Raw genomic sequence first — 57,671 nt, forward strand, 5'->3', positions numbered from 1 at the left:
GTAACAACGTTCTGGATGGCGGTGCAGGTGCTGACCGTATGGAGGGTGGCAAAGGCAACGATACCTATATCGTCGATGACGAAGATGATGAAGTCATTGAGAACCTCAATGAAGGCATCGACCTCGTTAAAGCAAGCGTTAGCTATACACTCTCTGATAACGTTGAGAACCTGACTCTGACTAATGGCTCTGCAAACGGTGGGACCGCAGCCATTAACGGGACTGGTAACGCACTCGCAAACACCATCACTGGCAATGCTGGCAATAACATCCTCGATGGTGGCGCTGGCGTAGACAAACTCATCGGCGGCGCTGGTGATGATACCTACATCGTCGACCTCGTTCGTACAGGCACTACCGCTGCTAACTTCAAGGTCGCTCTGCAAGATACCATCACTGAAGCCGCTAATGCAGGCAGTGATACCGTGCAACTGCGCTTACTCAGTGGCACTGACTTCAGCACCATGGCCAATGCAACTACCCTCACCCTCGGTGCGAACCTCGAAAATCTAAATGCCTCAGATACAGGCTTAACCAAGCTCAACCTCACTGGTAACGCACTCGCCAACACTCTCACTGGCAATGATGCTAACAATATCCTTGATGGTGGTGCTGGTAACGATACCCTCATCGGAGGCAAAGGCAGTGATACTCTGAAAGGGGGGCTAGGCGCTGATGTGTTCAAGTGGGGTGCTGATGACTTAGGCTCTGCTGGAAATATCTCCAATAGTACAGATACGATCACTGACTTCTCAATCACTCAAGGTGACCAACTGGACTTCAGAGACTTGCTCATAGACGATTCAAATATCGAAAATTATATTGATATCGTCTTTGAAAACGGCGCGACACAGATCCGTATTAGTTCAGACGGCAACTTTACTGGTGGTGTTTATGACGACACCAAAGAAGATGCACGTATCGTCTTATCCAATACGAACCTTTTCACTACTACGAACACAACTAATGACGCGCAGCTGATTGGCTATCTGACGCAAAACAATTACTTGCTGATCGACTAAAAACTCAATCAAACTGACTGAGTCACTTTGTGATACGAGAGAATGCGTAAAAATCAGCATTCTCTCGTGATTGAGTTATAAACAAATTATTGAGCTAATATGACCGCCCCCACCCCTGATACCACCAGCGAAATCTCAATATTTGACGCGAGCTCAAGCTCAAGTAACCCTTACATAAACGTATTGTTGCTGGGTAACAAATGGGGCGGATCTTTAGGCAGTGCTGCAACGGTTTATTATAGTTTTCCGACATCTAGAAGCGACGAATATTGGTCTCAAGACTTTATTAATGGCTATGGTATCTTTGACCCAACATCCGACGGCACCCCAGATTATGTGTCGCTTACACCACTTAGCGCCAGCCAACAAAATGGCATCACGCAGGCATTAAATGCTTGGGCCAGTGTCGCCAACCTGAACTTTATTAAGGTCGATGAAACGCCTAGTGCAGTGGGCGATATCCGTTTCGGATTTACCTTAGACGGTGCTATGTCACCCGAAACCTACGCATACTCTTACAACGTTGATCCAGACTGGCATTACCCTGATATTCTTCCTTATACAAGAAGCGGGGATATCTGGTTTAACAAAAACCAGCCTGATCAAACCGGGAATAACTTCTCAACAGGCGCGATGGGTTATTTTGTTGGCCTGCATGAAATCGGGCATTCATTGGGGCTAGATCATTCGTTTGCTGAAGAGGATGGCGATCTCGGCCTCCCTACCAACCTGGATTACATTCAATATACCGTCATGAGTTACTCGGACCAGCCTGGGATTAATTTTGATGGGCGGAATGAGTACTACCCAACGACGCCCATGCTGTATGACATACTGGCTCTGCAGTACTTGTACGGCGCAAACAATAGCTACAACGCTGATGATACCGTATATGAATTTTCATCATCACAGCGTTACTACCAAACCATTTGGGATGCAGGTGGTAATGACACCATCAAATATGCATCGTCAATTGGCGGCGTGATTAACCTTGAAGCAGGATCGTTTAGCCAGCTCGGCAAAACATTTAAAGTTGGCGTTAACAATAACTTTGTCCAAAAAGACAATATTGCGATTGCATTTAACGTTGTGATCGAAAACGCGATTGGTGGCAGTGGAGGTGACAAGATTACAGGCAACAGTGCCGACAATCGCCTCGAGGGCGCGGGCGGTGATGACACCATTGATGGCAGCCTTGGTGCTGATACCTTAGTTGGTGGTAAAGGTAACGATACTTATATTGTTGATAACATCAATGATGTCATTACTGAATTTTCTAACGAAGGCACCGATCTTGTTAAAACCAGCGTGACATATACCCTCTCAGATCATGTTGAGAACCTGATTTTAATCGGAACCGATGGCATTGACGGCACAGGCAACGATCTTGGTAACATCATGACTGGTAATGATGCTAACAACTCGCTCTATGGAAATGATGGGGTCGATACACTCAACGGCGCTGCTGGCAATGACATCCTCGACGGTGGCGCAGGCGTAGACAAGCTCATCGGCGGCGCGGGTGATGATACATACATTGTGGACCTCGTCCGTACGGGCACAACCACAGCAAATTACAAAGTCGCCCTGCAAGATACCATCACTGAAACCGCTGCCGCAGGCTCGGGGAACGATACCGTGATATTGCGTGGTGGCTCTACTGACCCGACCACCTTTACCACCCTCACCCTCGGTACTAACCTCGAGAACCTTAACGCATCATTAACAGGTTCTACCAAGCTCAACCTCACTGGTAACGCACTCGCCAACACCCTCACAGGCAATGATGCTAATAACATCCTTGATGGCGGGGTGGGTGCTGACACTCTCATCGGCGGACTCGGTAACGATACCTATGTATTAGACCTCAAAGTTTCAGCTGGTAACATCAACTTTGAAGACACTGTCACTGAACACAACGGTACTACCGAAGGAATCGATACCGTCAAACTACGTGGCACCGCTAATCTTGCCACAGCTATTGATATCTCACTTACCCGCTGGACAAACATCGAGACGCTTGATGCCTCTGCCACAGGAGTCACGAAGCTAACGCTCAAGGGGAACGACGAAGACAATACGCTCATAGGCAATAGTGCCGGGAATAAGCTGGAGGGCGGTTTAGGTAACGACATCCTTAACGGTGGCGCAGGCGCAGACACCATGATCGGTGGTAAGGGCTGGGATACTTATTACGTAGATAATATTAAGGATGTGATTGTCGAGTTGGAAAATACCGATCATGTTCTGGCAGATGAAGGCATAGATACGATTAACTCATCTATTAGTCTGTCACTCGCAAATTACGCAAACGTTGAATACCTCACTCTGCTTGGCACAGCCAATTTAAATGCAACAGGTAACGATGGCAGCAACTTGTTGATCGGTAACGCCGGCAACAACATTTTAGATGGTGGTGGCAACCGGGATGACATGCAAGGTGGCGCGGGCAACGATACCTACATTGTTGATGATATTAACGACCAAGCCATTGAAACGCTTGCAGGTGCCGCTGGCGGCATTGATATCGTCTTGTCATCGGTCAGTTTTGCACTGAACTACAACGTTGAGAATCTCACTTTAACGGGTACAGAAAACATTGATGGCTATGGTAACGAATTAAACAATACTATTAGGGGCAATGCAGGCAATAATCGGTTAGGCGGTGGCGGGGATGGCTCAGACACACTGATTGGCGGAGCTGGCAATGACATCTATGAAGTGACTTACTTATTTGCGAGTAGCGCCAAACCGGTGACGCAAGATACCGTTATAGAGAGCCTGAATGCTGGTATAGATAGCATTATTCTCTCTGCAGCAGGCAATAATGGCCTCCTGAACAAATACCTCATGCCCCTCAATGTAGAAAATTTAGATGCGACTAACACCTATGGTGCATTCTCTCACCTTATCGGCAACAACTCAGCCAACTACATCATTGGCAATGACTACTCCCATATTTTTGATGGTGGTGCAGGTGTAGACACCTTGGTAGGTGGAAATAGCAGTGACACATATATTGTAGACCTTATTACTAATATCAATGCCGGAGTCACTACAGCGGCCTTACAAGATATTATCATTGAAGATGCATCTGGTGCTGGCAGCGATACGATTCAATTAAGAGGCAACATTAAGCTCACAACGGCTACGACTCTTACTCTTAGCGCTGGCCTGGCCAACGTAGAAAACCTGGATGCAAGCCTGACTGCAACTAGTAAACTGAACCTCGCTGGCAACGATGCAAATAATGTCCTGACCGGGAATGCTGCAGCAAATACTTTAACAGGTGGCCTTGGTAACGATACACTTAACGGCGGCGCCGGGATCGATACCATGATCGGTGGCGATGGCGATGATACTTACATCGTCGATAATATCGCTGATATCGTGACCGAAGACTCTAATGAAGGCACTGACCTCGTCAAAGCCAGCGTCAGTTACACGCTGGGCGCAAACATTGAGAACCTGGAACTGACTGGCGCCGCTGCTATCAATGGCATCGGTAACGATGATGCAAACATCATCACAGGCAATGCAGTGAACAACATCCTTGATGGCAAAGGTGGCATTGACTCCTTACGTGGTGGCAAAGGCAACGATACCTATATTGTCGATGACGAAGATGATGAAGTCATTGAGAACCTCAATGAAGGCACTGACCTCGTTAAAGCAAGCGTTAGCTATACACTCTCTGATAACGTTGAGAACCTGACTCTGACTAATGGCTCTGCAAACGGTGGGACCGCAGCCATTAACGGGACTGGTAACGCACTCGCAAACACCATCACTGGCAATGCTGGCAATAACATCCTCGATGGTGGCGCTGGCGTAGACAAACTCATCGGTGGTGCTGGCAATGATACTTACATCGTTGACTTACAAGTAAAGGCGCGTTACTCGGGAAACGTTTTCCTAGGCAGTTATTTAACGTTGGAAGACACCATCATCGAAGCCAAGAATGCAGGAAATGATACATTGGTGCTACGGGGCAATGCTCCAGGTGGTTACTCTCTAACATTACTCGACAACATCGAGAATCTGGATGCGCAGTCGGTGATCCGGGTAGATGGTCCAAGCTCTGCCGGAATCAATCTATATGGTAATGCACTAGACAATTATATATGGGGGAACAACGACGGCAACTCAATAAGCGGTGGCGCTGGAAACGATACCCTCTATGGCGGCAGCGGCGAAGACTACCTTGATGGTGGCGAAGGTACCAACACTCTGGTGGGAGGACAAGGGAGCGACACCTACATTATTCGCAATAGTGCGGACGTGATTTATGAATCGTCGAATGATTCTGGGGTAGACCACATCTTCGCGTATGTCAGCATTAATATGGACCTATACCCCAATGTTGAATATGCACAAATAGCCTACGGTGCGCAGAATGTAGTTATCAGTAGCAGTTCAGGTAATATCTATGGCGGCAGTGACAAAAATGACCAACTAATTGGCGGTAATGGCAACGATACATTTTTATCATCTGCAGGGAATGACATCCTTACAGGTGGCAATGGCGACGATACTTACTATGTCAATAGTACCGGAGATATCATTCACGAGGACTCCAATCAGGGTACTGATCTCGTCAATGCCAGCATTAGTTATACATTGGGCAGCAACCTTGAAAACCTAACCCTCTCAGGCACAACTACCATCAATGGTATTGGCAACGACTTAAACAATCTCATCACGGGAAATACCGCAAATAACGTCCTTTCTGGCGGAGTCGGTAACGATACACTGATCGGCGGTGGAGGCAATGACACTCTCTCGGGTGGATTAGGTGCAGATGTGTTCAAGTGGACCTTTTCAGATTCGTGGTACCCAAACAGCACTGACACAATCACTGATTTTTCGATTATGCAGGGTGATGCTTTAGATTTAAGAGACTTTCTACTAAGTGAAACTCAAAGCAACCTTCAAGATTATCTTGAGATCCTGACACAAGACGGTAACACTGAAATTACCATTAGCTACAATGGCCAATTAAATAACGTATCGAATCAAAATGCACATATCGTTCTAATGAACACTGATTTATACGCGTTAACCGGGCAGAGCACACAAAGTAACTTAATTGGCTATCTGATTGACCATCAATCTTTACTCATCAGTTAATCAATATGATTCAAACCATTCTTTAATTGACGAATAACTTATTAACTAAACTGGCTCAATAACTCTTTCACCATTGTCATTTTGTGCGCCAGATTGCCAATGTGCACCGTCATCCGTAATTTATCAGGCCCATTCATACGACAACGTTTGTCGCGCTGTAACAGGCTGATCAACTTCATAGGATCCAGGTCGGCCTTCACATTAAACTGTAATTGAATAGCCGCATCTGATGCGTCGATTTTGACAATACCCAGCGGTTTAGCAGCGATACGCAAGCGGTGGCAAGCAACCAGCGCTTCGCCCGTTTCTGGCAGTAGGCCAAAGCGGTCAATCAGCTCTTCCTGCATGGCGTCGAGTGCGTCATCATCTTCACAATTGGCTAAGCGTTTATAAATCACCAGCCGCTCATGCACGTCAGGGCAGTAATTATTCGGCAACAGCGCGGGCGTATGCAGGTTGATTTCCGTCGTCACGCCTAATGGCGCATCAAGGTCAGGCTCTTTACCGGCCTTGAGCTGCTTGACGGCGTGATTGAGCATATCCGAATACAGATTAAAACCGATTTCTTGCATCTCACCGCTCTGGCTATCGCCCAGCAACTCCCCTGCACCGCGAATCTCAAGGTCATGCATCGCCAGGTGGAAGCCAGCACCCAGATCTTCCAGTAACTGGATCGCATCCAGGCGTTTTTGCGCTTGTGGCGTAATATTGCGGTCCGGGTCAGTCAGTAAATAGGTATACGCCTGATGGTGGCTGCGGCCCACACGACCACGTAGCTGGTGCAATTGCGCCAGGCCGAACATATCGGCTTTGTTGATAATCATGGTGTTGGCGGTGGGTACGTCAATCCCGGTTTCGACAATGGTGGTACACAGCAACAGGTTGGCGCGCTGCTGGTAAAAATCGCGCATGACATGTTCGAGCTCGCGCTCACGCAACTGGCCGTGACCGATCGCGATGCGGGCTTCGGGGACAATTTTCTCCAGTTTTTCCTTCATCACGTAGATAGTATCCACCTCGTTATGCAGGAAATAGACCTGACCACCACGCTTGAATTCACGCATCACCGCTTCGCGGATAATGCCATCGGAATATGGCGTGTGGAAAGTTTTAATCGCCAGACGTTTTTGTGGCGGTGTCGAAATGACAGAAAATTCCCGCAAGCCTTCCATCGCCATGCTCAGGGTGCGCGGAATCGGCGTCGCCGTCAGTGTGAGCACATCAACCTCGGCACGCAGCGCTTTCATCTGCTCTTTCTGGCGTACGCCAAAACGGTGTTCTTCGTCCAAAATGGCCAGGCCCAGGTTTTTGAACTGTACATCTTTCTGGATCAACCGGTGGGTACCGATGATGATATCAATGCTGCCATCAGCCAGGCCTTTGAGTGCCTCGGCCTGCTCTTTGGCAGTCCTAAAACGTGAGATCTCGGCAATCTTGATCGGCCATTCGGCAAAGCGGTCACAGAAGTTCTGGTAATGCTGCTCGGCCAACAGCGTGGTTGGCACTAACACCGCGACTTGGCGGCCACCCATAACAGCAACAAACGCGGCACGTAACGCCACTTCGGTCTTACCAAAGCCCACATCGCCACAAACCAGTCTATCCATGGGTCGGCCGGACTGCATGTCCTTGATGACGTTTTCAATCGCCTCCAGCTGGTCTGGCGTCTCTTCAAACGGGAAACCTTCACAGAAAGCTTCGTAATCATGCAGACTCAACGTAAAAGCATGGCCGCGGCGTGACGCACGCTGGGCGTAAAGATTCAGTAATTCTGCGGCCGTATCGCGGATTTGCTTGAGCGCTTTTTTCTTGGCTTTATCCCATTGACCGCTGCCCAGGCGATGCAATGGCGCGCTCTCTGGCGGGCCGCCGGAGTAGCGTGAAATCAGGAATAATTGCGACACTGGCACATACAATTTGTCATCGCCAAAGTACTCAATCAGCAATAACTCGGTTTCGCCTTCACCAAAATCGATATTGACCAGGCCTTTATAACGTCCTACCCCGTGCTGCTCATGCACCACCGGGTCGTCCAGCCGCAGCTCGGACAAGTCTTTAAGCATACCCTCGGCATTGCGTGCTTTTTCCTGGTTGCGGCGGCGCTGCTGACGTACCGTGCTGGCATATAACTCAGCTTCAGTGATGACAGCTAAATCGCCATCAACCATGCCTTGATGCAGTGGCGCCACACCTAGCATCACCGGGAAGTTAGACTGTGCAAAGCCGGCCCAGTCTTCAGCCAATGAGAAAGTCAGGCCGTGTTCTGCAAATAATTGGGCAATGGTTTCACGACGACCCAAGCTCTCAGCCGCGATCAACACACGTCCACCAAACTGGCTGATAAAGCCTTGCAACTTATGTAAGGGCTGCTCTGCACGACGGTCGACATCGACAGCAGGCAATATTTTTTTAATATCCAGTTGCTGGTTCACCAGGGCAAATGCATGCGTTTGCTTGAAAAACTCATCGGCTTTTTGCAGCAGGCTTTCCGGCCGCATAATCGGTTTTTCTGGATCATATGCCATCAGCTTGTAACGGCTATTGGCATCAGTCCAAAAGGTTTGTGCGGCTTTATCGAGGTCACCATGCAGGCACAACACGGTTTGTGCAGGCAGGTAATCGAACAAGGTAGCCGTTTGTTCAAAGAACAAAGGTAGGTACCACTCTACACCGCCACTAGGCGTGCCTTTGCTGACATCCTTATAGATTTTTGCACGTTGAGGGTCGCCCTCAAAATACTCCCGGAACTGGCTGCGGAAACGCGTAATCGCCGCTTCATCCATCGGGAACTCGCGCGCAGGCAGCATACGGATTTCTGGCACCGGATACACGCTGCGCTGGGTATCGATATCAAATGTACGTATGGTCTCGATTTCATCGTCGAACAGGTCTATACGGTACGGAAACGCACTACCCATGGGATACAAATCGACCAGGCCGCCGCGTACGCTAAATTCGCCTGGCCCCATCACCTGGCTGACATGATGGTAACCTGCCTGAGCACACTGATTGCGTAAGGCGTCGACGTCCAGCTTCTGCCCTTTTTTGAGCATAAAAGTATGCGCCGCCAAATAAGCGACCGGTGGCAACCTGAGCAGCGCCGTCGCCATCGGTACAATCACGATATTGCTTTGATTCTGACTCAGTTGATAGAGCGTCGCCAAGCGTTCGGAGGTCAAGTCCGGGTGGGGCGAAAACACATCGTAAGGCAGGGTTTCCCAATCTGGCAGCAAATGTACCTGAATGTCTTTGCCAAAAAATGGAATCTCGTCCATCAGGCGTTGCGCTTCAAACGCACTCGCGGTGAGCACCACCAGCGGTGTATTTGTTGCTTTTAAACCACAGGCCAGTTCGGCCAATGCCCGGCTATCCAGGCCCTGACTTTGAAAAGAAAAACGCTGTGGATGCCCGATAACGGGGAGTGAAACTGCCATAAAAAATTAGAATCTTATTGCTTGGGTTAGACGAGTATTTCTTGGCGAATCTGCCGAGTTTGCTATTATAACTGCAAGCGTCCACAGACAGTGACTGAATGACACGCAAGACGCCCGAGCGAACCAGAGATACCAGCACGGAGAACAATATATGAACGATAAACAAGCCGTCGCGCTGGAAGCCGCCAGCTACGTTAAAAATGACATGATCGTAGGCCTGGGCACAGGATCCACAGCCAATTACTTTATCGACGCACTGGCCGAACGCCAGCGCACCGAGCATTTACGCATCACCACCGTTGCCAGTTCCAATATCAGCATGATCAAGGCGCAATCCGCCGGACTCACCGTGTTGAGCTTATCGCAACTCAGCCAGATCGACCTGTATGTGGATGGTGCAGACGAAATCACACCAGACAATGCTTTACTCAAAGGCCGTGGCTATGACCTGGTGATGGAAAAGCTGCTGGCCAAGGCAGCCAAACAATTCATTGTGGTTGCAGATAAAAGCAAACTGGTTAGCCGTATTGGTGAAAACTTTGCGATCCCGATTGAAGTGATGCCTTTTGCCTGGCAGGCGGCCAAACGCAGCCTGGAAGCGATTGGCGGCGTCGGTGAGCTGCGCCAGAATGTGGCCAAAGACGGTTTATCTATCACCAGTTACGGCAGCCTGGTGCTCGATATGCGCTTTGATGCCAGCCTAGATGCTGATCGCTTGAATGTCTTGATTAACAATATCCCCGGCGTCATTGAACACGGCATTTTTGCCAAACTGGCAAGCACCATCCTGATTGCGGACCAAGGGCAGATTGAGACTCGCGTTTAAGCGCCACTCAGGTCTTATGCAGTTCTGTTCAGGCAAGTCAATATGGTCAGTGTGGTTGAAAACCATGCTGGTCGCGCTATGTGTCACCTTGCTCGCCTGTAGTGACAACAGTGGCCAAAAACATCTGGCTCAAACCAAACCCAAGCCAGATCCGTATACCATCCGCTTTGTCACCATCAACAGCCCCAGCACTTACTTTATCGACAGCCAGAATAATTATGCCGGCCTGGAATATGACCTCGCCAAACGCTTTGTCGAATTTCTAGGCCCGCCCTACAAACTCGAATTCATTGTGGTCGACAGTTTTGCCAAAGTGTTCCCGACGCTACTTAGGGGCGATGCTGACATTGCTGCGGCTGACATCAGCATCACACCTGCACGCAAGCGCCAGGTCTTGTTCGGCCCATCCTTTAACCAGGTGCAGGCCATGGTGGTGTATAACCGTGACAAGAATAGTGAGCCCAATAACGCCGATGCCTTATTTGAAAAGCGCATTGTGCTGCCTAAAAGCACCAGCTTCGTTGAGCGCATGCGTGAGTTGCAATCAAAAGCCCCCGCCCTGACCTGGAAAGAAACCGACAAACTCAGCTCGGAGCAACTGATCGAAGCCGTGGCACGTAACGAGATCGACTTTACGGTGGCAGACAATCACCTCATCGCCATCATGCAATATAACTACCCGCAACTGGATGCAGGCATGATGCTGGGCCAGGCCGATAAAATTGGCTGGGCGCTCAACAAGTTACATGGTGAAGATAGACTGAAACAAGTACAGGCCTTTTTCAAGAAAATCGAAAAAGATGGCACGTTGCGTAACCTGCTGGACCGTTACCATGGTCATACCAAACGCTTGAAACCTGTGGATGTCACCACGTTTTTAAGCAAATCACAAACGCTGTTGCCAAGGTATGTGCGCTTATTTAAAGGCGCGCAGGAGATCACTGACATAGACTGGCGCTTACTGGCAGCATTAAGCTATCAGGAATCGCACTGGGACAATTACAGCACCTCGCCAACCAATGTGCGCGGTTTGATGATGCTGACCGAACAAACCTCCAACATGATGAATGTCACTGACCGGCTGGACCCTAAGCAAAGTGTGATGGCCGGCGCCAAATTCCTGTTATGGATGAAAGACCGCATTCCGTCACGCATCCCCGAGCCTGATCGCACCTTTATGACGCTGGCCGCCTACAATAATGGTGTTGGCCACCTGGAAGACGCGCGGATTATCGCGCAAAAACTAGGATTGAACCCTGACAGCTGGGCAGACGTGAAACGTGGCTATCAACTACTGAATGACCCGGCTTACTACGTCAACGCCAGGCATGGTTACTGTAGCTGTGGCGCGCCTGTGATTTATACCGAGCTGGTGAGAAGCTATTACCAGATCATGCAGAAATACTTCCCGATTTATGACCCGGGCGTAGATCCTTACAAGATTGCAGACATAAAAATGCCCTGGTTATTAGCCAAGGCATCTTAAACACAGCGATTAAGCTTATACGCTGAGCAAGGTCTTGCCACCCATATAAGGCTGCAAAGCTTTAGGAATCGTCACACTGCCATCAGCATTCTGGTTATTTTCCAGCACCGCCACCAGCGTACGCCCCACCGCCAAACCAGACCCGTTCAGGGTATGCAACAACTCTGGTTTACCATTAGCATTGCGGAAACGTGCCTGTAACCGGCGCGCCTGGAACGCTTCGCAATTAGACACAGAAGAAATCTCACGGTAGGTATTCTGCGCTGGCAACCAGACTTCGAGATCGTAAGTTTTAGCCGCGCCAAAACCCATATCGCCAGTACATAATGAAACGACACGATAAGGCAATTCCAGTGCCTGCAAAATCGCTTCCGCATGGCCGACCATTTCTTCCAGCGCCTGATAGCTGGTATCAGGATGCACAATCTGCACCATTTCAACCTTATCAAACTGGTGCTGGCGAATCATGCCTTTCGTATCACGGCCATAAGAACCCGCCTCTGAGCGGAAGCAAGGCGTATGTGCGGTTAATTTAATCGGCAAGCTGTCTGCCGCCACAATCTCGTCGCGCACGGTATTGGTCAGCGTGACTTCTGAAGTGGGGATCAAGTACAGTTTGCTGTCATTATGCGGCGTTGCAAACAGGTCCTCTTCAAACTTGGGCAATTGGCCGGTGCCAACCAAGGTTTCGCGGTTAACCATATAAGGCGTATAGCACTCGGTATAGCCATGCTTGTCGGTTTGCGTATCCAGCATAAACTGGGCAATCGCACGATGCAATTTGGCAATCTGGCCTTTCATCAGCGTAAAACGCGCACCTGACAATTTGGCACCAGTATCAAAATCCAATCCCAATGGTGCGCCAACATCAGCATGGTCTTTGACTTCAAAGTCAAAGCTACGTGGCGTGCCCCAGCGACGTGCTTCTACATTTTGGCTTTCATCCTGGCCTACAGGCACACTCTCATGCGGCAAATTAGGCACATTCAGCATCAGCGCCTGCATGCTGGCTTGTATCTCGCTCAACTGTGCTTCTGCGGCTTTTAGTTCGTCGCCTAAACCAGCCACTTCGGCCAAAATCGCACTGGCATCCTCACCTTTGGACTTGGCAATGCCTATTTGCTTGGAAGCAGCATTACGTTTGGCTTGCAGATTCTCGGTATTGGTCTGAATGGTTTTACGTTGTGCTTCCAGTGCGGTGAACTCCGCTGCCGGAAAAGCAAACTTGCGTGCCGCCAGGCGGGCGACCACATTGTCCAAATCATTTCTCAGTTGTTGTATGTCTAACATAAGTTCTTTCTTTGTTTTAGCCACAGAGAACACAGAGTTCACAGAGAAACCCGTTTTACTCCATTGACCAATTTAGGCTCTGCAAAATTAATCAACAGGCCACGCTTGAGACCCGTTGATTTTAAATATGAAATCAATTGTGCTTGTGCAAACTCAGGCAGTTTCAATTGCGCTTTCAATTCGACAATTACTTCACCAAGCACCAATAAATCAAGGCGCTGCCCTTGTATCACTACACCTTTATACAATACATCCACTGCAACCTGACGTCGGTATGCAATGCCACGCAAACCAAATTCATGGCAAAGGGCAGCTTCGTAAACACACTCCAGCAAACCCACTCCAAGCTCACGATGTACCTCAATCGCGGCCCCGATAATCTGACCAGTCAAATCATCCATAGTGGTTTTCTCTGTGAGCTCTGTGCCCTCTGTGGCCAAACTACTTCTTGGCTTTTCTATCCAGTTCTTTCAGGTGCTGCAATTTTTCGCCTATTTTACCTTCCAAACCACGTGGTGTGGGTTGGTAAAATGGCTGGGCTTCCAAATCATCTGGAAAGTAATGCTCGCCCGCCGCATAGGCGCCAGGCTCATTGTGCGCGTAACGATACTCTTTGCCGTAATCCAGCGCTTTCATCAGTTTGGTCGGCGCATTTCTGAGGTGTAGCGGCACCGGCCTGGACTTGTCTTGCGCCACAAAGGCCTTAGCCTGATTATAGGCCATATAGCCCGCGTTGCTTTTGGCGGCCACGGCCAGGTAAATCACCGCTTGCGCCAGCGCCAGCTCACCTTCCGGGCTACCCAGGCGCTCAAATGTCAGCGCTGCGTCGTTGGCGATCTGCATGGCGCGTGGATCGGCTAGGCCGATATCTTCCCAGGCCATGCGGATAATGCGGCGCGCCAGGTACAAGGGCTCGGCTCCACCATCCAGCATACGCATCAACCAATAGAGCGCCGCATCAGGGTTAGAGCCACGCACGGATTTGTGCAAGGCAGAAATCTGGTCGTAAAAAGCTTCGCCACCTTTGTCAAACCGGCGCAATTTGCTGGCCATGGTCGACTGCAAAAAGGACTCGTCTATACTGTCAATCTTGGCCGAGACAGCACCATTGAACAAGCCTTCGGCGAAATTGAGCAAGCGCCTGGCATCGCCGTCAGCGTAAGCCAAGATCTGTTCGGTGACAGTGTCATCTAATGTGACGTCTGGCGCCACCTTCAGCCGCGCGCGCTCTAACAGCTCGGCCAGCTCTTCCTCAGTCAATGCATTCAGCACAAATACCTGAGCACGGCTTAACAGTGCGCTGTTCACCTCAAATGAAGGGTTTTCAGTGGTTGCCCCAATAAACGTAATCAGGCCACTTTCAACATACGGTAAAAAAGCATCTTGCTGGCCTTTATTAAACCGGTGCACCTCATCGACAAACAAAATGGTGTTACGCCCGGTTTGTTGCAAGGTATGCTCAGCACGCTCTACGGCTTCGCGGATATCTTTAATGCCCGACAACACAGCGGACAAAGGCACAAACTCAGCCTCTGCGGTTTGTGCAATCAGGCGTGCCAAGGTGGTTTTACCGACACCCGGTGGCCCCCATAAAATCATGGATGGCAATTTGCCAGACTCAAACGCGCGGCGTAAAGGTTTACCTTCACCGAGTAAATGCGTTTGCCCGACGACTTCGTCCAGGGTTTTGGGGCGTAGCTGCTCCGCAAGGGGCGCAGAAGCAGGCGTTTGTGGTTCAAACAGGGAAGACATGCTAGTTTTGATGCGCAGGCGATTACTCGCCCACCACATCTACCCCTTTGGGAATCGAGAACAGGAACTGGTTGGTATTCAGGCTTGGGTTGGCCTCAACATTGGAAAACACAATATGCGTGCTTTGCCCAAAAGCATCCACCAGGCGCATTTCGGCCAATTTGCTATGGTCAAACGAGATAATCACCACCTGAAAACCGCTGTCTTTTTGCTTGGGTTTAGCCTGCACGCGCTGCAGCCCTTCAAAGTCGAGCAAACGCGAGAGGCGGAAACTTTCTTCCACATTTGGCCCACCTGCCAACAGTGCGGCCGGACTGGTACCCAACACTTTATCCACTGTGCGCACAGTGACTTGTTGCAAATCGACATCGAACAAAAACACCTGACGGCCATCGCTAATAATTTGCTGCTCGTAAGGCTTTTGATAATCCCAGCGAAACTTATTCGGGCGCTGCAACAACATGGTGCCGTTGACCTCTTGCAATTTGCGCCCTTTTTGGTCAAACACCGTTTGCTTGAAGTTGGCACGCATGGCTTGTGTGCCTTGATAAAACTGTTTTAAATCATCGACGCCATCGGCCAATGCCGCTGACATCACACACCAGGCGCTGAACGCGATCAGCGCTTTGATCAATTCTTTATTCATGGTCCCCTCCAGCTTTTACGAGTACTTCACGGTTGCCATTACTTTGCATGGCAGAGACCAATCCGGCACGCTCCATATCCTCAATTAACCTAGCGGCACGGTTATAGCCAATACGCAGTTGACGTTGCACCGATGAAATTGAAGCACGGCGTGTCTTCAACACAATGGCCACCGCTTCATCATACAACGGGTCTTTTTCACCGCCAGCATCACTGCCACCCGGCAAGGCATCAAGATCGCCGCCCTCAGTCTCATTGGTGAGAATGCCTTCGATGTAGTTTGGTTCGCCCTGTGCCTTAAGGAAATTGACCACATTATGCACTTCGCCATCGCTGACAAATGCGCCATGAATACGTTGCGGATAACCGCTGCCTGGCGGCAGGTAGAGCATATCGCCCTGCCCCAGCAAAGTTTCTGCGCCCATCTGGTCCAGGATGGTGCGCGAGTCAATCTTACTCGACACCTGGAACGCCACACGTGTCGGCACATTGGCTTTAATCAGGCCAGTAATCACATCTACCGATGGCCGCTGTGTGGCAAGCACCAGGTGGATGCCTGAAGCACGCGCTTTTTGCGCCAGTCGTGCAATCAGTTCTTCCACTTTTTTGCCCACCACCATCATCAGGTCGGCCAATTCGTCGATCATCACCACGATCAATGGCATTTCTTCCAATGGCTCTGGTTCATCCGGCGTTAAGCTGAACGGATGCGGAATCGAGACGCCCTGCTTTTTCGCTTCCTGTATCTTCTGGTTATACCCGGCCAGGTTACGCACACCTAGCGTAGACATCAGTTTGTAGCGACGCTCCATCTCTGCCACGCACCAGTTCAATGCGTTAGCGGCCTGGCGCATATCCGTCACCACCGGCGCCAGCAAATGCGGGATACCTTCATAGACTGAAAGCTCCAGCATTTTCGGATCGATCAGGATCATGCGCACGCGACTGGCTTCTGACTTATACAACAAGCTTAAAATGAGGGCGTTAATCGCCACCGACTTACCGGAACCGGTAGTACCTGCCACCAGCACATGCGGCATTTTCGCCAGATCAGCCACAATCGGCTTGCCAGCAATATCTTTACCCATGGCAATCGCCAGCGGCGAGCTCTGGTCGGCATAAGCCTGGCTACCCATGATTTCAGACAGCGACACAATCTGGCGTTTAGGGTTAGGAATCTCCAGGCCCATAAAGCTTTTACCAGGGATAGTTTCGACCACACGCACACTGATCACAGACAGCGCCCGCGCCAGGTCTTTGGCCAGGTTGGTGATCTGGCTACCCTTCACGCCAGGCGCCGGGTCCAGCTCATAGCGTGTAATCACAGGGCCAGGTTGTGCCGTGACCACTTTGACTTCAATGCCAAAGTCCATCAGCTTGCGCTCGATCAGGCGCGAGGTGAAATCCAGTGTTTCTGCAGATTGCAACTCAACCGACTGGTTAGGCGCGTCCAGCAAATGCAGTGGCGGCAAGCCTTCCTGCTCAATCGCGGCAAACAACACAGCCTGCTTTTCTTTGACCACACGTTCACTGGGTTCAATCACCACCTCTGGCACGGTAATTTCAACCGGCTTGCGGTCTTCAACGCGCTTGCGCTCGGCCTCGACAAACTCTTCGCGTGCCTGCAATGCCTGGCGACCCACTTTACGGTCCTGACTATCCTGGTATTTGAGCAGGCTCCACTGGTAAAACTGGATCACCCACTCGCCCAATTGCTCGCTCATGGCAATCAGTGACCAGCTGGTAAACAGGCTGAACGAGATGGCAAACAGCACCAGCAACAGCATGGTAGAGCCAGCAAATCCAAACATATTGCGTAGCAGATGATCAATGCCACTACCAATCACGCCACCTTGCTTGAGCGGAAAATCGGCCGGAAAACTGACCAGGTGACCGGACTCAAGCGCTGCAGAAGCCAGCAGCATCAGGGCAAAGCCGACGCCATTCAACCACCAGTCATGTTTTTCAACCGGGTCCAGATGCAAGCGCTGATACATGAGCCAGACCATGTAAAAGGCCAGCACCACAAACCACCACGATGAAAAACCAAATAAGGAGAGGAAAATATCTGACACCCAGGCGCCCACAGTCCCGCCCGCATTGTGGATGATGTCATGTTCGCCAATCGCATGTGTCCAGCCTGGATCTTCATGCGAATAAGTCGCTAAAATCACCGCCAGGAACACGCCCAATGCGGCCAGCGCAATCCATGACACCTCACGCAGCAGTTTGGCATCACGCAGCTGTTTCTCCGTCGAAACTTTTTCAAGACGGACGTTAGCAACTTTTTTCTTATTAAAAAACAATATGTTGTCTCTTTCTTTGCAAGAGTGAACTTAAATGATTATAGCAAAATCAAATTGCAGTCAGGGAGACGAGGTTCTAAAATAAACAAATCACATCTATAAATCACACCCATGGAGAGCATATGGATATCGGAATTAACAATGAAAATCGCCAGGAAATCGCGCAGGGTTTGTCCAAACTGCTGGCTGACACCTACACTTTATATTTGAAAACGCACTATTTTCATTGGAACGTCACTGGACCAATGTTCAACACTTTGCATCTAATGTTTGAAACCCAGTACACCGAGCTGGCACTGGCGGTTGACCTGGTGGCGGAGCGTATTCGTTCATTGGGCGTGTATGCGCCTGGCACCTATGCCCAGTTTGCCAAACTGACCTCGATTGAAGAAACCATTGATGTGCCTAAAGCCAACGACATGATCCGTGAACTGGTTGCTGGTCATGAAGCAGTCTGTCGCACGGCGCGCAGTGTATTCCCGGCAGCAGAAAAAGCCTCTGACGAAGCCACCGCTGACTTATTGACCCAACGCCTGCAACTGCATGAAAAAACAGCGTGGATGTTACGGAGCTTGCTGGAATAATAGATAATCGATGCTGTTTTTCGGTGTAGGCTAACCTTCAGGTTATGCCGAAGCCAAAAAACAGCATGGATGTTACGCAGTTTGCTTGAGTAATACGACTGAAACCTTTCTTTAAAAGACATTAAGTGAGATGGGCATTTAAATCACAGATGCCCATCCCCATCTACATAAAAATAATTCACCAAACACTGGAAATCCCATCATGGCAACAAAACATGCCCGTTTAATGATTCTTGGCTCAGGCCCTGCTGGCTACACCGCAGCGGTCTATGCTGCTCGCGCAAACCTCAACCCGGTGTTGATTACCGGCCTGGCTCAAGGCGGCCAGCTGATGACGACTACTGAGGTCGATAACTGGCCTGCCGATGCCAATGGCGTCATGGGTCCGGAATTGATGGCGCGTTTTCAACAGCATGCCGAGCGCTTTAATACCGAGATGATTTTTGACCATATCCACACCACGCATCTCAAAGAAAAACCGATCCGCCTGGTGGGTGATAACGGTGAGTACACCTGCGATGCCTTGATTATTGCTACGGGTGCGTCAGCTAAATACCTGGGCTTGCCAAGTGAAGAGGCCTTTGCCGGTAAAGGCGTATCTGCCTGCGCCACATGTGATGGCTTTTTCTACCGTAACCAGGAAGTCGCCGTGATTGGCGGTGGCAATACGGCTGTTGAAGAAGCCCTCTACCTGGCTAATATTGCCAGCAAGGTGACGCTGGTACACCGTCGCGACAAATTCAAGGCCGAAGCGATCCTGGTCGATAAACTGATGGACCGCGTCAAGGAAGGCAAGATCGTACTGGAAACCTTCCACACGCTGGATGAAGTATTAGGCGACAACACTGGCGTAACCGGCATGCGCGTGAAAGATGTGAATGCTGGCACCACCAAAGACATTGCTCTCAAAGGCGTGTTTATCGCCATTGGCCACCAGCCAAATACACAGATTTTTGAAGGCCAGCTGGAGATGGAAGGCGGTTATATTGTGACGCAAACTGGCCGTCAGGGTAATTTTACTGCCACCAGCGTACCTGGCGTATTTGCCGCCGGTGACGTGCAAGACCATATTTACCGCCAGGCTGTCACCAGTGCTGGCACCGGTTGTATGGCAGCGCTGGATGCCGAGCGCTACTTGACCAGCCTGGAGTAAATCTAGCTGCTGAAATGAAGAAGCGCACCCCCGGTGCGCTTTTTTATTTTAAAATTACAAGATGTCACATGAGTTGCCGGACAAAGACGAAGATGATCTGACACTGTTTCACGAAGCAGTCAAAGGCGCACGCCCGGTCAAAACCAATCGCATTTCGCATGCGCCCAAAAAACCGAAACCGATCCCGCGGCAACTGATTAAAGACGAACAACAAGCCCTGGTGGATTCTTTGAGCGATCATTACATTCCCGCCCACGAACTAGAAAGCGGCGAAGAGTTACTGTATTTGCGCGAAGGCCAATCGCCTATGGTGCTGAGCAAACTGCGGCGTGGCCATTGGGTGGTGCAGGCACACATAGATTTGCATGGCCTGATCAGCGATGAAGCCAGGTTATATGTGTCTGAATTTATTGCTGATTGCAAAAAACGCGGCTTGCGCTGCGTGCGCATTGTGCATGGCAAAGGCCTGGGCTCGCGTAACAAAGAACCCGTGCTCAAACACAAACTGCGCAACTGGCTGATGCAAAAAGATGAAGTCATTGCCTATGCCCAGGCGCGCGCCAATGATGGCGGTAGTGGTGCGGTGATCGTGCTGCTCAAAGCATAAACGCGATGCCATGGCGGGCACCGCGCTTATTAACAGCCATGCATTTACCAATATTGACGATGCTGGCGTGGACCATGTCCTCTCATTGCGGCCGGACGATAGCCAGGGGCTGGCATAGGCTGAATCTGCACCACATTCGGTCTGACTAATACGGTCACATCCAATACCGGGCCTGGGTCTCTGTCCATCATGGTCGAATATTGACGACCCTGGTATTCATAATTCACCATATAGCCGGTAGTCACCGTTTGCCACTGGTCTACCATCACACACTGCTCAATCGGGCGTGTCACGATGCGCTCGTTGCCATAGGCATTCTGGTTACCGACACGATCACCAACAATTGCACCCACACCCGCGCCTACCGCAGCGGCCGCAATACGGCCATTACCACGACCAATGGTACTGCCTAACAAACCACCGGCGACACCACCGACAATCGCACCCGTATTAGAGCGACTAGATTCATATACGCTTTCACGCACATATTCGGTACGGCATTCCTGGCGTGGTTGATTGATTTGCTGCACTTGCGGTGCGACCGACAACACTCTGGCCCGGTCAATATATTCGGCATCGGCAAATGCACTCTGGCTCGCCGCCATCATAACCACGCTGGATAAGATTAATTTACGCATGCTAGTTTCCTCTCTTGAAGCACACTGCTTAATGCAGTCATGTTGTTAACGTGCATTCAATCATGAGAGATGACGAAGGGATGTATCGAAGCCGGGAGAATTTTGTATCTGGGCAGATACAGTACTACTGGCTGCTGTTCGCCAGTTTGAGCAATTCGCCACGCTGCTGGATTTCAATCACGCCGCGCCCCATGGTCAACCAGCCTTTTTGTTCCAGGCGCTTTAACTGGCGGCTGATCACCTCACGCGCCGTACCCAATTCATCGGCAATTTGCTGATGCGTGCGTTGAATCGTGTTATTACCCATGTCCAGCAGCCATTTGGCCAGGCGTGCATCCAGCGTTTGAAAGGCCACCTCATCCAACAACACGATCAGGTCGCTGATCAAGGCGCCATAATTTTGCATCACGTATTGCCTGAATACCGGTGAATCGATCATGAGTTTATGGAAAGTCGTATCCGGCACAATCACATCCTGAATTTCTTCTTCGACAATGGTCGAAGCAGGATACTGACTATTGCCTAGCAAACAGGTCGTGGTGATGACACAGGTTTCACCGGCGCCGACGCGGTACAACACAATCTCGCGGCCACTGGCTGACATTTTATAGACACGGGAGCGCCCTTTAAGCCGCAGCACATAACCACCGCAATGGTCGCCTTCACGATAGCCTATGGTGCCTATCGGCGCCTCTACGATACGTGCATATTGCGTCAGCAGCTTTTTAGCCGCATCTTCCAGCGCTTCCAGTTCAGGAAACAAGCTGATCCATGAAAGTGATTGCATCATCCCGATAACCCCCAGTATTTTTATTGTGATGGTGAGGGTTGCCGCAGCGGCCTCTCACTTTTAATTTGTGCGACAAACTTTACCACAGATTGATTTCAAACAATGATCACGGTCAATCACTTAAGTGTTAAAGCGTACACAATCTGTGACAACAGGTTTATGATTGAATTTCAACGTATAAATAGTATAAAAAATAAATGATGATTCTAGGGGTATTATGCAAACTTCGGATATTGCGGTGGATCTTTTTGACCAGTTAAGAGCATCGGCCGATCAGGCCAGCCAGTTAATGAAAGCAATGGCAAACACTGATCGGTTGTTGCTGTTATGTCAGTTATCACAAGGCGAGAAATCGGTCAGCGAGCTGGAAAACAACCTGAATTTAAGACAACCCAGCCTGTCGCAACAATTAACCGTACTGCGCGAGGCGCAACTGGTGAGCACCCGCCGTGAAGGCAAAAATGTGTTTTACAGCATAGGCAGCCCGGCGGCCCTGGCGGTGATTCAGGTATTACATCGCGAGTTTTGCCAAAAGACAGCAACCGCGCAACTAAAAAGCGCATAGGAAAGAAAGATGGACATCAAAACAATTGATCAACGCTACAGTGTGAGCGACCAGTTAACGGCAACAGACCTGGATGCACTGGCAGCCAACGGTATCAAGCTGGTTGTGAATTTTCGGCCAGATGGCGAAGGCGGCGATGCGCAGCCCCTCAGCGCGACACTTGCCGCAAAAGCAGCCTCACTGGGCATCGCCTACGCGGATATCCCGGTGTTACCCAACCAAATCAGGCCTGAGCATGTGCAGCAATTGCAGGCCCTGCTGAATATGCACCCAGGCCCTGTACTCGGGTTTTGCAGGACAGGTAACCGGGCCAGCCAGGTGTATCAACAAGCATTACATAACGGCCCGGCTTCTGCAGAAACGGCGGCCAAACCTGCCTGCTGCCAGTCTTCCGAACAAGCAGGCTTACTGCATAAAGTTAAAAGCTGGCTAAGCCCTTAACCTTACCAACGTCTTCATTATTAGAAAATTAGAAAAACTTTCATCTCATGCAAAAAACCAATTTCGACATTGTGATTATAGGCGGCGGCTCAGCCGGTTGTGCCATTGCAGCCAGCCTGAAAAAACGCGCACCGGCACTAAGCATTGCCATCATAGAGCCTTCGGAGCAGCACTATTACCAGCCAGCCTGGACCCTGGTCGGTGCCGGTGAATTTGACGCCCAGAAAACGGTACGCCCCATGGCATCTTGCATTCCGTCCGGGGTCACCTGGCTGCAGGCCGCAGTCACCAGCTTTCAGCCGGAACAACAACAAGTCAGCACCGACAAGCTGGGCAACATTCAATATCAGCAACTGGTGGTTGCTGCGGGCCTTAAACTCAACTGGGCAGGGATTAAAGGCTTGCCAGAAACGCTGGGCCAGCATGGTGTGACCTCTAACTACCGTTTTGACCTGGCGCCTTACACCTGGCAGTTGGTGCAACAATTGCAATCCGGCAAAGCCTTGTTTACCCAGCCACCAATGCCAATCAAATGTGCGGGCGCACCACAAAAAGCCTTGTATCTTTCCTGTGCCGAGTGGCTGAGCAAGGGACGCCTGGGCAATATCAAAGCGTCGTTCTACAGTAGTACGCCTGCGCTGTTTGGCGTCAAGGAGTACGTGGAGCCGCTGATGCAATATATCCGCCGCTATCAGGTAGATTTGCATTTGAACAGCACATTAGTCGAAGTGGATGGCCCTGGTAAAACAGCCTGGTTTAATGTGAAAGATGCCGACGGCAATATCAACCGTGTCAGCGAGTCGTTTGACCTATTGCATGTAGTACCGCCACAAGTTGCGCCAGACTTTATCAAGCAAAGCCCGTTAGCCAATGCCGATGGCTGGGTGGAAGTCGATCAACACAGCTTGCAACATGTGCGTTACCCGGAGATTTTCGGGGTAGGTGATTGTACCAATACACCGAATGCAAAAACGGCTGCCGCTGCGCGCAAGCAAGTAGTGATTGCGGCCGAGAACTTGTTAGCTGCCCGCGCGGGCCTCGCCCTGCCTTCACGTTATGATGGTTATGGCTCCTGCCCACTCACCGTAGAAAAAGGCAAAATCATCCTGGCCGAGTTTGGTTATGGTGGCAAAATCGTGCCGACCTTTCCCTGGGACTCGACCAAGCCTCGGCGCAGTGCCTGGTGGCTAAAGAAATATATATTGCCTTCTCTGTACTGGCACCTGATGCTCAAAGGCCGCGAGTGGCTGGCACGTTGCAGCGCTTGTGGTTAACCTTCTACTTGCCTGCCATGAAAGCCTGCAACCATTGCAAGGTGAGCGCCACGCCAAAGCCGTTCACCTCGCTGGCCACAGCGCCCAAGCCCTCTTTGTGCGCATAAGACGATAAATCGACGTGGCACCAGTCCACGTCACCCTCGATAAATTTACCTAAAAAGCGGGCCGCCAGGATATGGTCAGCATCGCTATCCATGGTGCACTGCTTGATATCGGCGATGTCGCTATCGAGCTCGCTGTCGTAGTCTTCAGCGTAAGGGAAAGCCACGAGGCGCTCACCGCTCACCGCACCTGCTTCCACCATCTGGTTTGCCAAGGCTTGGCGATTAGCCACAATGCCGCTCATGCGAGAACCCAGCGCCGTTTGCATACTGCCGGTCAGCGTGGCGTAATCTACCATCACATCTGGTTTGTCACGACTAGCCAAGGTCAAGGTGTCCGCCAGTACCATACGGCCTTCGGCATCCGTATGTACGATTTCGATGCTCATACCATTCAGGGCGGTGATCACATCATTCTGCTTGTAAGCGTTAGGGCCAATATGGTTTTGTGCCAGTGCCAGCCAGCAATCCACATTGATAGGCAGCTGTTGCGCACTGATCGCCTGCAACACGCCCACCGCCACTGCGCTGCCATTCATATCCTGGTGCATGCCCTGCATATATTTGGCTGACTTTAAATTATGGCCGCCGGTATCAAAACAAATACCCTTCCCAACCAGTGCCAGCGTTTTTTCAGCTTGTGGATGGCGGTAAGACAGTTTGACGATGGCGGCATCTTGGGGCTCAGAGCCTTGTGCCACCGCGACAAATGCACCTGCGCCCAGTTGGCGCAGTGCCTCGGTGTCCCACTCGGCATATTGCCAGCCTTTTTCGCTGGCCATGGTTTGCAGGCATTGACGGTACAAGGCTGGCGTCAGCATATTGGGCGGCGTCATGGTCAGTGCGCGGCAAACGGTATTGCCAGCCACCAATGCCGTGACTTCATCAGTCCAGGCAATATCGGCGACACCAAACACGCCGATTTCACGCAGTTTCTGGCTGGCAGTTTTTTGTTTCAGCACGGGCAAGGCTTGTGCATTCACCAGGGTGACATAAGCTGCCAATCTGGCGAGTGAGGCCGCATGTTTCTTAGAAAGTATTGCCAGGGCAATACGTGCCGGATGCTCGCTGAGTAAAGGTTTGATGGCCGTACGCAACAATGTAGTCACGCCGAATGCGGATGCTGTAGCCTCCACCTGGCACAGGCTGACCAGTGTGCCATCGGCCAACTCCAGCGTGACTGGCTTGTCTTTTAAATCGGCTGCGGTGAGGCCAGCACGCTGCAATTTAAGCGCCAGCGCATCAGCGAATGGCGATGACGAAAAAAACTTTTCTTCAAACACGACCAATATATGCTTGGCATAAGCTGATAATAAGGTTGAACTGACTTCAGAAGTTTGGGACCACTCGATGCGCATATCTTTAGAAAACACTCTTATATAAAACATTAAATAAACGTAGCAAATACCTGTAGTTAGGCATGATTCATTCATGCAAAACTTGACCAAAAGCGCCAAAAAAGAGACACTTACAGTTGATAGCTAGGTTGCTGAGGCTCATCACCTAAATTCAGCAACGTGTTACCATAAAAGCAGTGTCCAATTTCGGAATCCCTTCTTGGTAATCAACACTTTCCTCAGCGCTAGGCATGGCCAGGTGCGGGATACTAGGTGCTAGATTATACGCATAGCGACTAAAAACTCGGAGAATCCTCACGCATGGCAACGCATTCGCAAGCACACCTCAATGAAACCGACGCACAAGAAACGCAAGAATGGCTAGAAGCCCTCAGTGCCGTCATTGAGAATGAAGGGCCAGAGCGCGCCCACTTCCTGCTGGAAGCAATGATTGATCAGGCCCGCCGTTCCGGCGGCCATTTGCCTTATAAGGCAACCACCTCTTACGTCAATACCATCCCCACCCACTTGCAGGGCAAACTGCAAGGAGACCCGGAGATGGAGCGCCGTGTACGCGCACTGATTCGCTGGAATGCGATCATGACCGTGTTGCGTGCCAACGAAAAATCGCCAGGGATTGGCGGCCATATTGCCAGCTTCCAGTCAGCAGCAACGCTATACGATGTAGGTTTTAACCACTTTTTCCGCGCTGCCAACGAAAGCTTTGGCGGCGACTGTATTTACTTCCAGGGCCACTCCTCACCAGGCGTGTATGCGCGTGCTTTCCTTGAGGGCCGTATCTCTGAAGAACAAATGGACAACTTCCGCCAGGAAACTGGTGGCAATGGCCTGTCCAGCTACCCTCACCCTTGGTTGATGCCTGATTTCTGGCAGTTCCCAACCGTATCTATGGGCCTGGGCCCATTGGCTGGTATTTATCAGGCACGTTTCCTCAAATACCTGCATAACCGCGGCATTGCTGATACGGCTGACCGTAAAGTATGGGTATTCTGCGGTGACGGCGAGATGGACGAACCGGAATCACAAGGCGCGATTTCACTGGCTGCACGCGAAGGCCTGGATAACCTGATTTTTGTCATTAACTGTAACTTGCAACGCCTGGATGGCCCGGTGCGCGGCAACGGCAAAATTATCCAGGAACTCGAATCCAACTTCCGCGGTGCGGGCTGGAACGCGATCAAGGTCATCTGGGGCTCCTACTGGGATCCACTGCTGGCCATGGACAAAGACGGCATTCTGCGCAAACGTATGGAAGAATGTGTGGACGGCGAATACCAGAACTTCAAACAAAAAGGTGGCGCGTACACACGTGAGCACTTCTTTGGCAAATATCCTGAGCTGCGTGAAATGGTCGCGGCCATGTCAGATGCTGATATCTGGCGCCTGAACCGTGGCGGCCACGATCCACACAAAGTATTTGCAGCTTACCAGTCTGCAGTGAACCACAAGGGTCAACCTACCGTTATCCTGGCTAAAACCGTTAAAGGCTATGGCATGGGTGAAGCTGGTGAAGGCCAGAACACCACGCACCAGCAAAAAAGCATGGATATCGCCTCACTGAAAGCGTTCCGTGACCGCTTTGACTTGCCATTGACTGACGAGCAAGTAGAAAACCTGTCTTACTACCGTCCGGCCGAAGACAGCCCGGAAATCAAATACATGATGGAACGCCGCTCTGCTTTGGGTGGCTTTGTGCCTAGCCGTCGCCGTAAAGGTAACGAGTTGACCGTGCCTGAACTATCTGCATTTGAAAACATGCTGGGTGCCACCGGTGAGCGTGAAATTTCGACCACCATGGCCTTTGTGCGTATTCTGTCTACACTGGTACGTGACAAGCAAGTCGGTAAATATGTGGTGCCTATCGTGCCAGACGAAGCGCGTACCTTCGGTATGGAGGGCATGTTCCGTCAATTAGGTATTTACTCTTCTGTCGGCCAGTTGTACGAGCCACAAGACTCTGACCAGGTGATGTTCTACAAAGAATCTCAAAGTGGCCAGATTCTGGAAGAAGGCATTAACGAAGCTGGCTCTTTCGCCAGCTGGCTGGCGGCCGCGACGTCTTACAGCGTCACCGGCACGCAAATGATTCCGTTCTATATTTACTACTCCATGTTTGGTTTCCAGCGGATTGGCGACTTTGCCTGGGCCGCCGGTGACAGCCGCGCACGCGGCTTCTTGCTGGGTGCCACCGCAGGCCGTACCACTTTGAACGGTGAAGGTTTGCAGCACGAAGATGGCCATAGCCACCTGATGTCCGCCACGATTCCAAACTGCGTGTCTTATGACCCAACGTTTGCTTACGAGCTGGCCGTGATCATTCAGGAAGGCATGCGCCGCATGGTGCAAAACCAGGAGGATGTGTATTACTACATCACCCTGATGAACGAAAACTACACTCATCCTGCCATGCCGGAAGGCAGTGCTGAGGGCATCCTCAAAGGCATGTATAGCTTCAGCAAGTCCAAAGCCAAAGGTCCTAAGGTTCAGTTAATGGGTTCCGGTGTGATTCTGCGTGAAGTGATTGCTGCCGCTGAATTGCTGGAAAAAGACTGGGGCGTGTCTGCTGACGTGTGGAGCGTGACCAGCTTTACCGAGTTGCGCCGCGATGGTATTGATGCCGAGCGTCACAACCTGCTGAACCCGGAAGCCAAGCCTAAGCTAAGCTACGTTGCTCAAGCCTTGGCAAAAGCTGAAGGCCCGGTGATTGCGTCCACTGACTATATGCGTTCGTTTGCTGACCAGATCCACAACTATGTCCCTAATCGCTTTGTCGCACTGGGCACCGATGGTTATGGCCGTTCTGACTCACGTGAAGCACTACGCAGCTTCTTTGAAGTTGACCGCTACTACGTGGTACTGGCCGCACTGAAAGCCTTGGCGGATGACGGCAAGCTGCCAGCAAGCAAAGCGACCGAAGCGATCAAAAAATATAATATCGACATTACTCGTGCCAACCCGGCCACGATCTAAGGTCACGACATAAGGAAAGTATAGAATATGTCTATCAAAGAAGTACTGGTGCCGGATATCGGCAACTTTGACAGCGTCGACGTGATTGAAGTCCTGGTCAGCGTGGGTGACACCGTGGCCAAAGAAGACTCGCTGATTACCGTGGAGTCTGACAAAGCCTCCATGGACATCCCTTCTTCATTGGCTGGGGTGGTCAAAGAGATTCATATCAACGTTGGCGACAAAACCAAGCAAGGCGCGCTGATTCTAACGCTGGATACCACTGCCGAAGCAGCACCGGCTGAGAAAGTCGCCCCGCAACCAACGGCCACGCCAGTCGTGGCAACGGTCAAGGTTGATGAAAAAACAGTGGCTATTCCTGAGCCAACACGCCCGGTGGCCGAAGTGCCGCAAGTAGTGCAACCGCAAGCGACCCCGAACCCGGTCGCAGCCAGCAGTGTTGCCAGCAGCGGCAAACTGGCGCATGCCAGCCCTTCTGTGCGTAAGTTTGCACGTGAGCTTGGCGTTAACTTGTCACTGGTCAAAGCCAACGGCCCGAAAAACCGCATTCTACAAGCGGATGTACAAGCCTACGTTAAAGGCGAGCTGTCCAAGCCACGTTCTGAAAACATGGGCGTGGGTGGCGGTTTGAGCACCTTGCCAATGCCAGTGATCGATTTCAGCCAGTTTGGCAGCATCGAAAACAAACCACTGTCACGCATCAAGAAATTGTCCGGTGCCAACCTGCACCGTAACTGGGTGACCGCACCGCACGTCACACAGTTTGATGAAGCCGACATTACCGACCTGGAAGACTTCCGTAAGTCTATGCTGGCCGAAGCAGAAAAACGTGGCGTCAAACTGACCTTGCTGGCTTTCCTGATGAAAGCGGTGGTCAACGCATTGCGTACCTACCCTAACTTTAACGCGTCACTGTCACCAGAAGGTGATAGCCTGATTCTCAAGCAGTATTACAACATCGGCTTCGCCTGCGACACGCCAGATGGCCTGGTAGTACCAGTGGTGCGTGATGTGAACCAGAAAGACGTGATGGATATCGCACGCGACCTGGCTGACCTGTCTGCCAAAGCACGCGAACGCAAGCTGAAAGTAGAAGAAATGCAAGGCGGCTGCTTTACCATTTCCAGCCTGGGCGGTATCGGCGGCACCATGTTCACGCCTATCATCAATTGCCCTGAAGTGGCGATTTTAGGCGTCTCGCGTGCGGCCATGCAGCCTGTCTACAACAAAGACACCGGCGGCTTTGACCCACGCCTGATCATGCCACTTTCACTTTCTTACGATCACCGCGTGATCGACGGTGCAGACGGTGCAAGATTCACCAGCCACCTGCGAGTGATGCTGAGTGATGTGAGAAGGTTGTTACTCTAAGCTGCAATATCAAACAAAGGGCGCTGATGGCGCCCTTTGTTTTCATATCAGTTGTTCGTGCTGCATAAAGTCACCAGATTCAATCAGTCGCTTATTGTCCAGAGGCCATTGATACAGGTAAATCCACACCTGTTCCAATACGCGACCATCTACGGCAAGTATCTGCGTGTGAAGCCGTTGATACTCCGCAGGCTGCCGATGTCGGGCACTACACGCCTCATAATCATCCAGCACAGCCAGCGTGCTTTGCGCATCATGCAAACGGTAAACCTCCCCATAGACGCGGTCATCAGCACAGTCAGAGGCAATCACACCAGGGTAATAGCTGATCTGGTACATCAGGCCTTGAAACCAGCCTCCAGTGACGAATTCAGCATGCGTAGAAAGATAAGCAGCCATTGCGTTTGCGTTACCTTGGCGCAAGGTGCCATAGACAAATAACAAATCGCCAAATAACAAATCAAGCATGGTGATTAAAACAATGTGAGTTGCGGGCTGTTTGACGACTGCCGCCAGGCATCCGGCACCTTAAACAAATCGGTACGGAAGCCCAACCTTTCGCCTGACATGCCCAGCTTCTGGCAACTGAGTTTGAAACGATGTGCCAGCAAATCGGCAAACATGCCTTCGCCACGCATGCGTTGACCAAACCCGCTTTGGTAGGTTTTGCCGCCACGGCTTTGCTTCACAAGACTCATGACATGGCTGGCTTTGAGCGGAAAATACTGTTGCAACCATTGCTCAAACAAACCGCTTAACTCATGCGGTAAGCGCAGAAACACATAACCTGCTTTTCTGGCACCCGCTTGATGTGCTTGTTGCAGGATCTGCTCCATATCGCAATCGGTCAACGCCGGAATCACTGGTGCCACCATGACCCCCGTCGGAATACCTGCCTCGCTCAGACGGCGCAGGGTTTCAAAACGGCGTTCAGGCGCTGCCGCACGTGGTTCCAGTCGGCGCGCAATCTGTCTATCTAGTGTCGTGATGCTCAAGTAGATGCTGGCCAAACCTTTGGCGGCCATGGGGGCGATTAAATCGATATCCCGCTCGACCAGCGACGATTTGGTCACCAGACTGAATGGGTGATTCGCCTCAGCCAGCACTTGAATGATCTTTCGCGTCAACTGATATTCACGCTCAATCGGCTGGTAGCTATCCGTATTCATGCCGAGTGCGATGGGCGCACATTGATACTTGGCATGCGCCAGCTCTTTTTTGAGCAACTCGGCGGCATCCGCTTTCATCAGTAAGCGCGATTCGAAGTCCAGCCCGGGCGACAAGCCTAAATAAGCATGCGTAGGACGTGCGTAGCAATAAATACAGCCATGCTCACAGCCCCGGTAATGGTTGAGGGTACGATCAAAAGGCAAATCAGGCGACTGGATGTAGTTGATGACTGTTTTCGCGGCATCCAGCATGACTTCGGTGCGTAATGGCGGGGCATCCTCATCAAGCGTTCCCCACCCATCGTCAACGGCCACACGGGCGTGTGGGTCAAAGCGGCTGACCTGGTTGCTGTGTGCCGCCCGCCCCTTATAGATCAAGGGCTTTTCCACCTGATCAGGTGGAAAAGCGTCATGACTTACTTCCCTTCCGATATCCATTGACATGCCAGCGCACTCCAGTACGGCAGCGATTGCAGAGCCAGCATGGACACCCATAATTGCGCATCCAGATTGCTAAAGCCTCGTGCATACAACATGGCTGCGCCCGCCATAATCAGCGATACCAGAATCAACAGTTCTTCTTTAATCGGATCTATAAGTTGCCAGTTGCTGAGCTTGGCTTTAGTTTTGTTGGTCACCACAAACACCCCAGCCTTGTGCGTCAGGCCGTTGATAATGCCTCTGGCAATCGCGTGTGACAAGCCAAGGCTGGCCAGTGAAGCGCCAAAAATATCCGTCCAGCTGCAATGCATGGTTTTGCGGTACAGCACGGGCCCCAGAATCGCCTTGATCGCCAGGAAACACAGGATAGGCACAATCATGACCACCACAGGCAGGCTAAAGTATTTAGGAAACGCCAGCATAGCAATGGTCCAGCCGATAGAACCAATGGTGAATACCAGTTGCAAGGCTTCACCAAACCAGCCAAACCAGCCGGTGAGAAAGTGATAACGCTGGCTGAAATTCAACGATGACTTGCCCAGTAATTTAGGCATATGGTGCTTAAGAATCTGCATGGCACCAAACGCCCAGCGGTTACGTTGTGATTTAAGCGCCTTGAAGTTGGCTGGTGTCAGGCCACGACCAAAAGTTTCATCAATGTAGCGCAGCTCCATATTGTTCTCGAGCAAGCGCAAACCAAGTTCAGTATCCTCACAAATACACCATTCTGACCAGCCACCCAGTGTTTGCAGTGATTCACGGCGAATCAAAGTCATGGTGCCGTGTTGAATCAAGGCATTACGTTCATGCCTATGGTGCATGCCAATACGGAAAAAGCCTTCAAACTCCCAGTTACACATGCGGTGGAAAAAGTGATTTTCCCATTCGCGGTGTGCTTGTGGCGCTTGTACTACTGCGACTTGCGACTCCTGGAAGTGTGGCACCAGGTCAGACAGCCAGTCCGGGGTCACTACGTAGTCGGCATCCACCACGCCGACCACTTTTGCATCAGGGTGCGTTTTATCCAAAGCAAAATTCAATGCCCCGGCTTTAAAGCCAGGCCAGGAAGGCAGATGGTAGAAATGGAAATTATCCGGCATGGTCGCCATATACGTTTCCAGCGGCTTCCACTTGGCTTCATCTTTGGTGTTGTTATCCACCACAATCACTTCATAGTGCGTGTAATTCAGGTGACGCAGGCTATCAATGGTGGCAATCACCATCTCCGGCGGTTCGTTGTAGCAGGCCAGGTGGATAGACACGAACAGTTCCTGGTCTGCTGGCAGGGCTTGCGCGCGCTTAAACAGGCGACGCCAGGCAGGTTTAAACATCACCTCGCTGAACTCGGCGGCATAAATCATCAGCACCATAGAGGTCAATGCAATGCCCAGGATCAGGCCAATCAGCACCACGAAATCACGCAGGGTGTAGTAATAATCACCAGGCAAGTTCCAGGCAATGGTGAGGGTGGTAATACATGCCTGGAACAACACGGCCATCGACAACACACCGCCTATGCCCCAGTGTTTGAAACGCCATGCAATTAACATGAGTGGAATAAAGGCCAGCAAGCTAGACCAGGTCGCTTTCGCAATCCAGCGCGTATTTGGCGGTACAGCACCTTGCAGCGAATACTTCTGGTGACGGTCGGCGTTATACATGCCCCAATACGCGCCAGCCCAACCTTCCAGTGCCACTTTCCAGGGTTGGTCAAACGCTTCCATCAGGTAAAAATCAAGGTCTTCAATTGAATTACGCGCCAGAAACTCGCGAATAAAACGCGCCTGATTGACTTCACTGGCAACAGAGGCGCCAATAGCCGGGCCGCGGCTAGGCCAGCCCACCTCGGTAATCACGATTTTTTTACGCGGGTAAGCCTGCATGAGCTGGTTGTAACGCTCGATGGTGTATTGCACGGCTTTTTCCACTGGCACACCCTCGTGGTATGGCAGCAAATGCACGGCGATATAATCCACATGCTTCACCAACTCAGGATGCTTGAGCCAAACGTGCCATGGTTCAGCCGTTGAAACCGGCACATTGCTATGCTCCCTGACAAAATCCAGGTAACCCATCAGCGACTGCACTGGCAAATCATTACGCAGTAAGGCTTCGTTACCCACAATCACGCGATCAATATTGCTGTAGTTCTCCAGCTTTTCCAGCAAGGCAGAGATCTCGCGGGTGTTTTTCTGGTTATCGGTATCAATCCAGGCACCTGCAATCACGTTCATATTGCGTCTGGCGGCCAGCGGCACAACCTCATTCAAATCCAGCGACGAATACATGCGGATATGACGCGTGTGCTTGTGCATCAAATCCAGGTCCTCCGCCAACTCGGCCGTGCTTGGGTGCTGCCCATCAAGCGGGCTTTGATTGCCACGGTAGCCTGAATAAGCAAATCCATTGACTGCTGGTTTCACATTGATCAGCGGCAATGCACGGTTGGCCAAGGCCCACAGGCCGAAATGCAACGCCGAAAACAGGATGGCAAACACCAACCCGGGTACCAGTTTTTTAAACCAAGAAACGATCACTTCTCACTCTTTCCATCATGTCTGATGTATTTATTTAAACTTTTATTGGCTAAGCTGCACACTTCTGGCAGGCAACAAAAACAGTGCCACACCACATGCTGCACACCACCACCAGGCAATCACATTGCCAGGTTCCGTCATGGCCACCGCAATTGCCATATTGGCCGCAATCACCACCATCACTGTTGTCAGCCAAATGCCCACCATCGGCAAAGGTGCCTGTGTGCTAGCACGCAAAGGCGTTGTGATGATAGAAATAGCGATCATCACCAATGGCAAGCCAACCAGGATCAGCGGAAAATCAAGATAACGCCCATTGATCGCCAGCCCGGCGCTGGTCAACAAAAATGCCAGCGCCAGCAAGCGCAATAATGATTGCTCGATGCAAGGCTTGATGCCCAAACCCAGCCATTGCCGCAATTGCATCAGCACTAATGTCCAGCCCAGTAATACCAGGCCACCTAACATGGCATACTCGGCGCTATTGCGTGCGGCCAACTGCACATACCCCACCTGCAAATAAGCATGCAAGCCAACCACACCGCCAGTAAACGCCAGCAACAGCATTTGGTTTACAGGCACGCGCTTGTATTGTCCCCAGGCAACGGCTGCTACGGCAAGTACCAAAGCCAGCAGGTAAGGTTTAAAGCCATCGGCGCGCTCTGCTACAGGGCCTTGCAGATTAAATTTAGGCTGTAAATCCGTATCCAGCACGCCCCAATAACCGCCAACTGTGCCTTCAAGCTCGCGCTTCCATGGCTGATCAACCGCTTCAATCACGTTGTACTGCCAATGATTGACGTGCGCCGCTTGTAAAAACTCACGCATATAGCGTGCCTGATTGATCGCACTCGGCTTGGACCAGAAGCGCTGACGCCCTTGTGATGGCCAGCCAGTCTCGCCAATCAAAATTGGCTTTTTAAACACAGTGCCCAAGTGGCCCATGACAGACGCCGTATGCGCAACCGCCTGCTCAATCGCCACTGGCTTGTCTTCCCAATAAGGCAAAATATGCACGGTCACAAAGTCGACATCCTGCTCCAGCGTGGGATGCTTGAGCCAAAACTCCCAGACGTCAGCGTAAGTGACAGGGGCCTTGGTATTGGCTTTGGCCCATTGCAGATATTCATGCATTTTCGGCTCGGTTTGTTCACCGCGCAGCAACACTTCATTACCAACCACCAGGCCACGCACGGTATCAGGGTATTGGTTAGCCTGTTGCACTGCCAATTGCAATTCAGACTGGTTCAGCGCATCCACCCAGCCAATCCAAACTCCAAGAATGACCTTCATGCCCAATTTTTGCGCCGCTTTTGGCACGTAATCCAGCCCCTGGCCAACCGAATAAGTACGCACACAGCGCGTGACTTTAGACAGTGCCTGCAAATCTTGCTCAATCTGCAGCGGATCAACAAAGCTGTCTTTAATCGTAGGATTCATGCCCGGTTTGTAGTACGGCGCATAAGAAACGCATTGTAATGGCAACGCCTCGGCGGCCACCTCTACCAGCTCTTGCGGCTGTTGCAGGCGCCAGAGGTAAAAGATCGACCCGATCAGGAACAGGGTCAGCCAGACAATCGGTGAAATTCGAGATAACAAACGCTGCAACATGATCCCCTGAAACGGAATTCCTTAAAAAATAGCTTGCATTCTCTCACAAATAGTACCGGGATGCGTCCTACAAACCCTGATAAAACCTCAGAAATATTCCAAAAGAGACTTGGTAAATTAGGCAATTGGACTTATGATGAAACGTATTTAAAAGTCGCGTTAAAAACATCGGCTTTTAAAGAATTTCACGCCAAAATAATCATCTCAGAAGTCATATGAACGTTAAATCCTGCTTGACCACACTCGTGTTGCTCTCATCCTTTTCTGTGCCAGCATTTGCGGCGCCTGTTGCCAGCCTGGACTACAGCGGCGAATATCTCTGCAAAGGCAACAATGTCACCGTCGGTGACTATGAAGTAACCATTTATTTGAAAAAGAATCGACGCAACAGCACGTCGCAAGTGTCCGTATACGATCTGGCAACCCACACCGAAAACAAGCAAAGCTATACCGGACAAGCCATTACACGTGGCAAACAACTGGCCATGACGTTTAAACTGTCTGATGCCAAATATGCCGAGTTCTCCACTGGAATGGGCCAATTCACCAAAGTTGGCAAAAATGGCTGGACCTTCAAAAACGATTATTACGAACCAGATGACACAGGCGGCAACTACGGCCATGAAACCTGCACCATGAAACCGGCGCCAGTCGCCCACCCTGCGAGCGGCGCAACTAGCAGACATTAGGATGTGTAGACAGCCTGAAAGTGATCTTGTTCTTTTGGTGATAAAATAGCAAAACTAATCGGAATATAAGGTTTTCATGAGTCAAATGGTTGAAATATTGGTGCCGGATATCGGCAATTTTGACAGCGTCGATGTCATCGAAGTGCTGGTGGCCGTGGGTGACACCATCGCCAAAGAGGATTCACTGATCACGGTAGAATCTGATAAAGCCTCCATGGACATCCCCTCTTCACACGCGGGTGTCGTTAAAGAACTCAAAGTTGCAGTCGGTGACAAGGTCGCCAAAGGCAGCCTGATTTTAGTGGTAGAAAGTGCCCAGGCCGCGACAGCTGAATCGAAGCCTGCAGCCGTGGAGGCAACTGCCGCCCCAGTAGCACAAACAAGCGCACCTGTTGCACCCGCTCCAGCGGCAGCAACAGGCAACAATGACGTAAGCTGTCAGGTCATGGTGCTCGGTTCAGGCCCAGGCGGCTATACCGCCGCTTTCCGTGCGGCGGACTTAGGCTTGAAAGTCGTGCTGGTTGAGCGCTATCCGACCCTGGGCGGTGTGTGCCTGAACGTTGGCTGCATTCCATCCAAGGCCCTGTTGCATACTGCAAAAGTGATTACCGAAGCCGAGGAAACCGAACATCACGGCCTAAGTTTCGGCCAACCGAACATCGACCTCGACAAACTGCGTAACTGGAAAGCCAACGACGTGGTCGGCAAGCTCACTGGCGGCCTTGCACAAATGGCTAAAATGCGTGGTGTGACTGTCGTCAGTGGCGTTGGTAAATTTACCAGCCCTCACCAGATTGCGGTGACTGCCACCGATGGCAACGTCACCCTGGTTGGCTTTGAACATGCCATTATTGCGGCAGGCTCACAAGCGACTAAATTCCCTGGCGCGCCAGAAGACGAACGCATTATGGACTCAACTGGCGCACTCGCATTGGCTGATGTCCCCAAACGCATGCTGGTGATTGGCGGCGGCATTATCGGCCTGGAAATGGGCACGGTGTATGACGCACTGGGCAGCAAGGTCAGTGTGGTCGAGTTTATGGACGGCCTGATTCCAGGTGCAGACCGTGACTTGGTGCGCCCATTGCAAAAGCGTATGGAAAAACGTTTCGAAAGTATTTTAGTCTCGACCAAAGTGTCTAAACTGGAAGCCAAAGCAGACGGTATTTATGTTGACTTTGAAGGCGCCAACGCGCCGAAAGAAACACAGAAATACGACCGCGTTCTGGTTTCCATTGGCCGCCGTCCAAACGGTAAGAACATCGGTGCAGAAAACGCAGGTGTGATTGTGGATGAGCGTGGCTTTATTACCGTCGACAAACAAATGCGCACCAATGTGCCTCACATTTTCGCCATTGGCGACATTGTCGGCCAACCCATGCTGGCACACAAAGCGACGCATGAAGCCAAAGTGGCTGCTGAAGTGATTGCTGGTCATAAAGTTGAATTTGTTGCCAGCGTGATTCCATCCGTCGCTTACACCGACCCTGAAATCGCCTGGGTGGGCTTAACCGAAACAGAAGCTAAGGCCAAAGGCATTGAGATCGAAAAAGCCAGCTTCCCATGGGCAGCCAGTGGTCGTGCGTTATCGATTGCGCGTACCGAAGGCGCCACCAAGTTGATTTTTGATAAAGACACGCATCGCGTCATCGGCGCTGGCATTGTCGGCATCAACGCCGGTGAATTGCTTGCTGAAGCTGTACTGGCGATTGAAATGGGCGCGGACGCGCATGACCTGGGCCTGACAATTCACGCCCACCCTACGCTGTCTGAAACTGTTTGCTTTGCCGCAGAGCTTAAAGAAGGCACCATTACCGATATGTTGCCGCCGAAAAAGCGTTAACTTTCATATCGTTGTACAACAAAAAGCCCGCAATTGCGGGCTTTTTGTTTGAGTCATTCCATGATTACTGGCAAGGAATCTCTTTTAATACGCTATCCGGAAAATGCGAGCGGGATTTCTGCAAACTGGCGAACTGTTGTGGTGACACTTGCTGTAGCTTGATGACCGCCTGCCCGCCATTGCGCGTCGCCTTAATCAATAGTTTCACGCCCTTATTTTTCAGGTCGGCCATGAGTTTGTCTGCCAGTTTTTCATCACGGAATACGCCAAATGAGATGGCGTTACGCCATTTAGGATCGTCCTGCACAATAAAGAAATCTTCAACGCCCAGTTTGCGCAATTCATCAGCTTTGGTTTGTGCAGCTTCTGCGGTGGCCAAAGGTGGCTTGTAAATCCAGTAGCGCACGCTCTCCTGGCCGCTGCTGGTCATATTGGTTTGCGTTTTAATACTCATCTGCTGTGCCAAACTGGCGGCTTCAGTCACACGCGCCATATTAAATCCGCTCCACTCGTAACACGCAGTTTGGACTGCCGCATGTGTTTCCGCTGGCTTGACCAGAGGAGTTTTGTCGGCAGGCAGCTTCTCTGCAGGCTTGGTTTCGGAAGGCCTGGCTTCAGTGGACTTAGTTTCGACAGGTTTTGCCTCAGCGACTTTGTTGGCTTCTGGCGCTTTGATGTCTGCTTTGGATAAATTAGGCGCCATGACCGGTGAGTTGCTTGCCGCAACTGCCTCAGGCTGTAAAACAGGCTCAGGAGTAGATGCCACCGCCACCGTACGCTTGGGATAAGATGCCAATGCTTGTGCACTGAGTAATTTTATCTGTTCGGGATGTATCTCAGGCTTAAGGCTGCTGACTGCCGAAAGCGATGCGTCGCGCTTAAAATAAGCAAACACTGCCACGTTGGCTAACAGCAATATCCAGAATAGTCTTTTCATTATTGTGCGCTTTTCATTCGTCTGTATTTTTAGCCAGGCAGGCCAACCCCTTTAAAACCAGATTATCCACAATAATCGCCTGCGCTGACAATGTACCCGGCAAATATTGATGTAATAACGGTGCATCACCGCCAGTGAGTACCAATAAAGGCACTGAATCGACCAAAGCTAACATGCGCTCAAACTGTGCAGAGACTGAAGCCGCCAATGCCTGCAAGCAACCCAGCCACATTGCCTGCCGGCTTTCTTGTGCAAAGCCTGGCAGCGCATCACGTTCAAGGGGATAAGCATAATCCAGTTGCGCCGCCCCTTGCTGCAAACTTTGCCACATCAAACGCAAACCTGGTTGTATGGTACCACCAGCAAACCTGGCCCCAGCCTTATTCACCACTAGCGCATCGATTGTCATCGCCGTCCCCGCAGTAACGATCAGGGTTGGCCGACCAAACTGCTGCCAAACAGCGAGCATGCTGCACCAGCGATCACTGCCCAGTTGCGAAGGCTGCTCATACGTATTTTGCACACTCAGCGCAGAAGCCTGTGATTGCACCAGATGCAATTTATCACCAAGTGCAGGTAAGCGTTGCAACCAATCTGACCCAGCCACATTGCTCAGCCAGACCTGCTCGGCCTGCTCAATCGCCTGCAACAACCGTTGTGCTTCCACATCCGCCTGCAACCACTGTTCATGCTCTAATGCATGCACCTGCCATACAGTGGATGCATGCGATGCATCCTCCGGGCACCAGGCCCATTTGGTGCGCGTATTGCCTGCGTCAATCAATAACTTCGCGTTCAATAACTTCACGCTGCACTCCGCACACTGATTTCACCGGCATTAAACCGTTGTTGGCCAGTCGCGGTTTCTACCAGCAAACTGCCTTCTTCGGCTACCCCGAGCACTTGGCCAGGAATCGTCTGGCCATTGGCCAGCAACAAATTGACCGACTGCTGATGAAATGCATGATATGTTGTCCACTCGCGTTGAAAATAGGCAAACCCTTGTTCAGCAAACTGGTTTAAGTGCATGGCAAGCTGGCTAAGGCAGCGTCCCAGCAATAGATTCGGGTCCAACGCCTGTGCAGATAACGCATTCAGACCTAACACCGGCTGATCAATATTCAGCCTCATCTCAGGCGCGATCTCCAGATTCAGGCCAATACCAATCACTGCTGCGCTTGGGCCTTCCATATCGCCTTGCAGCTCAATCAGAATACCGCCCAACTTGTGCCATTGTCCCTGATGCAGTACCAGCAAATCATTCGGCCATTTTAGCTGCACATCCGTCAGGCCCAATGTATGCAAGGCGCGCACCAGCGCCAGGCCAACCACCAGGCTAAGGCCAGACAAACCGGCAGCACCACACTGAAAGCGCCATAACAGTGAGAAGGTCACGCTACCACCCAACTGTGATACCCAGGTACGGCCACGGCGCCCACGCCCGGCGGTCTGGATATGGGCAGCGACACAAGTGGCGTGCGCGATTCCCCGTGCGCTTTCCTGCATTAAATAACGGTTGGTTGAATCCACCTGCGCCAGCACCTGCACATGAAACCACGGCGCATATTCGCCACAGGCCTGCACGATGGCATCCACATCCAGCAAAGTCACCGCCTTGGGCAGGCGGTAGCCGCGCCCACGCACGGAGAATACGGTAATGCCCAATGCTTCTACTGATTGAATCGCGTTATAAACAGTCGCCCGCGTCACGCCAAAGCGTTGCGCAAGCGTCTCGCCAGAATGAAACTTGCCATCGGCCAGTACAGCTAATATCGGGAATGCCAGTTTGTTCATCGAATGACTGTTTTAAGTGCATCAAGGGCTTTAATCATAGCCCGCAGTGTAGCATATCCGCCTTGTGCCGCCGGTCGATCAAGGCTTGAAATACAGTGCATTAAGCGTTTTGGGGCACAGCACGAAGCGTGTAAAATAGACATACTTTAGAAACTTCAAGAACCGCCATGTCGACAGAAAAAGAACCGATTCCAGCCGCCTCCAACTTTATCCGTGCCGTGATTGATAAAGACCTCGCAGAAAACAAGTACGCGAGCAAAAAATGGGCTGGCTCGCCAGGTGACGCCGCACACCAAGCCAGTGGCCAGGTAGACTTCGCTAAAATCCGCACCCGCTTTCCACCCGAGCCTAACGGTTACCTGCACATTGGTCATGCCAAATCGATCTTTTTAAACTTTGGCCTGGCACGTGATTACAACGGTGTTTGCCACTTGCGCTTTGACGATACCAACCCTGAGAAAGAAAGCCAGGAGTATGTAGACAGCATCTCTGACATGGTGCAATGGCTGGGCTTTGGCTGGGACAATGCCACGCCTGATGGCAACAAAGAAACGAATCTGTACTTTGCGTCAGATTATTTCAACGTGATGTACCAAGCGGCTGAAGCGCTGATCCAGCATGGCCACGCCTATGTGGATGAACAAAGCGCCGAGGATATGCGTATTAACCGTGGCACCCTGACCGAGCCTGGTAAAGATTCGCCGTTCCGCAGCCGCAGCATTGAAGACAACCTGCGTATTTTCCGCGAAATGCGTGATGGCAAACATGCTGATGGCAGCATGATTTTACGTGCCAAAATCGATATGGCCTCGCCTAACATCAATATGCGCGACCCGGCCATTTACCGTATCCGTCGTGCGCATCACCATAACACCGGTGACCAATGGTGCATCTACCCAATGTACACCTTCGCGCACCCGATTGAAGATGCGCTGGAGCAGATCACCCACTCCATCTGTACGCTGGAATTTGAAGACCAACGCCCATTCTACGACTGGCTGATGGCACGCCTGGTCGAAGCAAACCTGCTGGCCAACCCGGTGCCTTACCAGTATGAGTTTGCGCGTTTAAACCTGACTTATGTGGTGCTCTCCAAACGCAAACTGATTCAACTGGTGGAAGAAAAACATGTATCAGGCTGGGATGACCCACGCCTGCCAACGTTGGCAGGCGCGCGTCGTCGCGGCTACACGCCAGAAGGCTTTAAGCTGTTTACGGATCGTATTGGCGTCTCCAAGGCTGACTCCTGGATTGATTACAGCATCCTTGAAGACTGCATGCGCGAAGTGCTCAACGAATCCGCACCACGCAAAATCGGCGTGCTCGACCCAATCAAACTGGTCATCGACAATTATCCTGAAAGTCAGGAAGAAGACTGCTACGCACCTAACCATCCACAGAAACCGGATTTGGGTAAACGCGTGGTCAAACTTTCCAAAGAGCTATGGATTGAACGCGAAGACTTTATGGAAGAGCCAAGCAAAGGTTACTTCCGTCTGTTCCCGGGCAACATGGTGCGCCTGCGATATGGCTACGTGGTCAAATGCATCAGCTGTGAAAAAGATGCCGCAGGCAACGTCACTACCGTGCATTGCGAATACCTGCCAGACACCAAATCTGGCACACCGGGTTCAGACAGCGTCAAAGTCAAAGGCAACATCCACTGGGTGAGTGCTGCGCATGCCTACACCGCTGAAATTCGCCTGTATGACCGCCTGTTTAAAGACGCGCATCCGGGTAGCGGCGATAAAGACTTTCTGGATGACATTAACCCGAATTCAGTGACCACCATTACTGCGCAATTGGAACAAGGTGCGCAAGAAGCCAGTGCTGGCGACATTTACCAGTTTGAACGCCACGGTTATTTTGTCGCTGACAGAAAAGACAGTGTGCCTGGTAAACCGGTGTTTAACAGAACGGTAACATTGAAGGATACTTGGCAGAAATAATGGATAAAAACCAGCCCAATCATTTACCCGTCTCTCACAAGCGGGAATGCAGCCTGATTGAGCAAGCGTGGCTAAATATTGCCAAGCAACGCCTGGATGACATCCTTTCGAATAAAGTAAAAACCATCCCATGCGAAGTGGTTTTTGAAAGAATTAACCAACGTCTAGGCTGATGAAAAAAGTCATCATTATTGCAGGTCCAAACGGCGCAGGAAAAACTACCTTCGCTCGTGAATACCTGCCTAATGATTCATCAACGCCGACCTGATCGCAGCCGGGTTGGCGCCCTTTTCCCCTGAAACAGCGGCGGTTAAAGCGGCAAGACTCATGCTGAAAGAAATTGAGCTTAATGTAAAAGCTGGCAACAGCTTTGCCATTGAAACAACGCTTTCAGGAAAAACCTACGCAAAAGATATTCTCGCATGGAAAAAACTTGGCTATCACATCACGCTTGCTTTTCTAAGCCTGCCTGACCCAGAAATTGCGATAGCCAGGGTTGCCGCAAGAGTCGCCGCTGGTGGACACAACATACCAGAAGCCACTATCAGGCGTAGATTCAAAGCTGGCTTAGAAAACTTTCATCAGCTTTACAGCGCTCTAGCAAATTCATGGTCTTTGTATGACAATTCAGACGACCAACCTAAATTGATATCACGAGGTATTAATCTATGACCGAAAAAGAAAAGCTGATAGAAAAAGAGTTTAAAGATATTGATCAAGCACTACGGCGGGCAGCTCAAACAGCAAAAAAACTGGCAGAGAAAAATGGTACACCCTATGTTGTAGTCAGCTTTAAGAACAACACATTGCAAAATACTAAGAGCATTGATGACCAATAAGGGAAGTTAAGCTGCCACCCCATACGCACCAGGCTTAAAAGTGGCTACAAGGCTTTACAAAACTTATTTCCAATAATAATGAGGAACTCAAGGGAGAATAAGTGAAGATTATTTCAAAAGTGGAAATTAACTATTTCCGATCAATTTACAGCATAAGCCTCTTGCGCAACAACGATATTAACGTATTAATCGGCGGAAACGACTCCGGCAAATCTAACATTTTAAAAGCACTTAACCTTTTCTTTAATAACGAAACTGAACTGAACACTCCATTTAACTTTATCGAAGACTTATCGAGGCTACGGGAAAAAGAGGCAAGATCAGCAAAAGGTCGCGCATCTATTTGGATTAAAGTTACTTTTAATAATTTTCTCGGTTGGAAATCTCTTCCAGAGCAGTTTTCAATAAAAAGAACTTGGAATAGATATGAAGAATACCCTGTAGACACATACTCTGAAGACCTTCCCAGCACAACCATCGGCAGATTTTTAAACAGGCTATCTTTTCACTACATACCCGCTGTAAGAGGTAGGGATATTTTTAGTCACTATCTTAATGCGTTACATGATGCATTAATCGATGATGAAAAAGCTGGTTTTAGGGGTGCATCTGTCAACTTGCTTGATGCAATTAACTCAAGCACGAAAGACATGAGTGACAAGATAAATAAAGGACTGAACATCCAAAGCAGTATACAAGTACCAGAAGATCTTCGCGAACTTTTCTCAGCCCTTGATTTTTCAACGAAATTCTCTGGATACGACATACCATTGCAAAAGCGTGGAGATGGGATACAAGCTAGACACATACCATTTATTCTTGATTTTGTTGCACGCCACTCAAGCAAACAACACATATGGGCTTATGAAGAGCCTGAGAACTCCCTTGAACTGAGTAAAGCATTTGAGTTAGCAAGTGAGTTTTCGACAGACTTTTCAAAAGAAAATCAAATATTCTTGACTACACACTCTCCAGCATTTTATGACCTTTCAGGTCCAAATGTTAGTAAATGGCTTGTAAAACCTGAAGACTTCTACTCCACTGGAAATGAGCTACACACCAATGTAACAGAGATCCTCTCTGGACAAGAGGTTGATGAAAGTCTAGGTATAGCTGCGCTTATTGCAACCAGAGCTAAAGAGTTGTACATAAGAATTAATGATTTAAATGAAGCGCAACAAAAATTGCAAGACAAAATTGCATCTGTTGTAAAAGCTCAAGTGATTGTTGAAGGCCCAAGCGATAAAAGAATTTTGGAAATAGCTTTTGCGAAGCTATTTCCAAATGATGAATGTTTTTGTGAGTTTATTTCGGCAGAGGGTGCTGACAACCTTACTCACAATTTGAAAAGTTTCAAAACGATTGAGAAGAAATACCCATTTCCGATTATTGGACTATTTGATAATGACCAAAAAGGAAGGGCTGAAAGCAAACACTTTAATATGCACAAACTTGTAGCGAACGATCAATTTAGAGAGATAAGCGCTGATAAGAAAATATACAGTGGAATGCTTCCAATCATGCCCGCACTAGAGAATGTGGCGGATGAGTGCAAAATGAAATCTGGATTTGTATTCCAAATACCATTGACCATTGAATTTATGTTTCCACAAGATGTCATTAAAAAAGCGATTGAGGCTCAGAAATTAGTACTTAATGAAACCAAATATACAGCCAAGCATACATCAGGTATCCAGTACCCAGTGAACTTAACAGAGGAATGTAAAAAGCATTTACCAGAAGACTACCATTATCTAGCGTATGAAATCGATGAGTCTTATAAAGTAAGATTCTCAGAATGGGTACTCACACTAGAAGCAGAAGCTTTTGTACAGTTCAAACCACTTTTGGAAAATTTAAAATTTCTTTGTGATTAGTTTGTCAGCACATTAAATTAACCCACAAAAATCTCAATCAAAAAGTTTGTAGCAAATTAAACTCATGAAACCTATTGAAGTTAGCCATATAGCGCGCCTCCTCAACCACGGCCCCACTACGCTCATCACCTCATCCCATGCCGACAAGCGCAATATCATGGCTGCGGCTTGGGTGTGCGCGCTGGATTTTAATCCCGCCAAAGTCACAGTGGTAATCGATAGTAAAACCTATACGCGTGAGTTGATGGAAGCAGAAGGTACGTTTGCCATTAACCTGCCCTGCGTACAGCAGATTGAGATGGTGAAACAAGTAGGTGCAATCAGTGGCCGCGATTTGCCTGGCACAGATAAGTTTGCTGAATACGGCATAGCAACATTTGCTGCACACAAAATCAGTGCGCCATTAGTAGAGGGCTGTGTGGGATGGCTGGAATGCAAAATCATCTCTGAGCCACACAACCAGAATACTTACGATTTATTTATCGCCGAAGTCGTGGCGGCGCATGCCGACGAACGCGTGTTTTCCGAAGGCCGCTGGCACTTTGATGACCATGATGCATTACGCACGGTGCACCATATTGCCGGTGGCGTATTTTTTGCCACAGGCCAGCAATGTTAGCGCTGTAATCTCATCACCCAACCTTCAAAAAGCCCTGCCGTGTTTGCAGGGCTTTTTCATTTTCAGACAATTCCTACAAGCAGAAAATAAACTTACCTGCCATGAAGGTGTCAGGTTTAACAGAGCTTTTTAATGTGTAAGCGTGTGACATAAGCACGGCTCAGGCAGCAAACACCGCTGTCAATCTGACGATCGCACCTTCGCATACAGTCTTTGGCAAGTAAGCCAGTGGCGTCCTTGTCTACCCTACCTTCATAAGCAGTCAGGTAACTATGCGCGCAAAACTTGAACAAAAAACAGATCAGTTATATGTACTCCTTATCAGTGTCCACGGACTGATCAGGGGCGAAGCACTTGAACTGGGTGTCGATGCCGATACCGGCGGCCAGTGTACTTATGTGCTGGATTTAGCCAAAGCGCTGGCTGAACACCCTGAAGTGGGCAAAGTCGATTTGATGACACGCCTGATTGAAGACCCACAGGTACCGCCAGACTATGCCCAGGCTGAAGAAAAACTGAGTGATCATGCCCGCATTATTCGTTTCCCATGTGGCCCCAAGCGCTATATGCGCAAGGAGACCTTGTGGCCGCACCTGGACCAGATGGTGGATCGCTGCCTGCATTATTTGCGCCAGCAAGGTCGCTTGCCGGACGTGATTCACTCGCATTATGCCGATGCCGGATACGTCGGCCGCCAGCTCTCCATGTTGCTGGGTATTCCGCAAATTCACACGGGGCATTCGCTGGGTAAACCCAAACAGGAGAAATTACTCTCCAGTGGCCGCAAAGCCACCAATATTGAAAAGCAATTTAACTTTGAGCGGCGCATTGCCGAAGAGGAAGCGCTGATACAACACGCCTCCATGATCGTGACCAGTACGCGCCAGGAGGTTGAACTGCAATATGGCATGTATGCGCAACCAGACGCTAAAAAATTCAGAGTTATCCCGCCAGGCACCGATACCTCTCGCTTTTCACCACCAGGCAGGCGGCCGATTGCAAACAGCGTAGAGCAAAGCATCGCACGCTTTTTAGAGCATCCTAAAAAGCCGATGATTCTATGTATCTGCCGACCCGAAATGCGTAAAAACATCCAGGGCCTGATTGCGGCTTATGGCAATCACCCTGCCCTGCAAAAACGCGCCAATCTGGTACTGGTGGCTGGTAGCCGTGACAATATCCGAAATCTCGAAAAGTCGCAGGCAGCAGTACTCAATGAGTTGCTGCTGGATATTGACACTTATGATTTGTGGGGCAAAGTGGCAATCCCCAAAAGTCATGCACAGGAAGAGGTGCCTGAACTTTACCGCCTGGCCGCCAAGAGCCGAGGTATGTTCATTAATGCCGCGTTTACCGAACCGTTCGGACTGACCTTGCTGGAAGCCGCCGCCTGCGGCTTGCCGGTGATTGCGCCTGACGATGGCGGGCCGCGTGACATTCTGGCAAATTGCCATCACGGGTTACTGGTGGATACACTCGATAGCGATGCCATTGGCGAAGCGTTGTTATCGGCGCTGACGGACAAGCCACGCTGGCGAAAATGGTCTAAGAGCGGCGTGATCAATGTCAAACGCCATTACACCTGGGCCGGCCACGTCAACAAATACGTTAAAGAAGTCCGCGCTTTATTGCGCAAGCAACGTAAAAACCTGCGCAAACAACAGATCGCGTTGCACAGCGGCAAATCTGCGATTCCATTGGCGCAGCATGCGTTTATCACCGATATCGATAATACCTTGCTTGGTCAGCGTGACGGACAAGAGGCTTTGGTGGAGTGGTTAATCGACAATGTCGGCTATACCATTTTTGGCATCGCCACCGGTCGCCCGCTAGAGAGTGCCATTGATATATTGCGCAAAAATCGCATCCCGATTCCCGATGTGCTGATCACCTCAGTCGGCTCCGAAATTCACTATGGTATACGCCGTATTCCGGACATCGGCTGGGCGAATCATATCCGCCACCTGTGGCGGCGCGACGATGTGGTCAAGGCCATGCAAGAGATTCCAGGCATACGTTTGCAAGCTGCTGACAACCAGCGCGAATTCAAAATCTCTTATCTGGTGGACTCACAAATCATGCCCGCGGTAGAAAAAATCAGCCAGCATTTGCATGCGCGTGGCTTGCATGCACAGATCATCTATTCCCACGGTGAGTTTCTCGATCTGTTACCGATACGCGCTTCCAAAGGGCACGCCATCCGCTACCTGTCATATAAATGGGGGCTGCCATTGGCCAGTTTCCTGGTCTCGGGTGATTCTGGCAATGACATCGAAATGCTGGTGGGCGACACCATGGCGGTGGTGGTTGGCAATTACAGTGAAGACCTCACCCACCTCAAAGGGGTGCCGCGCATTTATTTCGCCCAGGCCCAATATGCACATGGCATTTTAGAGGGCATGCAACATTACAAATTTGGCGTCGCCGCTAATAAAGCCCCAAAACCTACGCCTGAACAAGCCGCCATGGAGGATGCTTAATTATGTATGAGCAAATCTCGCATTCTTTGCTGAATGACATCCTGACACAATGTAAACAACCCAAAGGCGAAGATTGGCAGCATTTTTATACACGGCTGGGCGCCAACTTTTATGCGATTCACTCGCTGTTTCAACACTTATATGGCCAGCGCGAAGACTTTAAAGCCCAACTGGGCAGGCTGGTCACCGTGCTGACGCAGCAATACGCGCAGCGGGCAGCGCATTTAAGAGCCAAAGATCTGGAGCGCGAAAAAAACCATGACTGGTTTATGCAACAAAAGTGGGTAGGCATGGCCATGTATTGCCAGGGCTTTGCCGGCAACCTGGCCAATATGCGCGAAAAACTACCTTACCTGCAAGAGCTGGGCATTAACCTGGTGCATATTTTGCCGATTTGTGACTGCCCGGAGCAACAGAATGATGGCGGCTACGCGGTGCGTGATTTCAGGCAAGTCGACGCGCGCAACGGCAGCATGGCAGACCTCGAACAGCTAATCGCAGCGATGCAACAATCCGACATGTTGCTAACACTGGACGTGGTGGTCAACCACACCTCGGATGAACATGCCTGGGCGAAACAGGCCAAGCTTGGCGATCAGCAGTATCAGGATTATTACTATATGTACCCTGACCGTACCATTCCAGATATGTTCGAGGCCGCCATGCCCGAAGTGTTTCCTGAAAATGCGCCGGGCAGTTTTACCTTGAATCCTGACACCGGTAAATGGGTGATGACGGTGTTCAACCAATATCAATGGGACCTCAATTACAGCAACCCGGCGGTCCTGATCGAAATGGTAGACATCATTTTATTCTGGGCTAATAAGGGCGTGGATATTCTGCGCCTAGATGCCGTGGCGTTTCTGTGGAAGAAAATAGGCAGTAGCTGCCAGAATGAGCGCGAGGCACACCTGATTCTGCAATTGCTCAAGGACTGTTGCCAGGTCACCGCGCCCGGGGTCATTTTTATTGCCGAAGCGATTGTGGCGCCGATAGAAATCATCAAGTATTTTGGCGAAGACGCCATTAACGCCAAAGAGTGTGAGATCGCCTATAACGCCACCTTTATGGCGCTGTTATGGGACGCGGTTGCCACCAAACAAACCGTGCTACTCACCAGGGGGGTAGAAGACTTGCCAGAGAAACTGGACCGCGCCACCTGGCTCAATTACGTGCGCTGCCACGATGATATCGGCCTGGGCTTTAGCGACCGGGCCATTATTGCCGCCGGGTTTGAACCCGTCTCGCACCGCCGCTTCCTGGTGGATTATTACACCGGCCATTACCCGGAGTCCAATGCCCGTGGCTTTGCTTTTGGCGTCAATAAAAAAACCGGCGATGCCAGAATTTCAGGTGCCCTCGCTTCACTGGCCGGGCTGGAATCCGCACTCGCCAATCAGGACCAAGCTGCGATAGACAACGCTGTCCTCACTATCGTCTTGCTGCACAACCTGATCATGTCGTTTGGTGGTATCCCGCTACTTTATTATGGCGACGCGGTCGGCACCTTGAATAATGACAGCTACCTGCAAGATGAGAACAAAATGCATGATAACCGCTGGGTACACAGGCCAACGCTGGATTGGGAGGTATTGGCGCTCAAGAATGAAGCAGGCACCGTGCAACAGCGCCTGTTCAGCCGAATCAAGCAACTCATTGCTATCCGCAAGGAAATTTCGGCGTTTGCCGACTTAAACAATCGCGAACTGATCGCACTTGATCATCCACATTTATTCGCTTTTTACCGCTATGTGCAAACCGGCATGCACCCCAAAGTCGTGGTGATTGCCAATTTCGATACGGCCCCCCAAAGCGCTCCCTTGCAGGTATTCAGGCAAAAAGGCTTGTTTAAAACCCCGGTATTGACTGAGCTATATAGCGGTCAAACGCTGCCTACTGATAAAGACAGCATAGAAATCCCCCCCTTAACCGCTTACTGGTTATCGACTTAAATCAATCGAAAGGAATGTGAAACACAATGTCTTGGCTTACTTATTTCGGGATCGAAAATCCGACTGAAATGCTGGCTCTGGTTAAAACCCTGCTCCGTATTTTTGTCATTGTCGGCGTCGCCTATTTTCTCAATCGCTTAAGCAAACAACTGATTGTGAAACTCAGGGATAAATTGAACGCAAGAAGCGCAGACAATATTGAAGAGATTAAACGCCTGAATACACTCAGCATGGTGTTACGTTACATCGTCACCACCGTCATTCTGGCCATTACCATCGTCGAAATCTTACATGAATTAGGCATCTCCATCGCACCCGTGCTGGCGGCAGCGGGCGTGGTCGGCCTGGCGGTCGGCTTTGGTGCGCAAAGCCTGGTCAAGGATTATTTTAATGGCTTTTTTCTGTTGCTGGAAAACCAGATCCGTAAAGATGATGTGGTCGAGATTGCCAATAAATCAGGCCTGGTGGAAGAAATTACACTCCGTTATATCAAGATGCGTGATTACGAAGGCAATGTACATTATGTGCCCAATGGCCAGATCACCACTGTGACTAACCGCTCACGCGATTTTGCCTATGCGGTGATGGATATCCGGGTGGGCTATGACGAAAATATCGCCAAGGTGATGCAAATCATGCACGAGGTCGGTGCCAGCATTCTGCAAGATGCGCAATTGCAGGACAAAGTACTGGATAAACTGGATATTGCCGGCGTAGACAACCTGGCGGAATCTGCCGTGATTATCCGCTGCCGCATGAAGGTTCGACCTTTGGAACAATGGACCATCAAGCGTGAATATTTAAAACGGATTAAAAACGCATTCGATGCGCAGCAGATTGAAATTCCATTTCCACACCTCACTGTCTACCAGGGCCCAGCGACTGAACCGCTGGCTGCTTAATAAAAAAGCGGGCACGATTGGCCTACCATTACAGGGCCCGCCTTTTTATGGCCGCTGAGCTTGCCGTTTTTGCTTGTAACGGTAGGCCAGCAGAATGAGGATACCGGCCACATTCGGCCACCAGATATACCAGTGAGACCAGGGAATACCGTCCACTTTGAAGTCAGAGATCGGCCAGAACATTGGCGTGGCAAAGTATTGCAGGCTATGAAATGGAAAGTCCAGCGTAATATGGAACGGCCAGGCCAGCATGGCGAACGCAATATCCTTGCGCCATATTGCCACCAGGCCAATCACGGCAAAGGCAATGACAAAACTATGGCCAACGGTGTAGGCCGGATAAATCCAGGCGGGCAATGTAGCCAGTGCAGGCTTGCCGAAGCTGTAATTGCCTTCTATCACGCGCAATAACAACAAGGCACCGAAAGAAATCAGGTCAGGCATGGCTCCCATCAGGGCAGCGAATTTGGGGTACGTGGGTCGAGCATTCTTGCGAAAGCCAAACAGGCCATAACCCCATAAAGCGTGACTAAAGGTGTCCATGCATATCTCCGAAAAATTAAGCAGCCAGTTGGCGGATGACCTCGGCAAGCTGTTCTGCCTGTGATTGCACCAGCCCCTGGTTTAAGCCTTCAACCATGACGCGGATTTTGGGTTCGGTGCCAGAAGCGCGTAGTAACACGCGGCCTTCACCATTAAGGGTGGTTTCCGCCTGTTTAACAGCGGTTTGCACCGCATCCTGGTTCAAATCCAGCTTTTGTTTGGTGGTGACATTAATCAGCACTTGCGGATATAAGGTCAAATCAGCGCCCAGTTGTTGTAACGTTTTACCGCTTTCGCGCACCGATTGCAGCACTTGCAACGCCGCAATAATGGCATCGCCACTGGTATGTTTATCCAGCGTGAGAATATGGCCGGAATTTTCGCCACCCAGTTTCCAGTTTTTATCTTGCAATAACTCCAGCACATAACGATCGCCCACTTTGGCGCGGCCAAACGGAATCTGGTGTTTTTGCAGCGCATGCTCCAGTGCCAGGTTGGTCATGAGCGTGCCCGCCACACCGCCTTTAAGTTTGCCTTTGGCATATAGGCCCATGGCGATGATATACAGCAACTGGTCGCCATCCAGCAGATTCCCGGCGCCATCTACCATCATCACACGGTCACCATCACCGTCAAAGGCAATGCCAAGGTCTGCCTGGTGCTCAACCACGGCTTTTTGCAACGCCTGCGGATGCGTGGAACCCACGCCCTCATTAATATTGAGGCCATCCGGCTGGTTGCCAATGGCAATCACATCGGCGCCTAGCTCATGGAATACCGGCGGTGCCACGTGGTAAGTCGCGCCATGCGCGCAATCCAACACGATTTTGAGTCCACGCAAGTCGAGATGGTTAGGGAAGGTACTTTTACAGAACTCTACATAGCGGCCAGCGGCATCATCGACGCGCTTGGCCTTGCCTAATTGCGCCGACTCCATGACTTGCATGGGTTTAGCTAATTCGGCTTCAATCGCATGCTCAATATCATCTGGCAACTTGGTGCCCTGTGCAGAGAAGAACTTGATGCCGTTATCGTAATACGGGTTATGCGAAGCTGAAATCACGATGCCGGCCTGTGCACGCAAGGCACGCGTCAGGTAAGCCACGGCAGGCGTTGGCATGGGGCCGGTAAGCAACACATCCACACCGGCAGCAGACAAGCCGGCTTCCAGTGAAGCCTCCAGCATATAGCCAGAAATACGCGTATCTTTACCAATCAGCACCGTCGGGCGTTTACCCGCGGGCAAGTGCTCGTGGCTCGCCAAGACACGCCCAGCGGCATAGCCCAGCTTCATCACAAATTCCGGGGTGATCACGGATTCGCCCACGCGACCACGAATACCATCGGTGCCAAAATACTGTTTACTCATCGCTCTTATCCTTCTCTTGCTTGTTCTTTTGTCTGTTTGTTTACTGCAACGCTGCCACGACCTTGAGTGCTTCAACGGTCGCTTTGACATCATGCACGCGTAATAAATGCGCACCTTGCATGGCACTGATCACCGCCGCTGCCACACTGGCATGCAGGCGCGCATCGACATCATTACCAGTCATTTGTCCCAAGACTGACTTACGTGACAATCCAACCAGTAAGGGGCAATGTAGATCCAGCAACTGTGGCAAGGCTTTAGCCAATGCAATATTGTGCGCCCGAGTTTTACCAAAACCAAAGCCGGGGTCTAGCATAATGCGATGCTGCGCAATGCCCGCCGTCAGGCATGCATCTCTCTGCTCGCGTAAAAACTGTTTTACTTCAGCGACCACATCATCATAGTGTGGCTCTAGCTGCATGGTTTGCGGCGTACCCTGCATATGCATAATACAGACACCGGCATGGCTATTAGCCACCGCTTCCAAGGCTCCTTTTTCCTGTAATCCACGGATGTCATTCACAATGCTGGCACCAGCGGCAATCGCGGCACGCATGACCTCCGGTTTATAGGTATCTATCGAAATGGGGACAGGGATATCACGCGCAACCAATGCTTCAATCACCGGGATCACACGTTGCAGTTCTTCTGCCAGCGGTACTGGCGTCGCATTCGGGCGCGTCGATTCGCCGCCAATATCAAGTACCGCAGCGCCCTGCTCTATCAAGGCCAGGGCATGAGCAACGGCGAAATCAACCTGGTTAAACTGGCCGCCATCTGAAAAAGAGTCTGGCGTGACATTGATAATCCCCATGACCTTGGGCGTATCCAAATCGAGGCGAAAGCGGCCACAGTGAAATTGCATGTGTGATTGATTTCCCAAAAAATAAAGGCTGGCAAATGCCAGCCTTGTTATTTTAACTGAAAGCCCGGTTGCAAAATACCCGGTTAATCAATGTTAGGTATTACTTTCAGTATCATCGCCTTTAGCCGTTGGTTGTGGCGTCGGGTTCACCATCGGACCTGTGCCGCTGCCACCAGAGCTGATGGTTGGGCCATTTTTAGGCTTAGGCGCACGCACTGGCAAACCAGCCATAATGTCATTCACCTGATCTGCATCAATGGTTTCAAACTCCATCAGGGCTTTAGTCATGGCTTCAACCTTGTCGCGGTTATCTTCCAGCAATTTACGCGCAATGCCATATTGCTCATCCAGAATGCGACGGATTTCAGCATCGACCTTTTGCTGCGTCGCTTCAGACACAGTACGGGAAGACATATTGCCCATCCATGAATCCTGCTCGCTACCGGCATACACCATGGTGCCTAAACTATCCGACATACCAAACTTGGTCACCATATCGCGCGCCATTTTGGTGGCACGTTCAAAGTCGTTTGACGCGCCCGTAGACATTTGGTGCATGAAAATTTCTTCGGCAATACGGCCACCAAACAGAATCGAAATATCTTCCAGCATTTTGTCTTTGTAGTTGCTGATGCGGTCGTGCTCAGGCAACTGCCAGGTCAGGCCCAAAGCCCAGCCACGCGGCATAATTGTCACTTTGTGCACAGGATCCGCTTTTGGCAACAACTTGGCCACGACAGCATGGCCGGATTCATGATAAGCCGTATTCAAACGCTCTTCTTCACGCATCACCATAGACTTGCGCTCAGGGCCCATGAAGATTTTGTCTTTGGCATCTTCAAAGTCCTGCATATCCACCGTGCGCTTGTTGCGACGTGCTGCAAATAGCGCAGCTTCGTTGACCAGGTTAGCCAGGTCAGCACCACTAAAGCCTGGTGTACCACGCGCCAGAATATCCGCTCTGACATCTGGATCACTCGGCACTTTGCGCATATGCACGTTTAAGATCTGTTCGCGACCCTTGATGTCAGGCAGGCCAACCATCACTTGGCGGTCAAAACGACCTGGACGTAATAGCGCTTTATCCAGCACATCAGCACGGTTAGTCGCGGCAATCACAATCACGCCGGAGTTTGCCTCAAAGCCATCCATCTCAACCAGCATCTGGTTCAGGGTTTGCTCACGCTCATCGTTACCACCACCAGTACCCGCACCACGATGGCGACCTACCGCGTCGATCTCGTCAATAAACACGATACAAGGTGAGTTTTTCTTGGCGGTTTCAAACATGTCACGCACACGCGCAGCACCTACACCGACAAACATTTCTACAAAGTCTGAACCGGAGATACTGAAGAAAGGCACTTTGGCTTCACCGGCAATCGCGCGTGCCAGCAAGGTTTTACCAGTCCCTGGCGGGCCAACCATCAATACACCACGTGGAATACGGCCGCCCAGCTTCTGGAACTTGCTCGGGTCTTTGAGGAACTCAACCAGTTCAGCAACTTCTTCTTTAGCTTCATCACAACCCGCTACATCAGCAAAGGTGGTGCTATTGTTAGACTCGTCCAATTGACGTGCTTTGCTTTTGCCAAACGAGAATGGACCACCGCCCTTGCCACCACCTTGCATCTGGCGCATAAAGAAAATCCAGACGCCAATCAGTAGCACCATCGGGAACCAGGAGACAAAAATACTCATGAGCATAGACTCATGCTCTTCCGGCTTGGCTTCAACAATCACGTTATTTTTCAGCAGATCGGACACCAGCCATGGGTCTGAAGGCGTGAAGGTATCGTAGTTTTTACCTTCATTGGTCGTCACATGCAATGAACGGCCATCAATCTGGACTTTTGCAACACGGCCATCTCTGACCTCTTGCATAAATTGTGAGTAAACCACCTGACCACTACTTCTGCCGGTGCCGGTAAATTGATTAAATACCGTCATCAGCAACAAGGCGATCGCTACCCAAATCGCGATATTTTTCAATAGATTATTCAAGGTGGTTCCTTAATTTAAAATCGAAAGGCAGGGAGGTCCCTATCTGGAACAATGGAGGCAAAACCAAACTTTTCAAGCCTTTAATGGCATTGTATACCCAATTTTTTGCTTATGCGACGAAAACTAAACGCTGAAAAGCATTGCAATTCAAGCTTTACGTTGCAAGCCCAGCAAATAAACTTCACTGCTGCGATCACGTGAGGCTTTGGGTTTACGTGTCACTACTTTTTCAAATTGACCACGCATTTGTTTCACAATTTCGTCAAATCCGCTGCCAATAAACACTTTGACCAGAATATTGCCACCTGGTTTCAGCCATTGTTGACAAAAATCCAGCGCCAGCTCGGTCAGGTAGGTCGCGCCCGCCTGATCAACATCTTTCAAACCACTCATATTCGGTGCCATATCAGCAATGACCAGATCGACAGGTTTGCCATTGAGTGAAGCTTCCAACTGCTGCAGTACCTCTTGTTCACGAAAGTCGCCACAAATAAACTCCACGCCAGGAATCGGATGCATGTCCAGAATATCCAGCGCAATCACGCGTCCCTGCCCTTTAATGCGCTGTACCGCCACCTGCGACCAGCTACCTGGCGTAGAACCCAGGTCTACCACCGTCATACCTGGTTTGATCAATTTGTCCTTGTCGTCGATTTCCAGCAATTTATAGGCAGCGCGTGCACGATAGCCGTCTTTTTGCGCGCGTTTCACGAACTCGTCGTTCAAGTGTTCCTGCATCCAGGCTTTACTGGTTTTAGAGGGTTTCATAGGGGGAATTCCTGCTTCATGCTAAAATACTGATTGTTTTCAAGGAAATTTTTGCATGCAATTAAACAGCAAACAAATCGCTTATTTACGTGGCTTGGCACACAATTTAAACCCGGTGGTCATGTTAGGCAACAATGGCCTCACCGATGCCGTGTTAAAAGAAATTGATGTCAGCCTCAATGCCCACGAACTGATTAAAGTACAAGTGGCCGGTGATGATCGCGAACTACGCAAATCATTGCTGACTGATATCGCGGATAAAACCAATGCGATTGCCGTACACCACATTGGCAAACAGCTGGTGTTTTACCGCGCCAGCGAAACGGTGAAAGCCTCGGCCAAGATCGTGATTCCAAAGCTGTAAAATGACAGATGTAAAATCACGGCTCTAAAAGGTCATCAATAAAAAACGCGCTACTGAAAGCGCGTTTTTTATTTGCCTCTAGCTGGATTTAATCACCAGCCAGACACCTAGCAAACATTCCACCAAGTAAGCAATGCTAGCAATGCCGTGCCAGGTTTTAAAACGGCTGGCAAATACACTTTGCATCACATCATTCGGCAAAGCGCTTGCCTTCAATTGCGCCAGCAGCGGCTGAATGCCAAATTCACCAATCAGCACCAGTACCCACATCAGGAAGACCACCCAGAACAAGCCTTGTTTGAACGCAGAGAAGCCATCATTTGCCAGGCGCTGTATCAGCAACCATAAGCCACTCGCCAAGCCAATATAGCTG

At 50.5% G+C, this 57,671-nt stretch carries 46 protein-coding genes (1 of these 46 running past the window's edge); 24 read left to right on the forward strand and 22 right to left on the reverse strand.

The features are described 5' to 3' along the window. Together OH31_RS14275 and OH31_RS15330 are read left to right on the forward strand one after the other, a co-directional pair. Positions 1 to 1,022: calcium-binding protein (locus OH31_RS14275; protein ID WP_036298422.1), on the forward strand; the 1,022-nt coding region annotated here is incomplete at its 5' end. Positions 1,023 to 1,121: 99 nt separating this feature from the next. Next, positions 1,122 to 6,152, forward strand: a complete 5,031-nt coding sequence (locus OH31_RS15330) for a type I secretion C-terminal target domain-containing protein (protein ID WP_024929104.1) — start codon at positions 1,122 to 1,124, stop codon at positions 6,150 to 6,152. A 41-nt stretch (positions 6,153 to 6,193) separates the two neighbouring features. Here OH31_RS15330 and mfd read toward each other — a convergent pair whose 3' ends face one another. Beyond that, complete coding sequence (gene mfd / locus OH31_RS00015) at positions 6,194 to 9,586, reverse strand: transcription-repair coupling factor (RefSeq protein WP_024929105.1); 3,393 nt, start codon at positions 9,584 to 9,586, stop codon at positions 6,194 to 6,196. Positions 9,587 to 9,737: 151 nt separating this feature from the next. On the opposite strand from mfd, the gene rpiA reads away from it, so the two are divergent. Together rpiA and mltF are read left to right on the forward strand one after the other, a co-directional pair. Next, complete coding sequence (rpiA, locus tag OH31_RS00020) at positions 9,738 to 10,412, forward strand: ribose-5-phosphate isomerase RpiA (protein ID WP_024929106.1); 675 nt, start codon at positions 9,738 to 9,740, stop codon at positions 10,410 to 10,412. 16 nt (positions 10,413 to 10,428) lie between these two features. Next, a complete protein-coding gene (mltF, locus tag OH31_RS00025; RefSeq protein WP_036298427.1) occupies positions 10,429 to 11,898 on the forward strand; it encodes a membrane-bound lytic murein transglycosylase MltF in 1,470 nt (489 codons plus the stop codon). A gap of 15 nt (positions 11,899 to 11,913) precedes the next feature. On the opposite strand, the gene serS is transcribed toward mltF, so the two are convergent. From serS to OH31_RS00050, 5 genes are read right to left on the reverse strand one after another with little or no spacing between them, the layout of a single operon-like run. Continuing rightward, positions 11,914 to 13,188: a serine--tRNA ligase gene (serS, locus tag OH31_RS00030; protein ID WP_024929108.1), complete on the reverse strand. Its 1,275-nt coding sequence runs from the start codon at positions 13,186 to 13,188 to the stop codon at positions 11,914 to 11,916. Between the two features lie 38 nt (positions 13,189 to 13,226). Beyond that, positions 13,227 to 13,589 carry a GxxExxY protein gene (locus OH31_RS14555; protein WP_051502151.1) on the reverse strand — a complete coding sequence of 121 codons (363 nt, stop codon included), beginning with the start codon at positions 13,587 to 13,589 and terminating at the stop codon, positions 13,227 to 13,229. A gap of 40 nt (positions 13,590 to 13,629) precedes the next feature. Further along, positions 13,630 to 14,940 carry a replication-associated recombination protein A gene (locus OH31_RS00040; protein WP_024929110.1) on the reverse strand — a complete coding sequence of 437 codons (1,311 nt, stop codon included), beginning with the start codon at positions 14,938 to 14,940 and terminating at the stop codon, positions 13,630 to 13,632. 22 nt (positions 14,941 to 14,962) lie between these two features. Continuing rightward, on the reverse strand, positions 14,963 to 15,586 hold the full coding sequence (lolA, locus tag OH31_RS00045) for an outer membrane lipoprotein chaperone LolA (protein ID WP_024929111.1): 624 nt from the start codon (positions 15,584 to 15,586) through the stop codon (positions 14,963 to 14,965). Next, positions 15,579 to 17,891: a DNA translocase FtsK gene (locus tag OH31_RS00050; protein ID WP_024929112.1), complete on the reverse strand. Its 2,313-nt coding sequence runs from the start codon at positions 17,889 to 17,891 to the stop codon at positions 15,579 to 15,581. The genes lolA and OH31_RS00050 overlap by 8 nt, the downstream gene beginning before the upstream one ends. 122 nt (positions 17,892 to 18,013) lie before the next feature. Here OH31_RS00050 and OH31_RS00055 point away from each other — a divergent pair, with 122 nt between their 5' ends. From OH31_RS00055 to OH31_RS00065, 3 genes are all read left to right on the forward strand, one after another. Next, on the forward strand, positions 18,014 to 18,475 hold the full coding sequence (locus OH31_RS00055) for a Dps family protein (protein WP_019882731.1): 462 nt from the start codon (positions 18,014 to 18,016) through the stop codon (positions 18,473 to 18,475). 202 nt (positions 18,476 to 18,677) lie between these two features. Next, positions 18,678 to 19,628 carry a thioredoxin-disulfide reductase gene (gene trxB, locus OH31_RS00060; RefSeq protein ID WP_019882732.1) on the forward strand — a complete coding sequence of 317 codons (951 nt, stop codon included), beginning with the start codon at positions 18,678 to 18,680 and terminating at the stop codon, positions 19,626 to 19,628. Between the two features lie 61 nt (positions 19,629 to 19,689). Continuing rightward, positions 19,690 to 20,235, forward strand: coding sequence for a Smr/MutS family protein (locus OH31_RS00065; protein ID WP_024929113.1), 546 nt, complete (start codon positions 19,690 to 19,692; stop codon positions 20,233 to 20,235). Positions 20,236 to 20,279: 44 nt separating this feature from the next. Here the strand turns inward: OH31_RS00065 and OH31_RS00070 are convergent, their stop codons facing one another. After that, positions 20,280 to 20,873 (reverse strand): glycine zipper 2TM domain-containing protein, encoded by a 594-nt coding sequence (locus OH31_RS00070; protein ID WP_024929114.1) that lies wholly within the window; start codon positions 20,871 to 20,873, stop codon positions 20,280 to 20,282. Positions 20,874 to 20,997: 124 nt separating this feature from the next. Continuing rightward, positions 20,998 to 21,663 carry a Crp/Fnr family transcriptional regulator gene (locus OH31_RS00075; RefSeq protein WP_024929115.1) on the reverse strand — a complete coding sequence of 222 codons (666 nt, stop codon included), beginning with the start codon at positions 21,661 to 21,663 and terminating at the stop codon, positions 20,998 to 21,000. Between the two features lie 217 nt (positions 21,664 to 21,880). Between OH31_RS00075 and OH31_RS00080 the strand changes: the two genes are divergently transcribed. Genes OH31_RS00080 through OH31_RS00090 form a run of 3 tightly spaced genes read left to right on the forward strand, consistent with a single transcriptional unit; the run spans position 21,881 to position 23,943 of the window. Then, positions 21,881 to 22,228 carry a helix-turn-helix transcriptional regulator gene (locus OH31_RS00080; RefSeq protein ID WP_019882737.1) on the forward strand — a complete coding sequence of 116 codons (348 nt, stop codon included), beginning with the start codon at positions 21,881 to 21,883 and terminating at the stop codon, positions 22,226 to 22,228. A gap of 9 nt (positions 22,229 to 22,237) precedes the next feature. Continuing rightward, a complete protein-coding gene (locus tag OH31_RS00085; RefSeq protein ID WP_019882738.1) occupies positions 22,238 to 22,669 on the forward strand; it encodes a TIGR01244 family sulfur transferase in 432 nt (143 codons plus the stop codon). Between the two features lie 47 nt (positions 22,670 to 22,716). Further along, the gene (locus OH31_RS00090; RefSeq protein WP_024929116.1) at positions 22,717 to 23,943 is read left to right on the forward strand and encodes an FAD/NAD(P)-binding oxidoreductase; all 1,227 of its coding nucleotides are present in this window, start codon (positions 22,717 to 22,719) and stop codon (positions 23,941 to 23,943) included. A gap of 4 nt (positions 23,944 to 23,947) precedes the next feature. On the opposite strand, the gene OH31_RS00095 is transcribed toward OH31_RS00090, so the two are convergent. After that, positions 23,948 to 25,405 (reverse strand): leucyl aminopeptidase family protein, encoded by a 1,458-nt coding sequence (locus OH31_RS00095; protein ID WP_024929117.1) that lies wholly within the window; start codon positions 25,403 to 25,405, stop codon positions 23,948 to 23,950. Positions 25,406 to 25,705: 300 nt separating this feature from the next. Here OH31_RS00095 and aceE point away from each other — a divergent pair, with 300 nt between their 5' ends. Together aceE and aceF are read left to right on the forward strand one after the other, a co-directional pair. Beyond that, positions 25,706 to 28,375: a pyruvate dehydrogenase (acetyl-transferring), homodimeric type gene (gene aceE / locus OH31_RS00100; protein ID WP_024929118.1), complete on the forward strand. Its 2,670-nt coding sequence runs from the start codon at positions 25,706 to 25,708 to the stop codon at positions 28,373 to 28,375. A gap of 27 nt (positions 28,376 to 28,402) precedes the next feature. Beyond that, complete coding sequence (gene aceF, locus OH31_RS00105) at positions 28,403 to 29,746, forward strand: dihydrolipoyllysine-residue acetyltransferase (RefSeq protein WP_019882742.1); 1,344 nt, start codon at positions 28,403 to 28,405, stop codon at positions 29,744 to 29,746. 42 nt (positions 29,747 to 29,788) lie between these two features. Here the strand turns inward: aceF and OH31_RS00110 are convergent, their stop codons facing one another. From OH31_RS00110 to OH31_RS00125, 4 genes are read right to left on the reverse strand one after another with little or no spacing between them, the layout of a single operon-like run. Beyond that, positions 29,789 to 30,214 (reverse strand): gamma-glutamylcyclotransferase, encoded by a 426-nt coding sequence (locus OH31_RS00110; RefSeq protein ID WP_024929119.1) that lies wholly within the window; start codon positions 30,212 to 30,214, stop codon positions 29,789 to 29,791. 5 nt (positions 30,215 to 30,219) lie between these two features. Beyond that, positions 30,220 to 31,353: a PA0069 family radical SAM protein gene (locus OH31_RS00115; RefSeq protein ID WP_024929120.1), complete on the reverse strand. Its 1,134-nt coding sequence runs from the start codon at positions 31,351 to 31,353 to the stop codon at positions 30,220 to 30,222. Beyond that, positions 31,332 to 33,893, reverse strand: coding sequence for a glycosyltransferase (locus OH31_RS00120; RefSeq protein WP_024929121.1), 2,562 nt, complete (start codon positions 33,891 to 33,893; stop codon positions 31,332 to 31,334). Before OH31_RS00120 ends, OH31_RS00115 begins: the two co-directional genes overlap by 22 nt. Before the next feature lie 42 nt (positions 33,894 to 33,935). Then, positions 33,936 to 35,504 carry a hypothetical protein gene (locus tag OH31_RS00125; protein ID WP_024929122.1) on the reverse strand — a complete coding sequence of 523 codons (1,569 nt, stop codon included), beginning with the start codon at positions 35,502 to 35,504 and terminating at the stop codon, positions 33,936 to 33,938. Positions 35,505 to 35,719: 215 nt separating this feature from the next. Between OH31_RS00125 and OH31_RS00130 the strand changes: the two genes are divergently transcribed. Both OH31_RS00130 and lpdA read left to right on the forward strand, forming a co-directional pair. Further along, entirely contained in the window at positions 35,720 to 36,193 is a 474-nt protein-coding gene (locus OH31_RS00130) for a hypothetical protein (RefSeq protein ID WP_019882749.1), read from the forward strand. Positions 36,194 to 36,269: 76 nt separating this feature from the next. Next, positions 36,270 to 38,036, forward strand: coding sequence for a dihydrolipoyl dehydrogenase (gene lpdA / locus OH31_RS00135; RefSeq protein ID WP_024929123.1), 1,767 nt, complete (start codon positions 36,270 to 36,272; stop codon positions 38,034 to 38,036). 64 nt (positions 38,037 to 38,100) lie between these two features. On the opposite strand, the gene OH31_RS00140 is transcribed toward lpdA, so the two are convergent. The 3 genes from OH31_RS00140 to OH31_RS00150 are packed head-to-tail and all read right to left on the reverse strand — an operon-like array spanning position 38,101 to position 40,767. Next, positions 38,101 to 38,973: an SPOR domain-containing protein gene (locus OH31_RS00140; protein ID WP_024929124.1), complete on the reverse strand. Its 873-nt coding sequence runs from the start codon at positions 38,971 to 38,973 to the stop codon at positions 38,101 to 38,103. A gap of 13 nt (positions 38,974 to 38,986) precedes the next feature. Beyond that, a complete protein-coding gene (locus OH31_RS00145) occupies positions 38,987 to 39,781 on the reverse strand; it encodes a type III pantothenate kinase (protein WP_024929125.1) in 795 nt (264 codons plus the stop codon). Further along, positions 39,778 to 40,767 carry a biotin--[acetyl-CoA-carboxylase] ligase gene (locus OH31_RS00150; RefSeq protein WP_024929126.1) on the reverse strand — a complete coding sequence of 330 codons (990 nt, stop codon included), beginning with the start codon at positions 40,765 to 40,767 and terminating at the stop codon, positions 39,778 to 39,780. Before OH31_RS00150 ends, OH31_RS00145 begins: the two co-directional genes overlap by 4 nt. Before the next feature lie 167 nt (positions 40,768 to 40,934). Here OH31_RS00150 and OH31_RS00155 point away from each other — a divergent pair, with 167 nt between their 5' ends. From OH31_RS00155 to OH31_RS00195, 9 genes are all read left to right on the forward strand, one after another. After that, complete coding sequence (locus OH31_RS00155; RefSeq protein WP_024929127.1) at positions 40,935 to 42,716, forward strand: glutamine--tRNA ligase/YqeY domain fusion protein; 1,782 nt, start codon at positions 40,935 to 40,937, stop codon at positions 42,714 to 42,716. Continuing rightward, complete coding sequence (locus OH31_RS14970; protein ID WP_148296184.1) at positions 42,716 to 42,889, forward strand: addiction module protein; 174 nt, start codon at positions 42,716 to 42,718, stop codon at positions 42,887 to 42,889. Before OH31_RS00155 ends, OH31_RS14970 begins: the two co-directional genes overlap by 1 nt. A 154-nt stretch (positions 42,890 to 43,043) precedes the next feature. Continuing rightward, the gene (locus OH31_RS14290; protein WP_242402141.1) at positions 43,044 to 43,388 is read left to right on the forward strand and encodes a hypothetical protein; all 345 of its coding nucleotides are present in this window, start codon (positions 43,044 to 43,046) and stop codon (positions 43,386 to 43,388) included. Next, on the forward strand, positions 43,385 to 43,555 hold the full coding sequence (locus tag OH31_RS15090) for a hypothetical protein (RefSeq protein ID WP_158497420.1): 171 nt from the start codon (positions 43,385 to 43,387) through the stop codon (positions 43,553 to 43,555). Before OH31_RS14290 ends, OH31_RS15090 begins: the two co-directional genes overlap by 4 nt. A 101-nt stretch (positions 43,556 to 43,656) precedes the next feature. Beyond that, positions 43,657 to 45,432 (forward strand): ATP-dependent endonuclease, encoded by a 1,776-nt coding sequence (locus OH31_RS00175; protein WP_024929128.1) that lies wholly within the window; start codon positions 43,657 to 43,659, stop codon positions 45,430 to 45,432. 64 nt (positions 45,433 to 45,496) lie between these two features. Beyond that, positions 45,497 to 46,051 carry a flavin reductase family protein gene (locus OH31_RS00180; RefSeq protein WP_024929129.1) on the forward strand — a complete coding sequence of 185 codons (555 nt, stop codon included), beginning with the start codon at positions 45,497 to 45,499 and terminating at the stop codon, positions 46,049 to 46,051. A 272-nt stretch (positions 46,052 to 46,323) separates the two neighbouring features. Further along, positions 46,324 to 48,531 carry an HAD-IIB family hydrolase gene (locus tag OH31_RS00185; RefSeq protein WP_024929130.1) on the forward strand — a complete coding sequence of 736 codons (2,208 nt, stop codon included), beginning with the start codon at positions 46,324 to 46,326 and terminating at the stop codon, positions 48,529 to 48,531. Between the two features lie 2 nt (positions 48,532 to 48,533). Beyond that, entirely contained in the window at positions 48,534 to 50,483 is a 1,950-nt protein-coding gene (locus OH31_RS00190; RefSeq protein ID WP_024929131.1) for an alpha-amylase family protein, read from the forward strand. 26 nt (positions 50,484 to 50,509) lie between these two features. Further along, on the forward strand, positions 50,510 to 51,385 hold the full coding sequence (locus OH31_RS00195) for a mechanosensitive ion channel family protein (protein WP_024929132.1): 876 nt from the start codon (positions 50,510 to 50,512) through the stop codon (positions 51,383 to 51,385). Positions 51,386 to 51,430: 45 nt separating this feature from the next. Here the strand turns inward: OH31_RS00195 and OH31_RS00200 are convergent, their stop codons facing one another. The 5 genes from OH31_RS00200 to rlmE all read right to left on the reverse strand — a co-directional run bounded on the left by OH31_RS00200 (position 51,431) and on the right by rlmE (position 56,934). Then, positions 51,431 to 51,928, reverse strand: a complete 498-nt coding sequence (locus OH31_RS00200; protein ID WP_024929133.1) for a hypothetical protein — start codon at positions 51,926 to 51,928, stop codon at positions 51,431 to 51,433. A 16-nt stretch (positions 51,929 to 51,944) separates the two neighbouring features. Further along, positions 51,945 to 53,297, reverse strand: a complete 1,353-nt coding sequence (glmM, locus tag OH31_RS00205) for a phosphoglucosamine mutase (RefSeq protein ID WP_024929134.1) — start codon at positions 53,295 to 53,297, stop codon at positions 51,945 to 51,947. Between the two features lie 40 nt (positions 53,298 to 53,337). Continuing rightward, a complete protein-coding gene (gene folP, locus OH31_RS00210) occupies positions 53,338 to 54,162 on the reverse strand; it encodes a dihydropteroate synthase (protein WP_024929135.1) in 825 nt (274 codons plus the stop codon). A 93-nt stretch (positions 54,163 to 54,255) separates the two neighbouring features. Beyond that, complete coding sequence (gene ftsH / locus OH31_RS00215) at positions 54,256 to 56,166, reverse strand: ATP-dependent zinc metalloprotease FtsH (protein WP_019882768.1); 1,911 nt, start codon at positions 56,164 to 56,166, stop codon at positions 54,256 to 54,258. Between the two features lie 147 nt (positions 56,167 to 56,313). Beyond that, on the reverse strand, positions 56,314 to 56,934 hold the full coding sequence (rlmE, locus tag OH31_RS00220) for a 23S rRNA (uridine(2552)-2'-O)-methyltransferase RlmE (protein ID WP_024929136.1): 621 nt from the start codon (positions 56,932 to 56,934) through the stop codon (positions 56,314 to 56,316). 55 nt (positions 56,935 to 56,989) lie between these two features. On the opposite strand from rlmE, the gene yhbY reads away from it, so the two are divergent. Then, entirely contained in the window at positions 56,990 to 57,298 is a 309-nt protein-coding gene (yhbY, locus tag OH31_RS00225) for a ribosome assembly RNA-binding protein YhbY (RefSeq protein WP_019882771.1), read from the forward strand. A 78-nt stretch (positions 57,299 to 57,376) separates the two neighbouring features. Here the strand turns inward: yhbY and OH31_RS00230 are convergent, their stop codons facing one another. Continuing rightward, a protein-coding gene (locus tag OH31_RS00230; protein WP_024929137.1) for a DUF4149 domain-containing protein crosses the window boundary here: on the reverse strand, positions 57,377 to 57,671 show its 3' portion. The gene runs 161 nt beyond the window's last position; the window shows 295 of its 456 coding nt (coding positions 162-456); its start codon lies beyond the right edge, outside the window; it ends in the stop codon at positions 57,377 to 57,379.

It is taken from the genome of Methylophilus sp. OH31, from assembly GCF_000576615.1.
Taxonomy (GTDB): Bacteria; Pseudomonadota; Gammaproteobacteria; order Burkholderiales; family Methylophilaceae; genus Methylophilus.

What these genes read in the sequence shown, in the direction of transcription:
- OH31_RS00065 (WP_024929113.1), top strand. Translation starts at nt 19,690, where the DNA reads ATGTCACATGAGTTGCCGGACAAAGACGAAGATGATCTGACACTGTTT.
- OH31_RS14290 (WP_242402141.1), top strand. Translation starts at nt 43,044, where the DNA reads ATGCTGAAAGAAATTGAGCTTAATGTAAAAGCTGGCAACAGCTTTGCC.
- OH31_RS00070 (WP_024929114.1), bottom strand. Translation starts at nt 20,873, where the DNA reads ATGCGTAAATTAATCTTATCCAGCGTGGTTATGATGGCGGCGAGCCAG.
- OH31_RS00180 (WP_024929129.1), top strand. Translation starts at nt 45,497, where the DNA reads ATGAAACCTATTGAAGTTAGCCATATAGCGCGCCTCCTCAACCACGGC.
- OH31_RS00200 (WP_024929133.1), bottom strand. Translation starts at nt 51,928, where the DNA reads ATGGACACCTTTAGTCACGCTTTATGGGGTTATGGCCTGTTTGGCTTT.
- OH31_RS00150 (WP_024929126.1), bottom strand. Translation starts at nt 40,767, where the DNA reads ATGAACAAACTGGCATTCCCGATATTAGCTGTACTGGCCGATGGCAAG.
- OH31_RS00190 (WP_024929131.1), top strand. Translation starts at nt 48,534, where the DNA reads ATGTATGAGCAAATCTCGCATTCTTTGCTGAATGACATCCTGACACAA.
- aceF (WP_019882742.1), top strand. Translation starts at nt 28,403, where the DNA reads ATGTCTATCAAAGAAGTACTGGTGCCGGATATCGGCAACTTTGACAGC.
- mltF (WP_036298427.1), top strand. Translation starts at nt 10,429, where the DNA reads ATGCAGTTCTGTTCAGGCAAGTCAATATGGTCAGTGTGGTTGAAAACC.
- OH31_RS14970 (WP_148296184.1), top strand. Translation starts at nt 42,716, where the DNA reads ATGGATAAAAACCAGCCCAATCATTTACCCGTCTCTCACAAGCGGGAA.
- OH31_RS00095 (WP_024929117.1), bottom strand. Translation starts at nt 25,405, where the DNA reads ATGCGCATCGAGTGGTCCCAAACTTCTGAAGTCAGTTCAACCTTATTA.
- lpdA (WP_024929123.1), top strand. Translation starts at nt 36,270, where the DNA reads ATGAGTCAAATGGTTGAAATATTGGTGCCGGATATCGGCAATTTTGAC.
- OH31_RS15330 (WP_024929104.1), top strand. Translation starts at nt 1,122, where the DNA reads ATGACCGCCCCCACCCCTGATACCACCAGCGAAATCTCAATATTTGAC.
- OH31_RS00085 (WP_019882738.1), top strand. Translation starts at nt 22,238, where the DNA reads ATGGACATCAAAACAATTGATCAACGCTACAGTGTGAGCGACCAGTTA.
- OH31_RS00140 (WP_024929124.1), bottom strand. Translation starts at nt 38,973, where the DNA reads ATGAAAAGACTATTCTGGATATTGCTGTTAGCCAACGTGGCAGTGTTT.
- OH31_RS14555 (WP_051502151.1), bottom strand. Translation starts at nt 13,589, where the DNA reads ATGGATGATTTGACTGGTCAGATTATCGGGGCCGCGATTGAGGTACAT.
- OH31_RS00110 (WP_024929119.1), bottom strand. Translation starts at nt 30,214, where the DNA reads ATGCTTGATTTGTTATTTGGCGATTTGTTATTTGTCTATGGCACCTTG.
- OH31_RS00130 (WP_019882749.1), top strand. Translation starts at nt 35,720, where the DNA reads ATGAACGTTAAATCCTGCTTGACCACACTCGTGTTGCTCTCATCCTTT.
- OH31_RS00080 (WP_019882737.1), top strand. Translation starts at nt 21,881, where the DNA reads ATGCAAACTTCGGATATTGCGGTGGATCTTTTTGACCAGTTAAGAGCA.
- serS (WP_024929108.1), bottom strand. Translation starts at nt 13,188, where the DNA reads ATGTTAGACATACAACAACTGAGAAATGATTTGGACAATGTGGTCGCC.
- rpiA (WP_024929106.1), top strand. Translation starts at nt 9,738, where the DNA reads ATGAACGATAAACAAGCCGTCGCGCTGGAAGCCGCCAGCTACGTTAAA.
- OH31_RS00185 (WP_024929130.1), top strand. Translation starts at nt 46,324, where the DNA reads ATGCGCGCAAAACTTGAACAAAAAACAGATCAGTTATATGTACTCCTT.
- OH31_RS00195 (WP_024929132.1), top strand. Translation starts at nt 50,510, where the DNA reads ATGTCTTGGCTTACTTATTTCGGGATCGAAAATCCGACTGAAATGCTG.
- OH31_RS15090 (WP_158497420.1), top strand. Translation starts at nt 43,385, where the DNA reads ATGACCGAAAAAGAAAAGCTGATAGAAAAAGAGTTTAAAGATATTGAT.
- lolA (WP_024929111.1), bottom strand. Translation starts at nt 15,586, where the DNA reads ATGAATAAAGAATTGATCAAAGCGCTGATCGCGTTCAGCGCCTGGTGT.
- OH31_RS00155 (WP_024929127.1), top strand. Translation starts at nt 40,935, where the DNA reads ATGTCGACAGAAAAAGAACCGATTCCAGCCGCCTCCAACTTTATCCGT.
- OH31_RS00125 (WP_024929122.1), bottom strand. Translation starts at nt 35,504, where the DNA reads ATGTTGCAGCGTTTGTTATCTCGAATTTCACCGATTGTCTGGCTGACC.
- OH31_RS00040 (WP_024929110.1), bottom strand. Translation starts at nt 14,940, where the DNA reads ATGTCTTCCCTGTTTGAACCACAAACGCCTGCTTCTGCGCCCCTTGCG.
- OH31_RS00090 (WP_024929116.1), top strand. Translation starts at nt 22,717, where the DNA reads ATGCAAAAAACCAATTTCGACATTGTGATTATAGGCGGCGGCTCAGCC.
- OH31_RS00115 (WP_024929120.1), bottom strand. Translation starts at nt 31,353, where the DNA reads ATGGATATCGGAAGGGAAGTAAGTCATGACGCTTTTCCACCTGATCAG.
- OH31_RS00055 (WP_019882731.1), top strand. Translation starts at nt 18,014, where the DNA reads ATGGATATCGGAATTAACAATGAAAATCGCCAGGAAATCGCGCAGGGT.
- aceE (WP_024929118.1), top strand. Translation starts at nt 25,706, where the DNA reads ATGGCAACGCATTCGCAAGCACACCTCAATGAAACCGACGCACAAGAA.
- folP (WP_024929135.1), bottom strand. Translation starts at nt 54,162, where the DNA reads ATGCAATTTCACTGTGGCCGCTTTCGCCTCGATTTGGATACGCCCAAG.
- mfd (WP_024929105.1), bottom strand. Translation starts at nt 9,586, where the DNA reads ATGGCAGTTTCACTCCCCGTTATCGGGCATCCACAGCGTTTTTCTTTT.
- yhbY (WP_019882771.1), top strand. Translation starts at nt 56,990, where the DNA reads ATGCAATTAAACAGCAAACAAATCGCTTATTTACGTGGCTTGGCACAC.
- trxB (WP_019882732.1), top strand. Translation starts at nt 18,678, where the DNA reads ATGGCAACAAAACATGCCCGTTTAATGATTCTTGGCTCAGGCCCTGCT.
- glmM (WP_024929134.1), bottom strand. Translation starts at nt 53,297, where the DNA reads ATGAGTAAACAGTATTTTGGCACCGATGGTATTCGTGGTCGCGTGGGC.
- OH31_RS00075 (WP_024929115.1), bottom strand. Translation starts at nt 21,663, where the DNA reads ATGATGCAATCACTTTCATGGATCAGCTTGTTTCCTGAACTGGAAGCG.
- rlmE (WP_024929136.1), bottom strand. Translation starts at nt 56,934, where the DNA reads ATGAAACCCTCTAAAACCAGTAAAGCCTGGATGCAGGAACACTTGAAC.